The sequence below is a fragment of the Pseudothauera nasutitermitis genome (assembly GCF_004801295.1).
GTDB classification, from domain to species: domain Bacteria; phylum Pseudomonadota; class Gammaproteobacteria; order Burkholderiales; family Rhodocyclaceae; genus Pseudothauera; species Pseudothauera nasutitermitis.
This window is the reverse complement of sequence record NZ_SSOC01000007.1, coordinates 56,378-111,447: the sequence shown is the minus strand read 5'-3', so window position 1 is coordinate 111,447 and position 55,070 is coordinate 56,378. Positions and strand designations below refer to the sequence as shown.

The following is a 55,070-nucleotide window of genomic DNA, read 5'->3' as shown; positions in this document are numbered from 1 at the left end:
CCAGGTGAGCGGCGAGTACGCCATGATCAAGGCCGCCGCCGCCAACGGCTGGGTGGACGGGCAGGCCACCATGCTGGAAAGCCTGCTGGCCTTCAAGCGCGCCGGGGCCGACGGCATCCTGACCTACTTCGCCCTGGAAGCCGCGCGCTGTCTGAAGCACGGCGCATGAGCCGTTCCGTCCTGCGACCGCTGCGCGTCACCGACCTCGATGCGGTGCTGCGCGTGCAGGCCAGCGCCTATCCGCCCGGCTATCATGAGGAGGCCGAGGTGTTCGCCACCCGCCTGGCGCTCGCGCCGGGTGCCTGCTGGCTGGGCGAACAGGACGGCCGCGCGGCGGCCTACGTGATTGCCCATCCGTGGGCGGACGAGCAGCCGCCTGCCCTGCACACGCCGCTCGGGGAGCGGCCGCCGGGTGGGGACAGGGTGTTCCTGCACGATCTGGCGGTCAGTCCGGATGCGCGCGGCGGCGGGCTGGCGCGCGGCCTGTTCGGCAAGGTGGCCGACTGGGCGCGCGCCCAGGGCGCGCGGGAGATCATGCTGGTGGCGCTGGCCGACGCGCACGGCTTCTGGCTGCGCCAGGGCTTCGCGGCCGATCCGGCGCCGCTGCCGGCGGCCTATGGGGCCGGGGCCTGCCGCATGCGCCTCGCGCTGGCGGCCTAACGCGCCAGCCGGCCGAGGGCGCGGCGCAGGTCGAGCACCGAGGCGATCTTTACATCCACGAAGGCCGGGCAGCGCAGTGCGCGGCTCACCCATACGGTGCGCATGCCCAGGCGGCGCGCGGTGCGCAGGTTCATCGCGGAGTCTTCCACGAGGATGCAACGCTGCGGGTTGAGCCGGTGCGCGCGCAGCACCTCGCGGTAGGCGCGCACGGCCGGTTTGGGATGCAGCTTCATGCGCTCGACGCCGAACACGTCGTCGAAGCGATGGCGCATGCCCATGACGTCGAGCACCGCCTCGGCGTAGCGCTGCGGGCCGTTGGAAAACACGATCTTGCGGCCGGGCAGGCGGCGCAGCAGGCCGTCGAGCGCGCGCTCGAACACCATCAGTTCGTGCAGGCGCTCGAAGCGGTGGGTTTCCGCGAGAAAGTGGTGCGGATCGGTGCCGTGGTGGCGCATCAGTCCGGTCAGCGTGGCGCCGTAGCGCCGCCAGTAGTCCATCCGCAGCGTGTTGGCCTCGTCGATGGAGAGGTCCAGATGGCGGGCCAGATAGTCCGTCATGCTGCGGTTGATGTGCGGAAAGATGTGCGGACTGGCGTTGTGCAGCGTGTTGTCGAGATCGAACAGCCAGACCGGGGCGTGGGTCACCGGCCGGCCCCCGGGCGCGCGGCGAAGCGCACGATGGCGCGGCCGTCCTCGGTGGTTTTCGGTTCGGCCTTCCAGGCGTGTCCCTGGATGATCTCGAAGGTGGCGGGCAAACGTCCTTCGCGGCGCAGTTCTTCGTAGGCAGCGCGTGCTTGTGCCCAGCCGTTGCGGCCGCTCAGCCCGCGCGGGCGCGTGGTGGAAGCGTTGGCGCAGCCGGGCAGGCGCAGGTCGGCGAGCAGGTCGTCGAAATCGGCGTAGGTCAGGGTGAGCATTTCCATGTCCATCACCGGGTCGGCGAAGCCCGCGCGCACCAGCGTGTCGCCGATGTCGTGCATGTCGATGAAGCAATGCACGCGCTCGCCGGCCCCGGCGGGCAGCGCCTCGCGCAGTTCCCTGAGGGTGTCCGGGCCCAGCGTGGAGAACATCGCCATGCCGCCCACTTCCAGCACGCGGTGCATTTCCTTGAGGGCGGGCAGCGGGTCGGCCAGCCAGTTCAGCATCAGGTTGGACCACACCATCGACACGCTGGCATGCGCCAGGGGCAGCGCGCAGGCATCGGCGCACAGCAGCGGCGTGGCGGGCGCGCGGCCGAGCAGGCGGCCGAGCAAGCCCTGCCCGGCGCGTTCGCGGCGGCGGGCCTCGGCCAGCATGGGGGCGGCGAAGTCGATGCCGATGCGCTCGGCCTGCGGATAGCGCGCGCCGAGCAGGGCGAGATCCTCGCCAATGCCGCAGCCCAGGTCGACGATGCGCGCAGGGGTGAAGCGGATGTACTCCAGGCGTTCATCCATGCGGCGCGCCAGTTCGCGCGCCAGCACGGCATTGCCGGCGTAGCGCGCGGCGGCCGCGCCGAAGCGGCGGCGCACCAGCGCGCGGTCGAGCGCGAAATCCGCGGGGGCGTTCACGGCGGGCTCAGATGGATTGCAGGCCGAGGCGTTCGAACAGGCGGTCGTCGCGCCCGGCTTCCGGGTTGTCGGTGGTCAGCAGGCGGTCGCCGTAGAACATCGAGTTGGCGCCGGCCAGGAAGCACAGCGCCTGCATCTCGTCGCTCATCTGCTCGCGGCCGGCGGACAGGCGCACGTAGCTGGTGGGCATGGTGATGCGCGCAGCGGCGATGGTGCGCACGAATTCGAAGGGGTCGAGCGGCTCGGCATCGCCCAGCGGCGTGCCGGGAATCGGCACGAGATTGTTGATCGGCACCGATTCCGGCGCGGGCGACAGATTGGCCAGCTGGGCGAGCAGCGCGGCGCGCGCCCGGCGGCTTTCGCCCATGCCGACGATGCCGCCGCTGCACACGTTGATGCCGGCCTTGCGCACCTCGCCCAGGGTGTCCAGGCGGTCCTGCTGGCTGTGCGTGGTGATCACCTGGCCGTAGAACTCCGGCGCGGTATCCAGGTTGTGGTTGTAGTAGTCCAGCCCGGCGTCGGCGAGCTTTTCGGCCTGGCCTTCGCGCAGCATGCCCAGCGTCACGCAGGTTTGCAGGCCGAGCTTCTTGACCTCGCGCACCATCTCCAGCACCGGCTCCAGGTCCTTGTCCTTGGGGCCGCGCCAGGCCGCGCCCATGCAGAAGCGCGAGGCGCCCTTGGCCTTGGCCGCGCGCGCGTTTTCCAGCACTTCGTCGATGGGCAGCAGGCGTTCGCGTTCCAGTCCGGTGTGGTGGCGCGCGGCCTGCGAGCAGTAGCCGCAGTCTTCCGAACAGCCGCCGGTCTTGATCGACAGCAGGGTGGAGCGCTGGATGGCGTTGGCGTCGAAATGCCGGCGATGCACCTGCTGGGCGCGGTACAGCAGATCCATGAAGGGCAGTTCGAACAGCGCCAGGATGTCGGCGGTGCGCCAGGAGGCTTGCGGTTCTGCGGGAGCGGCGTCGGCCGGTGTGGCATGAACCGCCGCATCGGGGGTGGAATACATTGTCATGAAGCGGAATCCGGGCTGTAATGCGGGTGTCGCGCATGTTCCGATATCGGCGGAAAGCTTGTCAAATTCGCTCCCCTGGCGCCGCGTGCCGGGCCACCTGGCCGATCTGCTGCTGCCGCAGGACTGTTTCGTCTGCGGCGCGCCGGCGCGCGCCGAGGCGCTGTGCCCCGCATGCCGGGATGAACTGCCGGCGCAGGGCCCGTCGGTCTGCCCTTGCTGCGCCCTGCCGTCGCCCAGTGGTGCGCTGTGTGGCGAATGCCAGTGTTCGCCGCCGGACTTCGACGCGACGCATGCGCTGTATCGCTACGCGTTTCCGGTCGACCGCATGGTGCAGGGGTTGAAGTATCATCGCCGCCTGGCGCTGGCGCGCTTCTTCGCCGGCCGTCTGGTGGACGGGTATCCGCCGTTCGAAGCCGACCTGCTGCTGCCGATGCCCTTGCATGCGCGCCGGCTGGCCGAGCGCGGTTTCAATCAGGCGGTGGAAATCGCCCGTCCGCTGGCGCGGGCCTGGAGGCTGCCGCTGGATGTGAATGGGGTGCGCCGGGTGCGCGATCTGCCGGCCCAGGCCGGATTGTCGCGCGCCGCGCGCACCGCCAACCTGCGCAAGGCCTTTGCCTGCCGGCGCGATCTCGCCGGCATGCGGGTGCTGGTGGTGGACGACGTGATGACCACCGGCGCCAGCCTGCGCGAGCTTGCGCGCGTGCTGAAGGCGCACGGCGCCGCGCGTGTGGAAAATCTGGTGGTGGCCCGTACGCCCTGATTCATCCCGCCCGGTCCGGGCGCCCGAGTTCTTCGCCCATGTTCGACATCGTTCTCTACCAGCCCGAAATCCCGCCCAACACCGGCAACACCATCCGCCTGTCGGCCAACTGCGGTGCCCGCCTGCATCTGGTGAAGCCGCTCGGCTTCGAGATCACCGACAAGACCCTGGCGCGCGCCGGGCTGGATTACCACGATCTCGCCCACGTCGTCGTGCATGAGGACTGGGCGGCCTGCCTGGCCGCGCTGGCGGGGCGGCGCATCTTCGCGTTCAGCACGCGCGGCGCGCGGCGCTACGATCAGGTGGAGTACCGCGAGGGCGACGTGCTGCTGTTCGGGCGCGAAACCAGCGGCCTGCCGGAAGAACTGCTCGCCGCGCTGCCGCAGGTACAGCGCGTGCGCGTGCCGATGCGCCCGGCCAACCGCAGCATCAATCTGTCCAACACGGTGGCGCTGGCCGTATACGAAGCCTGGCGCCAGCACGATTTCGCCGGGGCGGCGTAGGAGCGGCCTTGGCCGCGATGCGGCGGTGGTTTCCTCGCAGGCCGCATCGCGGCCAAGGCCGCTCCTACTCGTGCTTGGGATCGCGGGCGAGCAGGCGGTCGACGGCCTCGGCGGCCGACAGGCCGCGATGCAGCAGGGCATCGACGGCTTCGCACAGGGGCATTTCCACGCCGTGGCGGGCCGCCAGCGCGGCGACCTCGCGCGCGGTGGGCACGCCTTCGGCGACGTGGCCGAGCTCGCGCAGGATGACGTCCAGCGTCTTGCCCTGGGCGAGCGCGAGGCCGACGCGGCGGTTGCGCGACAGGTCGCCGGTGCAGGTGAGGATCAGGTCGCCCATGCCGGCCAGACCCATCAGGGTTTCCGGGCGGCCGCCGAGGGCGACCGCGAGGCGGGCGATTTCCGCTAGGCCGCGGGTGATCAGCGCGGCGCGCGCGTTGAGGCCGAAGCCCATGCCGTCGGAAACGCCGGCGGCGATGGCCATGACGTTCTTCAGCGCACCGCCGATTTCCGCGCCGACCAGATCGGTGTTGGCATAGACGCGCAGCAAGGGCTGGTGCAGCACGGGCAGCCAGTGCTCGACGAAAGCGGCGTCGCGCGAGGCCAGGGTGATCGCGGTGGGCTGGCCGCGCGCCACCTCGGCGGCGAAGCTGGGGCCGGTGAGCACGCCGCAGGGCGCGTCCTGGCCGAGTTCTTCCTCGACGATCTCGTGCGGCAGGCGGCCGCTGCCGGCTTCCAGGCCCTTGCACGCCCACACCAGCGGGGTGCCGGGGCGTACGCGCTGCAGCGCGCGTACCGTGGCGCGCAGGCCGATCAGCGGTGTGACCACCAGATGCAGATCGGCTTCGGCGGCGGCCTCATCGATCGAGGCGGTGACTTCCAGATCTTCGGGCAGTGCGACGCCAGGCAGGTAGCGGCGGTTCTCGCGCTGCGCGCGCAGTTCGGCGACGTGTTCCGCCTCGTATCCCCACAGGGTGACGCGGTGGGGGCCGTGGAAGGCCAGCGCCAGCGCGGTTCCCCAGGCGCCGGCGCCCAGTACGGCAATCTGCACGCCTACAGCCCCCAGACTTCGGTGACGCGCACGAAGCCGGTGGCGCCGTCGCGGTGGCGCACCTGTACCCAGCCGTCGGTCGGCGTGCCGATCAGGTCGAGGACCACGTCCTTCACGGCCTCGAAGGCGATCGGCGCTGCTTCTTCCGCGCTGCGCCGGGCGGCGGCGCGTTCGGCGGTCACCAGCACGGTGCGCTTGCCGGCGAGCTGGCGCGCCTCGATCCAGGTGATGGCGCCGCCCGGGTCGCGTACCTTGACCCATTTGTCGAGCACCACGACGATTTCCACCGGGGTGCCGGTGGCGGCGATATAGAGGCGCTTGCCCTGCGCCGACGGCGCGTCGTACAGGATGGCCGGCTCGCTCACCGAACGATAGTCGATGGCCGAGGCCGCGCCGGAGGCGAGGATCAGCGCGAGGGCGAGGGGGCGCAGGGCGGCACGCATGGCGGGCTTACTGCACCGTGGGCGCGGGTTCGCCGATCGCGGCTTCGGCGCGCTGTTGCTGTTGCGACTGGTAGAGCGCTTCGAAGTTGACCGGGGCGAGCATGACCGGCTGGAAGCCGGCGCGGGTGACCGCGTCGGACACCGCTTCACGCGCGTAGGGGAACAGGATGTTGGGGCAGCCGATCATCAGCACCGGCTCCAGTTCGCCTTCGGGAACGTTGCGGATCTGGAAGATGCCGGCCTGCTGGACTTCGACCAGGAACACGGTCTTGTCCTCGCCCAGCGAGGCGGTGACGGTGACGGTCAGGGTCACGTCGAAGATGCCCTCGTCGACGCCCTTGCCCTCGGTGCGCAGTTGCACGTTGATCTGCGGGTTCTCGCGCTCCAGGAAGATCTGCGGGGCGTTGGGGACTTCCACCGAGAGATCCTTGACGTAGAGCTTCTCGATGGAAAAGACGGGTTGGACGTTTTCGGTCATTTTGCGGTGTTCCGGTTGCGTTGAGGGTCTGTGCGGGCGGCCGTTCAGGCTTCGCCCTGCAGCAGCGGGTCGAGGCGGCCTTCGCGGTCGAGCGCGTACAGGTCGTCACAGCCGCCGACATGGTAATCGCCGATGAAGATCTGGGGAACGGTGCGCAAGCCGGTGAGTTGCATCATTTCGTCGCGCCGAGAGGGGTCGAGGTCGATGCGGATCTTGTCGATGGCCTCGATGCCCTTGCGCTTGAGCAGCGCCTCGGCGCGCACGCAGTAGGGGCACACGCCGGTGGCGTACATGCGGATGGCGGGACGGGCGCTCACTTCTTCTTCCCCTTGCCTTCGTTCCTGCGGCTGCCGCGGTCGAGGGGCTGGCCGGCCTTTTCCCACTCGTACAGGCCGCCGCGCAGGTTGTAGAGCTTCTCGAAGCCGGCCTTGCGCAGCGCGGCGATGGCGCCGGAGGAGCGCGCGCCGCTCTGGCAGCACAGCACCAGCGGACGGTCGCGGTATTTTTCCAGTTCGCCCTTGCGGCGCTCCAGGTCGGCCAGCGGAACGTGCAGCGCGTTGGGGATGTGGCCCTGGGCGTACTCGCCGTCGTTGCGCACATCGACCACCACCGCGTCCTCGCGGTTGATCAGCAGGGTCGCTTCGATCGGCGACAGCAGGGACTTGTCGGCCTTGGCGCGGATCGCCTCGATCAGCAGCCAGCCGCCGCTGAACGCCGCGAGCGCGGCCCAATGCCAGTTTTGCTGCAGGAATTCCACTTGCACTTGCTCCGTTGAGGGTTGATCAGTTGCCCGGCCTGTCGCCGCAGAACACCTCGCGCATCAGGCCGATGAGCTGCAGCGTGCGCTGGTCGCCCACCCGGTAATACACCCGGTTGGCGTCCTTGCGCGTGTGCAGCACGCCCTTGTCGCGCAGGATGGCCAGATGCTGGGAGATGTTGCTCTGCGAGGTGCCCACCGCATCGACGATGTCCTGCACGCACACCTCGGTGTCGCCGAGCACGCAGAGGATCTTCAGGCGCAGCGGATGCGCGATCGCCTTCAGCGCGCGGGCGGCCGTCTCGATGTGCTCGTGCCGGTCGATGAGCGAGAGGATTTCGTCCTTGGTCACGATGGTTCGCGGGTGGGCAAAAGACCTAGTATAAAATACCGCGCCGAAATGTTGCGCGGCGCGTTCAGTCTCCACGGTGCCGCGCGCATGCCTTTCGATTCAATCATTTCCCGGATTTCGAGCGCACATGTACAAGATCGTTCTGCTACGCCACGGCGAGTCCACCTGGAACAAGGAAAACCGCTTCACCGGCTGGACCGACGTCGACCTCACCGAACAGGGCGTCCAGGAAGCCCACGCCGCCGGCCAGTTGCTCAAGCGCGAGGGCTATGCCTTCGATCTGGCCTTCACCTCGGTGCTCAAGCGGGCCAACAAGACGCTCAACATCGTGCTGGAAGAACTGAGTTCGCTGTGGCTGCCGGTGGAGCATTCCTGGCGCCTCAACGAACGCCACTACGGTGCGCTGCAGGGCCTCAACAAGGCCGAGACCGCCGCCAGGTACGGCGACGAGCAGGTGCTGGTGTGGCGCCGTTCCTACGACACCCCGCCGGAGCCCCTGCAGGACGGCGACGAGCGCCTGAACTGGGACGATCCGCGCTATGCCGCGCTGCCGCGCGCGCAGTTCCCGCGCACCGAGTGCCTGAAGGACACCGTGGCGCGCGTGGTGCCGTACTGGGAGACGGTGATCGTGCCGCACATCCTCGCCGGCCGCCGCCTGCTGATCGCCGCGCACGGCAACAGCCTGCGCGCGCTGATCAAGTACCTGGACAACATCTCCGACGACGACATCGTCGCCCTCAACATCCCCACCGCCCAGCCGCTGGTGTATGAGCTGGACGCCGACCTGCGCCCGATCAAAAGCTACTACCTGGCCGACGAGGACACCATCCGCGCCGCCCAGGCCGCCGTGGCCGCGCAGGGCAAGGCCAAGGGCTGACGGACCCCGGCCGGCGCATGCGCGTGCCAAGCCGTCCGACGCTGGCTGCCCTGCTGCTCGCCGTGCTGGCGGGGCTGACTCCGGCCGCGTACGGGCAGCAGGCCAGTGCGCCGGACGAAGCCGCGCAGCGCCGCGCAGATCTGGATGAAGTCAAGAAGCGCATCCGCGAGCTGCAGAAGGAGATCGCCGGCACCGAGCAGTCGCACAGCGGCGCCACCGCCGCGCTGGTGGAGGCCGAGCGCGCGGTCTCCCGCCTGGAGCGCCGGCTGCGCCAACTGGCCGGTGAGCGCCAGGAGGCCGAAAAGGCGCTGAAGGCGCTGGAGCGCGAGCAGGCCGAGGTGAGCGCACGCGTCGATGCGCGCCAGGCCGAACTGGCCGACTGGCTGCGCCGCCATTACATGCATGGCGGTGCGGATGGCGTGGCCCCTTTCCTGTCGGCGCGCGACCCCAACCAGATCGCCCGCGACGCGCATTACCTGGAACACCTCGGGCGCGCCCGGCTGGCGCTGATCGACAGCCTGCGCGCCGACCTGCGGCGCAATGCCGAACTGGCGGCGGAAGCCAGTGCGCGGCGCGACCGCGTGGCGGCGCTGGAAAGCGAACAGCAGCAGCGCCGCGCCGATCTGCAGGCCACCCACGAAACCCGCAAGCGCGCGGTGGCCGAACTGGCCGCGCAACTGCGCGAGCAGCGCAAGGAAGCGGCCACGCTGCGCCAGGATGAACAACGCCTGGGCCGCCTGATCGAGGCCCTGGCGCGTGCCGCCGCCGAGCAGCAGCGTGCGCGCGAGCAACGCGCCCGCGAACAGGCCGCGCGCGCCCAGCCGCCGCGCAGCGCCAGCGGGCAGGTCGCCAGGCCCGGCCGCAGCGATCCGGTGGTCGGCCAGGTGCGCCAGGCGGCCGGCCCCACGGCCGCGGCGAGTTTCGACCAGTTGCGCGGCAAGCTGCGTTTTCCGGTGCGCGGCGAACTGGTCGGGCGTTTCGGTGCTCCAAGAGCGGCAGGCGGCACCACCTGGCGCGGCGTGTTCATCCGCGCGCGCGATGGCGAGGAGGTGCGCGCGGTGGCCGCCGGCGAGGTGGTGTATTCCGATTGGCTGCGCGGCTTCGGCAATCTGATCATCGTCGACCACGGCAAGGGCTACCTCACCGTGTATGGCAACAATGATGCCCTGCTGCGTGAAGTGGGCGACGAAATCGCCGGGGGCGACCCGATCGCCAGCGTGGGCGCCAGCGGGGGCGACGCGCAAACCGGTTTATACTTTGAAATCCGCCACCAGGGCACGCCGGTGGATCCGATGCAGTGGGTCCGGCTCGATTAGGCGATTTGAATACGGGCGGTCGATCCGCCGATGGAGTGGTCATGCGTAGCAAGCTGCAGAGTGTGGGGCTGGTATTCACCGGCGTGTTGGCCGGGGTGCTGATCAGCCTGAATTTTTCCGCCAACGCCGACAGGGCGCTGGCGCCGCTGCCGGTGGAGGAACTGCGCGCGTTCGCCGACGTGTTCAACGCCATCAAGCAGGGCTACGTCGAGCCGGTCGAGGACAAGAAGCTGATCACCCATGCGATCAGCGGCATGCTCTCCGGCCTGGACCCGCATTCGGCCTACCTGGACGCCGAGGCCTTCAAGGATCTGCAGGTCGGCACCCAGGGTGAATTCGGCGGCCTGGGCATCGAGGTCGGCATGGAAGACGGTTTTGTCAAGGTCATCTCGCCGATCGAGGATACCCCGGCCTTCCGCGCCGGCGTGCAGGCCGGCGACCTGATCGTCAAGCTCGACGACACGCCGGTGAAGGGCATGAGCCTCAACGACGCGGTCAAGCGCATGCGCGGCAAGCCGGATACCCGCATCACCCTGACCATCATGCGTCCGGGCCAGAGCGCGCCCATCGTGCTGACGCTGACCCGCGAGGTCATCAAGGTGCGCAGCGTGCGTTCCAGCGTCGTCGAGCCGGGCTACGGCTATGTGCGCGTGGCGCAGTTCCAGGAAAACACCGCCTCGTCGCTGGTCGAGCACCTCGGCAAGCTGGCCAAGGAAGGCGAACTGAAGGGCCTGGTGCTCGACCTGCGCAACGACCCGGGCGGCCTGCTGCACGGCGCGGTCGGCGTGGCCGGCGCCTTCCTGCCGCGCGACACCCTGGTGGTGTCCACCGACGGGCGCGCCGAGGACGCCAAGCGCGAATACCGCGTGATCCCCGAGGATTATCTGCGCGGCCGCCGCGACGACTTCCTGCGCGCGCTGCCGGAGGGGCTGAGCAACGTGCCCATGGTGGTGCTGGTCAATGCCGGCTCGGCCTCGGCCTCGGAAATCGTCGCCGGCGCGTTGCAGGACCACAAGCGCGCGGTGGTGATGGGCACGCGCACCTTCGGCAAGGGCTCCGTGCAGACCATCCTGCCGCTCAACAACAGCACCGCGATCAAGCTCACCACGGCGCGCTACTACACGCCCAACGGACGTTCCATCCAGGCCAAGGGCATCGAGCCGGACATCGTCGTCGAGGAGTCGCCCAACGGCGGTTCTTCGCGCCGCGTGCGCGAGGCCGACCTGCAGGGCCACCTGGGCAACGACCGCGAAGCCGAAGTGTCGGCCGACGCCGACCGCGGCAGCGAGACGGAAGAGCCCCCCCTGCCGCGCTTCGAGATGGGCGGCAAGGACGACTATCAACTCGGCCAGGCGATCAATCTGCTGAAGGGGCTGCAGGTCGTGCAGACCAAGAAGTAGTTTTCCCGGGCCCGCGGAGGCTGCCATGCGGCGAGAAACCGCGTACAGACTGGCCGGCCGCCGGCACGACCACCCGGTCGGCGGCGCCGGCATCCGGAAGGCGCGCGAACTGCGCTTCAAGGCCCTGCCGCCCGGGCAAGTGGAACGCGCCTGGCTGTTCCTGGGGCTGCTCAAGGGCGTACAGGTGGAGCGTCTCGACAATCCGCTGGCGCTCGGCATCCGCTACTCGGTGCTCGAGTACTCGCTGGAGTCCATCGAGGATGCCCTGAGCGAGGCCGGTTTCCGGCTCGACAACACCCTCTACATGAAGCTCGTGCGCGCGCTGGTGTATTTCTGCGAGGAAACCCAGCGCCACAACCTCGAATCGCCCGAACGCCTGCTGAAGAAATCCAACGAGGCCTATGTCCAGGCCTGGGACCAGCATGCGCACGGCGACCATGACGACGCCCCGCCCGAACTGCGCGAGTACAAGTAAGCCCGGCGCGCCCGTGCCCTCCGACCGGCCTTTCCGATGAACGACCACCAGCTTCTGCGCTACAGCCGCCACATCCTGCTGCCCGAACTCGACGTGGCCGGGCAGGAGGCCATCCTCGGGGCGCGCGTGCTGGTGATCGGCGCCGGCGGGCTGGGTTCGCCGGCTGCCATGTACCTGGCGGCGGCCGGCGTCGGCACCCTGGTGCTGGCCGATGGCGACACCGTGGATCTGACCAATCTGCAGCGCCAGATCCTCCACGGCGAAGCGGACGTCGGCCGGGCCAAGGTGGAATCGGGGCGCGACAGCGTGCTGCGGCTCAATCCGGGCGTGCGCGTCGAGGCCCTGGCGCATCGCCTGGAAGGCGCGGAGCTGGACGAGCAGGTGGCCGCCGCCGACGTGGTGCTCGACTGCTGCGACAACTTCGCCACCCGCCATGCGGTCAATCGCGCCTGCGTGCGCCATCGCCGTCCGCTGGTGTCCGGCGCGGGGATCCGCTTCGACGGCCAGGTGTCGGTGTTCGACCTGCGCCCGGGGCGGGAAGGGCCGTGCTACAACTGCCTGTTCCCGGAAGACCTCGAGGCCGAGGAGGTGCGCTGTGCGGTGATGGGCGTGTTCGCCCCGCTGGTCGGCATCATCGGCGCCACGCAGGCGGCCGAGGCGCTCAAGCTGCTGGTGGGCTGCGGGAAAACGCTGGCCGGCCGGCTGCTGCTGCTCGACGGGCTGGCGATGGAGTGGCGCTCGGTATCGCTGGGGCGCGACCCCGGCTGCGCGGTGTGCGCAGAGGCCGGGCGCGCCTAGTTTTCCGGCCGGGCGATCAGGCGCAGGTCGCTGCCCAGCATGCGCAGGTCGATGACGCGCAGCCGGCGTGCTGCTTCCAGCGTTTCCAGTTGCGGCAGGCGGAACAGCCCCTGGGCGGCGTCGCCGACCAACAGCGGAGCGTAGTACATCAGCAGTTCGTCCGCCCAGCCTTCGTTGAGCAATGAGCCGTTGAGCCCGAAGCCGGCTTCCGCGTGCACTTCGTTGATCCCACGGCCTGCCAGTTCGCCCAGCAGCGCGCCCAGATCCACCTTGCCGGCATCGTTGGGCAGCACGAGGATTTCCGCGCCGGCGTCGTGCAGGCGGGCAGCACGCTTGCCGTCCGTGCTGGCGGTGGCGATCAGGCAGTCGCAGCCAGCCAGGATGCGCGCCTGTGGCGAAACTTCCAGCCGGGCATCCACCAGCACCTTGCGCGGCTGGCGCTCGCAGGGTACGCCGCGCACGGAAAGCTGTGGGTCGTCGGCGCGCACGGTGCCGATGCCGGTGAGGATGGCGCAGGCGCGCGCGCGCCAGCGGTGCCCGTCCAGGCGGGCGGCCTCGCCGGTGATCCACTGGCTCGCGCCGTTGTCCAGCGCGGTCTTGCCGTCCAGCGTGGCGGCGCTCTTGACGCGCAGCCAGGGCCGGCCGCGCGTCATGCGCGCGATGAAGCCGATGTTCAGTTCGCGCGCCTGGGCTTCGAGCAGGCCGGAAGCGGTGTCGATGCCGGCGGCGCGCAGACGCGCCAGGCCCTGGCCGGCAACGCGCGGGTTGGGGTCCTGCATGGCGGCCACCACGCGGCCGACGCCGGCGGCGATCAGCGCGTCCGCGCAGGGCGGGGTGCGGCCGTGGTGGGAGCAGGGTTCCAGGGTGACGTAGGCGGTGGCGCCGCGGGCCTGTTCGCCGGCGGCGCGCAGGGCGTGGACCTCGGCGTGCGGCTCACCGGCGCGTGCATGCCAGCCCTCGCCGACGATGTGCCCGTCGCGCACCAGCACGCAGCCCACGCGCGGGTTCGGCGTGGTGGTGCACAGCCCGCGTTCGGCCAGCGCGAGCGCGCGGGCCATGTGTTCGTGATCAGTTGCCGAAAAGGTCATGCTCGGGGTCCGGCTGACCGGGGGATTCCTTGCGCCCCCGGCGCGGACGCGCCTGCACTTCGCGGATGACGTCGGAGAATTCGTCCACATCGGCGAAGTTGCGATACACCGAGGCGAAGCGGATGTAGGCGACCTTGTCGAGCTTCTTCAGCTCCTTCATCACCAGTTCGCCCAACTGCTGGCTGGGGATCTCCGGTTCGCCCAGGGAGAGCAGGCGGGCCTCGATGCGATCCACCGCAGCTTCGACCGCCTCGGTGGTCACCGGGCGCTTGCGCAGCGCGAGCTGCATGCTGCCGGCCAGCTTGTTGTGGTCGAACTCGCTGCGGTTGCCGTTGCGCTTGACGATGTGCGGCATCTTCAGATCGATGCGCTCGTAGGTGGTGAAGCGCTTGTCGCACTTCGGGCAGCGGCGGCGGCGGCGGACCACGTCGCCGTCCTCGTTCTCACGAGTGTCGGTGACCTGGGTGTTCGGATCGCCGCAGAAGGGGCATTTCATCGCAGTCTCGCGGTGGCCGGGCGCGCATTCCTGGACGCCCGGCCGCCTTGCGGCTTACTTGCCGTAGACCGGGAACCTGGCACACAGCGCGGCGACCTTGTCGCGTGTGCGGCCGATCACCGTCTGGTCGTGCGGGGCATCCAGCACGTCGGCGATCAGGTGGGCGATCTGTTCGGCCTCGATCTCGGTGAAGCCGCGCGTGGTCATGGCCGGCGAGCCGATGCGGATGCCGGAGGTGACGAAGGGCTTTTCCGGGTCCTTGGGAATGGCGTTCTTGTTCACCGTGATGTGGGCGCTGCCCAGCACCGCCTCGGCTTCCTTGCCGGTGATGTTCTTGGCGCGCAGATCGACCAGGAACACGTGGCTTTCGGTACGCCCGGAGACGATGCGCAGGCCGCGCTCCTCGCCCAGCACGCGCGCCATCACGCGGGCGTTGGCGATCACCTGCTCCTGGTAGTTGCGGAAGGCCGGCGTGGCGGCTTCCTTGAAGGCCACCGCCTTGGCGGCGATGACGTGCTCCAGCGGGCCGCCCTGCAGGCCGGGGAAGATGGCGGAGTTGATCGCCTTCTCGTGTTCCGCCTTCATCAGGATGATGCCGCCGCGCGGGCCGCGCAGGGTCTTGTGGGTGGTGGAGGTGACCACGTCGGCATGCGGCACCGGGTTGGGGTAGTAGCCGGCGGCGATGAGGCCGGCGTAGTGGGCCATGTCCACCCAGAAGATGGCGCCGACTTCCTTGGCGATCCTGGCGAAGCGCTCGAAATCGATGCGCAGCGCATAGGCCGAGGCGCCGGCGATGATGATCTTCGGCTTGTGCTCGCGGGCCAGCCGCTCCATGGCTTCGTAGTCGATGGCTTCCTGGGCGTCGAGGCCGTAGGCGACCACGTTGAACCACTTGCCGGACATGTTCAGCGGCATGCCGTGGGTAAGATGGCCGCCCTCGGCCAGGCTCATGCCCATGATGGTGTCGCCCGGCTTGGCGAAGGCCATCAGCACGGCCTGGTTGGCCTGGGAGCCGGAGTTGGGCTGCACGTTGGCGGCCTCGGCGCCGAACAGCGCCTTGAGGCGGTCGATGGCCAGCTGCTCCACCACGTCCACGTGCTCGCAGCCGCCGTAGTAACGCTTGCCCGGATAGCCCTCGGCGTACTTGTTGGTGAGCTGGGAGCCCTGGGCTTCCATCACCGCGTGGGAAACGTAGTTTTCGGAGGCGATCAGCTCGATGTGGTCTTCCTGGCGGCGGTTCTCCGCCTGGATGGCGGACCAGAGTTCGGGATCGACCTTGGCGAGGGTGTCTTGCGAGGAGAACATGGACGGGCTCGGGTAACGAGTGGTTTTAAAAGCGGATGTTACCACGCTGCGCAGGCGGGGAAGCGGTGCCGGGGCGGCCGGCCAGGGCCATCGCATGAATGCCCGTGCGCTGAATTCCCCGGCCCGCAAACGTCTGTCCAAGGCCGCCTACTCCGGCAAGGCACGCCCTGCAAAGTCTTCCTTCTGCGGGTTCCGGCGCGTGTCGTTCAACCCGTCACGGAAGTCGGGCCGGGGGTGTGCCTGTGCATCAGCGGCCTAGCAGGCTGCCCAGTGCCACGCGGAAGCTGACGATGGGCAAGGTGTCCGGCTGTTGAATGCCTTCGGACACGGTGCCCAGGTCGATGGACTGGTTGATGCCCGCGTTCCCCTGCGACGCCGGGGGCATGGATTCCAGCAGCCCGAAGTTGCGGGTGTTGGTCACCGATTCCAGGCGGGCATTGAGTTCGAGTTGCAGTGCGAGGATTTTTTGCCTCGTGTTTTGGTCCGCGGCGCCCACGCTTCCGAGCAACTCGTTGATCTTGGCGTTCAGTGCGGCCCGGGAGGTTTGCTGGCGGGTTTCCGCGAAAGCGATGCGCTTGGCGCGAATCTGGAAGTGGGTGATGAACAGCCGGTCCAGATCGAGCAGCCGGCTGCCGTCAGTGGCCTGGTGCCGTGCCCGCAGGGCGTCGAGCAGCTTGAACAGGTCCTGGCCGAAGTGCAGCGTGAGCACGCGCGGGTTGGCCATGATCAGGTAGCCCTCGATATGCCGCTTGTCGGCCGCCTCCAGACCGGCGGCGGTGGTGTCGGCCGCCTGTACCTTGCCGCTTGCTTCGACGCTGCGGGCCCAGTTGGCCACGACCAGACCGCCTTTTTCGAGAGTTGCCAAGTGGCGTTGCTGCTTCCCGTCGACGAGCGTTTCGGCGTCTTTTGCAGCCGTCCGCGCCGTGTCGAGCGCCTCCGTGGTTATGCCCTTTTGCTCCAGTTGCAGAACCTCCAGCTTTTTCTGCACCAGCACGGCAATGCTTTCCTGCAAGGTGAGCACCTGCTCGCGGACCGCGTGGAGTTCCGCCAGGGAGAGATCGCCACCGGTGGAGGGGTAGTCCCGCACGCTGAGGCGGCTGGTGGGCGACAGCGGCAGCAAGCGCGGCGACATGGCGTCCGGCAGGTCGTCCGGCAGCGGATTCATGGAGGCCAGCCAGCGCCGCTTCCAGAACGGCAGTTGATCCAGATTGCGGCTGATGCTGCCGGGAACGTCCTCGGCGTGCAGGCCGTTGATGCCGATCGCCCGCTGCACGAGGATGCCGTTGGCGCCATAGACCACGCTCGAACTCTGCCCCAGTTCGGTCAGGCTGCTGTTCATCGGCGCGGTGGTGGAACATCCGGACAGCAACGCCAGCGCGCAGGCGGCAAGGAAGGTGTGCATCCTGTTCATGGGCGTTCGCCTCGGAGGAGGGGAATGGAAAGGCCGAAGCGCGCTGGGTGGGGAGATGCAGGCACCCGGTTTCTCCGCAGGTTGTCCGTGCTGCCCCGACACATGTGCGACCTTGGGGCTGCTGTCATGGCGGACCGCTCATCGGCGCACGATTCGATCATGTTTTGTATGGTGCATAAATATGCCCGCGAAAACAATGCCGGTGTGCCGCGACATGGGGCTGTGCCGCTGCGTGCAAGCCATGCAAGGGGAGCGGCGATTACAGGGGGGGCGGAAGGTGCGTCTGGCGGAGATCCAGCTGCGGTAGAACGATCGATAACCGAGGCGCCCGCCGTTGCGCCGTAAAAATGCCGTTAATTCGCGGACGGCGCCCGCCCGCCGTCGGCCGATTCGTCCAGGGTGTCGTCCAGATGGTCCTGCTCGGCCCAGGACAGCAGGCGCCAGCCTGCGGCGTCGCGTTCCAGCCAGTTCAGCCCGGCGTTGGGGATGGAGAAATCGCGCGGGATGTGGAGCGGCCGGCCGCTGGCCAGGCGGTGGGCGACGTCGAGCACGCCGCCGTGGGTGAATACCAGCACCCGTCCGCCGGGGTGGGCGGCGGCGATGCGTTCCAGTGTGTGCCGGATGCGCGTGGCAAAGGTGTTCAGGCTCTCGCCACCGAGCAGGTCGAACTGCGGGTCGCGTCCGTGCCAGCGGCGATAGTCCTCGGGATGGCGGGCCTGCGCCTCTTCGTGCGTGAGGCCCTGGAAGGCGCCGTAGTGGCGCTCGCGCAGATCCGCGTCGATCTGCACGGGGAGGCTGAGTGCGTTGCCGGCGGCCTGGGCGGTGCGCAGGGCGCGCGCCAAGTCACTGCTGTGGATGGCGTCGAAGGGGGCGAGGCCGGCCAGCGCGCGGGCGGTGGCCTCGGCCTGGCGTTCCCCCGTGGGATTCAGGGGAACGTCCAGGTGGCCTTGCAGGCGGCGCTCGGTGTTCCAGGCGGTTTCACCGTGGCGCACCAGGCACAGCCGGGTGGAGATCACCATCCGCCGCCGCCGTCCGAGTCGCCACCGCTGCCCCAGTCGCCACCGCTTCCAGGAAGCTGGATCTGGATGGTGTCGAGGTCTACGTCGACCGCCGAGTCCAGACTGCCGGTCACGAGTCCGGGGAAGGCGATCAGCAGGCCGATCAGCAGGATCTGCAGGGCGACGAAGGGCAGCGCGCCACGATAGATCTGCGTGGTGCGGATGCCTTCGATGCGTTTGCCGGTGACCCGGTCGACGAAGCGCGAGACCGGCGTGACGCTGCGCAGGTAGAACAGCGCGAAGCCGAACGGTGGAGTCAGGAAGGAGGTCTGTAGGTTCACCGCGATGAGGATACCAAACCAGATCAGGTTGATGTCCATCTTGGCTGCGACCGGCGCCAGCAGCGGGATCAGGATGAAGGCGATCTCGAAGAAGTCGAGGAAGAAGCCGAGCAGGAACACCACCGTATTGACGAACACCAGGAAGCCGATTTCGCCGCCGGGCAGCTTGTCGAACAGGTGCTCGACCCAGTGGTTGCCGTCCACCGCGGTGAAGGTGAAGCTGAACAGCGTGGAGCCGATCAGGATGAACAGCACGAACACCGACAGGCGGGTGGTCGATTCGAGCGCCTGGATGAGTGTCTTGAGGTCCAGGCGGCGGCGCAGCAAGGCCATCAGCAGCGCGCCGGCCGCGCCCATGGCGCCGCCTTCGGTCGGCGTGGCCACACCGAGGAAGATGGTGCCCAGCACCAGGAAGATGAGTGCCAGCGGCGGAATCATCACGAAGGTGAATTGCTGGGCCATCGGCGACAGCAGGCCCAGGCGCAGCAGTTTGTTGGCGCCGGCCAGCACCATGGAGATGAGGGTGCCGAAGGTCATCGACATGACGATGGTTTCGTCCCGCGCGCGTTCCAGGGCTTCGGTGCCCTGCAGCCAGCCCAGGATGTCGCCGTAGTAATACCCGAACACCACCGACAGGCCGACCACCAGCGTGCTGAACACCAGCAGCGAGCGTCCCCCGGAAGAGCCGTCCGGCTGGCGGAAGGTGCGCGCTTCGATCGGCAGGGCGGGGACCAGCTTGGGCAGGAAGATGGCCACGCCGATGATCAGCACCGCGTACAGGCCGATCAGCATGAAGGCCGGGGTGAAGGCGCCGCGGAACATGTCGCCCACGCTCACGCCGAGCTGGTCGGCCACCACGATCAGCACCAGCGACGGCGGCAGCGCCTGCGCCAGCGTGCCGGAGGCGGTGATGGTGCCGCAGGCGAAGGCCGGGTTGTAGCCGTAGCGCAGCATGATGGGCAGCGAGATCAGCCCCATGGAGATCACCGCGGCGGCGACCACACCGGTGGTGGCAGCGAGCAGCGAGCCGACGAACAGCACGGAGAGCGCCAGGCCGCCGCGGATCGGGCCGAACACTTGGCCGGCGGTTTCCAGCAGGTCCTCGGCCATGCCGCTGCGTTCGAGGATCAGCCCCATCAGGGTGAAGAAGGGAATGGCCAGCAGGGTGTCGTTCTGCATGATGCCGAACACCCGCAGCGGCAGCGCCTGGAACAGCGAGGCCGGCAGCAGGCCGAGTTCGATGCCGACGAAGCCGAACACCAGTCCGCAGGCGGCCAGCGAGAAGGCCACCGGGAAGCCGGAAAGCAGGAACAGCATGACCGTCCCGAACATGATCGGGGCGATATTGGCGGTGAAGAATTCGATCATTGTTTGCGAGCCTCGTCGCTGGCATCGGAAGCCTGGCCGGAGCCGGCGGGCGTATCGGCGGAGGCGTGCGCCTCTTCCGTGTCGTGATGGCCGCCGAGCTGCTGCGGGTCGGGGCCGCGGCCGGTGAGGAAGGCGGCCCGCTTGATCAGTTCGGAGATCGATTGCAGGCCGAGCAGGGCGAAGCCGGCCGGCACCAGGGCATACGCCGGCCAGCGGATCAGGCCGCCGGCGTTCGACGACATTTCGTTGGTCGTGTAGGCCTGGGCGAGAATGGGCCAGGAGAACTGGATCATGAAGTAGCACATCGGCAGCACGAAGAAGACGATGCCGCCGATATCGATCCAGGTGCGTACGTGCCGCGGCAGGCGGTTCGAGACGACGTCGATGCGCACGTGGGCGTTCTGCAGGAAGGTATAGCCGGCGCCGAGCAGGAATACCGCGGCGAACAGATACCACTGGATTTCCAGGAAAGCGTTGGAGCCGACGTTGAAGGCTTTGCGGATGATGGCGTTGCCCGCGCTGATGAGCGTGGCGGCCAGCACCAGCCAGATGATGGATTTCCCGACCAGCCGGCTGAGCCGGTCGATGACCTGGGAGAGGTGGAGCAGCATGTTCATGATGTCGGGCCTTGGATAGGCGTGGAGGCGGCCGGCCCCGTCAGACCCCGGGCGCGCAGGAGCTACGGACAGAATGCCGCCGCCGGCTGCCGTTTGGCGGCGGGCGGCGGAAGGCGGCGGACCGGATCGATCCGCCGAAGAACGGGATCAGAGTTTCTGGGCGGCCAGATACTGGGCGTAGTTGCTTTCCGCGACGGCTTCCCACTGCACCTGATCGGCCAGGAAGCGGCTGTAGTCGGGATAGATCTTCTTCCAGTTCGGGTTCGTGTCGTTCAGTTCCGCATAGACTTCGCGGGAAGCCTTGAACGCGGCATCCATGAAATCGCGCGGGAAACGGGACAGCACGGCGCCCTCGGCGATCAGCTGCTTCAGCGCGCCCGGGTTGCGGGCGTCGTAGCGTGCCTGGCAGGTGACGTGCGCGGCCCGCGAGGCCTGCTCGATGATGGCCTTGTATTCCGCCGACAGGCCGTTCCACTGCTTGTCGTTGATGTAGACGGAGAACTGCGTGCTGCCTTCCCACCATGCCGGGTAGTAGTAGTTCTTGGCGACCTTGTGCAGGCCCAGGCGCAGATCGTCGTACGGGCCGATCCATTCGGCCGCGTCGATGGTGCCGCGTTCCAGCGCCTGGTAGATTTCGCCCGCCGGAATGTTCTGCGACACCGCCCCCAGCTTGGCCAGCACCCGGCCGCCGAAGCCGCCGATGCGCATCTTCAGGCCGTTGAGGTCGGCCACCGACTTGATTTCCTTGCGGTACCAGCCGCCCATCTGCGCGCCGGTGTTGCCGCAGACGAAGTTAACGATGTTGTACTGGGCATAGAACTCGCGCATCAGCTTCATGCCGTTGCCTTCGAGCATCCAGGCGGTCATGGCGCGCGAGGTCATGCCGAAGGGAATCGTGCAGTCGAAGGCGAAGCTCTCGTCCTTGCCGAAGAAGTAGTACGGCGCGGTGTGCGCGCAGTCGATGGTGCCCTGCTGCACCGCATCCACGACGCCGAAGGCGGGGACGAGTTCGCCGGCCGGGTGCACCGAGATCACGAACTTGCCGCCGGTGGCGTCCGAGACGTACTTGGCGAACGCTTCGCTGGCGCCATAGACGGTGTCGAGCGATTTGGGGAAGCTCGATGCGAGGCGCCAGCGGATCTGCTGCTGGGCATGCACGATGGCGGGGGCCGAACCGGCTGCGAGGATGCCGGCGAGGCCAGCGCTTTTCATGAATTTGCGACGTTCCACGATCTCTCCTTTGCCTTATGTAGGTCTTGTTGCGAAGCGCGACCAATCATAGGGATTGCGTTTTTCAGCGGAAAGCGCGGAAAACCCTAACACTTTGAGACGATTCGCCCAGCGATGGAGAAGGGTGGCGGGCCGCTCACCGCGGCCGCCGCCCCGGGTACGCCGGCTCGCCCTACAGCGTCTGGGCAGCCATGTACTGGTCGTAGCTGCCGTCGGCAATCGGCACCCACTGGTACTGGTCACGCATGAAACGCTCGTAGTCGGGGTAGATCTTCTTCCAGTTCGGGTTGGTGTCCAACAGCTCCTTGTACACCTCGCTGCGCGCCTTCAGGGCCGAATCCATCACGTCGCGCGGGAAGCGGTGCAGCTTGGCGCCCTCGGCGATCAGTTGCTTGAGCGCGACCGGGTTGCGCGCGTCGTACATGGCCTGCATGTTGACGTGGGCATGCGAGGCCGCGGCGGTGACGATGGCCCTGTACTCGGCCGACAGGCCGTTCCACTGCTTGTCGTTGATGTACATGGACACCTGGGCGCCGCCTTCCCACCAGCCCGGGTAATAGTAGAACGGTGCAACCTTGTGGAAGCCCAGCTTGTGGTCGTCGTAGGGGCCGACCCATTCGGTGGCGTCGATGGTGCCGCGCTCCAGGGCCTGGTACAGCTCGCCGCCCGGGATGTTCTGCGGCACGCCGCCCAGCTTGGCCAGCACGCGGCCGGCGAAACCGCCGATGCGCATCTTCAGGCCGTTGAGATCCGCCACCGACTTGATTTCCTTGCGGTACCAGCCGCCCATCTGTGCACCGGTGTTGCCGAGCGGGAAGTTGACCATGTTGTACTGGGCGAAGAATTCGCGCAGCAGCTTCATGCCGTTGCCGTCGTACATCCACGCGGTGATGCCGCGCGAGTTCATGCCGAAGGGGATGGCGGTGTCGATGGCGAAGGTTTCATCCTTGCCGAAGAAGTAGTAGCCGCAGGTGTGGCAACAGTCGATGGTGCCCTGCTGCACGGCGTCGACCACGCCGAAGGCCGGCACCAGCTCGCCCGGCGCATGCACGCTGATCTGGAACCTGCCGCCGGTCATGTCGGAAACCATCCTGGCGAACACTTCAGCGCCGCCGTGGATGGTGTCCAGCGACTTCGGGAAGCTGGAAGCCAGGCGCCAGCGGACCTGCTGTTGTGCCTGGACGATTGCAGGGGTGGTGCCTGCAGCGAGGATGCCGGCGAGGCCGGCGCTTTTCATGAATTTGCGACGTTCCACGATCTCTCCTTTGCCTTATGTAGGTTTTGTTGTGAAGCGCGGCCCATCATAGGGATTGCGTTTTTCGGCAAGAAGCGCGGAAAACCCTAACGTCCTGGGGGCATTCATCCGTTCGCGATAGGTGTCCGGCGGGCGGATCGCACGCGTGGAACAGGTCAAACGGCGCGTGCTGTGAAATAATTAGAAAATTTTATTCCCTTCCTTCTGCATCGTTGCTGTTCGCGCATCGACGGCGTGCGCGCCGCCGGTTTTCTGGAGCCCCCTCGTGTTTGCTTTGCTGCGTATTTCCCGCGTGATCGACCAGATCAACGAGCGGGTAGGTCGCGCCGTGATGTGGCTCGTGCTGATCGCGGTGGTGATCAGCACGGGCAACGCGCTGGCGCGCAAGCTGTTCCACACCAGTTCCAACGCCCTGCTGGAAGTCCAGTGGTATCTGTTCGCGGCGATGTTCATGCTGGCCGCCGGCTATACCTTTCTGCGTAACGAGCACGTGCGCATCGACCTGGTGTTCGCCAAGCTCTCGCCGCGCCGTCAGTGCATGGTCGATATCTTCGGCATCCTGGTCTTCCTGCTGCCGATGACCTGCCTGATCCTGTGGCTGTCCTGGCCCATCGTCATGGATTCGCTGTATTCCGGCGAGATGTCGCAGAACCCCGGCGGGCTGATCCGCTGGCCGGTGAAGATGCTGCTGCCGGCGGGCCTGGCCCTGCTGGTGCTGCAGGCCGTCTCGGAACTGATCAAGCGCATCGCCTTCCTCACCGGGCACGGCCCCAATCCGCTGGAAAGGAAAGGCTCGGTGGGCGGCACCGAGGAACTGGTGGAGAGCATCAAGGCGCAGGGGGGCAAGCATGACTGAGTTCCTCATCGCCAACATGGCGCCGCTGATGTTCGTGTCGCTGTTGGCCTTCCTGCTGATGGGCTTTCCGGTGGCCTTCGCGCTGGGCGCCAACGGCATCCTGTTCGGCCTGCTCGGCATCGAACTCGGCCTGCTCAACGCCGCGCTGTTCCAGGCCCTGCCGGAGCGGGTGTTCGGCATCATGGCCAACGACACCCTGCTGGCCGTGCCCTTCTTCACCTTCATGGGCCTGATCCTCGAACGCAGCGGCATGGCCGAGGACCTGCTCGACACCGTGGGCCAGCTGTTCGGCCCGGTGCGCGGCGGTCTGGCCATCGCGGTGGTCGTGGTCGGTGCGCTGCTCGCCGCCACCACCGGCGTGGTGGCCGCCTCGGTGATCTCCATGGGGCTGATCTCGCTGCCCATCATGCTGCGCTACGGCTACGACCACCGCCTCGCCAGCGGGGTCATCGCCGCCTCCGGCACGCTGGCGCAGATCGTGCCGCCCTCGCTGGTGCTCATCATCATGGCCGACCAGCTCGGCCGCTCAGTGGGCGAGATGTACCAGGGCGCGCTGCTGCCCAGCATGCTGCTGATCTGCCTTTATCTGCTCTACGTGGGCGGGGTCGCCCTGTTCCGCCCGCAGTGGGCGCCGGCCATGCCGTTGGAGGCGCGCACCCTGCGCGAGCCGGACGGCTCCAGCGGCCTGCCTTCGCTGGGCGTGCTGTTCACCATCTCTTCGGCGGCGGGCCTGCTGGTGGCCGGTCTGGTGCTGCCCGACGGGGTCACCACGGGGGAACGGGTGGTGGTGTTCGCCATGGTGGCCATCGGCATCTCTTTCGTCATCGCCATCACGCAGCGCCTGCTCGGCCTGCGCCTGCTGTCGAAGATGGCCGAGCGCGTCACCTTCGTGCTGATTCCGCCGCTGGCGCTGATCTTCCTGGTGCTGGGCACCATCTTCATCGGCCTGGCCACGCCCACCGAGGGCGGCGCCATGGGCGCCATGGGCGCGCTGCTGATGGCCGTGGCGCGCCGCCGCCTGTCGCCGAAGCTGATGATGCAGGCGATGGATTCCACCACCAAGCTGTCCTGCTTCGTGATGTTCATCCTGATCGGCTCCACGGTGTTCGGCCTGACCTTCCGCGGCGTCAATGGCGACCTGTGGGTGGAACATCTGCTGACCTCGCTGCCGGGCGGGCAGACCGGCTTCCTGATCGCGGTGAACATCCTGGTGTTCTTCCTCGCCTTCTTCCTCGACTACTTCGAGCTGGCCTTCATCATCGTGCCCCTGCTCGCGCCGGTGGCGGACAAGCTGGGCATCGACCTGATCTGGTTCGGCGTGCTGCTGGCAGTCAACCTGCAGACCTCCTTCCTGCACCCACCCTTCGGCTTCGCGCTGTTCTTCCTGCGCTCGGTGGCGCCGCCGCAGATCAAGACCACATCGATCTACTGGGGCGCCGTGCCTTTCCTGTTCATCCAGTTGATCATGGTGGGCCTGATCATCGCCTTCCCCGGCCTGGTGTCGCACGACGACAGTGCGCGCAAGGCCCTCGAACAGCAGGAACTCAATCTGGACGAACTGATGTTCGGCGGCGGTTCGGGCTCCTCGGGCGGGGGGGATGCCAGCGATCTGATGCGGCAGTTGCAGGGCAACTGATCCTCTACGCAGAACCGGGGCGGCGGCCTTCAGTCAAGCCCCTCGTGGGAGAGGGAGCAGGAATCCGCTGCGGTTTGCTTGTTTTTGTCCGGACAAAAAAAGCCCCCACGCGCCACCGCTGCGTGGGTTGCTGCCCCCCTGGGGGGCTTGGGGCGGCCCGTTCGAGGGATGGCAGCCGGCGAAACCGGCGTCGTCAACCAGACTCCGGGACACGGCCTTAATGGTCTCCCCTGCCGCTGCCGCCGCCGTGTGCGTCTGGAAGCCGCGTTTCTTCAGCCGTTCGGCGGCCTGCCGGACGGCCTCGTTGATGCGCGCCAGCGCCTCGTCACGCGGCAGCGTGTGATCGGGAAAAACCAGATCGAGATCGACCGACAGGCGCGGCATGTCGCGCACGAACAGATTGATCGCAGTGCCGCCCTTCAGCGCAAAGGTGTCGTCCACGAACACCAGCGGTGCCACCTGCGTCAGCAGGCGTGCGGTATCGAGATAGACCGGGTTCATGGCTTGAGCACCAGCAGGCCATCGGCTGACCGGGATACCCAGGGGCGGTCGCTGCCCGTGGGCAACGTGGCCGGGTCGAGCTTGTCCACCCAAGGTAGCGAACCCTCGCGGCCGAGTTGCAGACACAGCCGCACGGTCTTGACGCTCGTGCAGTGCTGCAGCAGCTCGCGCAGCACGTCGGCGCGCAGGCTGTACGCACTTTCGACGAGTTCGCGGGCTTCCTGCAAGGACTGGCGCACGCCGACTTCGCTCAATAGCTCCAACAACGCACGCTCCGGCGCCGACACCTGCGGCGCCCCGCTGCGCTTCTCGAACGGGCCAACGTGCAGCAAGGCGTCCGGCTGCTCGTCGAACAGCCGCTTGCGGTGGTACTCGGCCGGGAAGCGTTCGGTGAACCACTCCGGCAGGCGGCCCGCCGTCCATCCGTACAAGTGCAGTACCGGCTGATGCGGCACGTACTGGCGCACGCCGTACCAGTCGAGTGCCGACTTGCCGCCAACGTGAAGACCCTCGTACCGACGCTGCAACAGCAGCAGGCTGGGATACAGGGCCGGCGTGTCGTTTGGACGGGCGTACACCCCACGGGCCAGGCGCGTAAGCCAACCCGCCCGGACGTAGTGAACGGCCAGATCGGCGGAGATGCCCAACCCCGCCAAGTCCTCCGAGGTCAGCGGCGTTCCTGGTGCCAGTCGGGTGTAGAGCGAATTTAGCTTGCTTGAAGTAGTCGTAGCCATACTGCGATTTTTACGACTTTTCCAAAAAAGTCAATTTGATATGACTTATATAATCGTAGTCTGGATACGACAATCACAACCTATCCAAATTCTGCCTCACGCGCTGGGCGCAGGGCTCGCCCACTGGGCGATGAACCCAGAGATCCGCTCTTCGATGCGGCTCTCGACGGTGCCCAAACGCAGGATGGGAATGCCGTTTTTCGCCAGGATGCTGTTTTTCAAGGCGTCTCTCGCCGCCTGATCTGGCCTGTCGTGGGAGCCACCATCGACCTCGATCACCCCCAGCGGGGTCTTGCCCACCTTGAAATAGATCACGAAATCGCAACTGGCGCGCGCCATGAAAGCCCGCTCGCGCTCCGTCAAATCCGGGTTGGTCGATGATGCGACCTGACTCAGCCTGACCTGGCTGTGGCACATCAACGACTGGCACGACGGATCGGACAGCGCCTCGCGCAGCAGTTGCGCCGCGATCTGTTCGGACTTGTAGCGTGAGTCCTCGGGCCGCAAGCGGGCGTTCAAGCGTGCCAGGGACTGGTCGTACTCCCGGTACAGCAGATCGAAGGCCGACACCACGGGCGCACGCACGACCTGCTCGTCCTGCGCGTAATACTCGATGTAGCGCATCAAGGCCGCGATGTGGCCGTTGTTGCCCGCAAACACATCGTCTCCCGTCACCAGGGTGAAGCGGTGCTTGGCCCGCGACACCGCGACATTCACCATGCGCGGGTCATCGACGAAATCCAGCCGCTTGCGTTCCTGGTTGTGGCGCTTCTTGTCCAGCACGGTGGAGAAGACGATCTCGTCGCATTCCCGGCCCTGGAACTTGTGCACGGTGTCCTTGACGAAGTCCGCTGGCAGGTGCGTGCCAGAGAGGTTGACCTGTGCCCGGAAAGGGGCGATGAAGCCACGGCCGTCGCCGTCCAGCCCGGCGGGCTCGCCCTCGTCATCGAGCAGCTTGAGCAGGGAGTCCAGTTCCCGCAGGTTGGTGTTCTGGCGGGCGTGGTTGCCCTTGGCGGTCACCACCAGGCGCAGGGGCTCCTCGCCCTTGTCCTGGGTCATGGGCACCAGCGCGTTGTCGTAGAACTGCTGGTTGCAGAACTGAATGATCCTGGGATGGCAGCGGTAATGCTCTTTCAGCAGCGTCCTGGGCAGCGCCTCCTTGAACACGCCGATGCACGAATCGAGCAGGCTGTAGCGCTCGCAATCGTAGGCGCTGGCGGGCGCCTGCAGGCCCTCCAGCGCCACGGGAATATGCGCCAACTGACGGCTGTCGCCGACAACGACCAGGTTCTTCGCGCAGCCCAGCGCCAGAATGCCCGGCACGATGTCTTGTTGTGAGGACTCGTCGATGATCACGTAATCGAGGATCGCCCCTTCTGCAACCGAATTGACAATGGAGTGCGTGCTGCTGCCCAGGATCGGGAAGCGCTGCACGAAGGCATCGAACCGCTCCTTGTGCTTGTATGTCTCGGCATCGAAGGCGTCCGATGCCCGCTTCTGACTCTGCAGGTGCTGCTTCAGGTGGCGCATCGACGCCGTCTTCAACGCATCCAGCAAGGCCGTGAAATTCCCGCGCGCCAGCGACTCCCGGCATGCCTGTAGCTCCGCTTCCTTGTCCCGCAGCGCCTGGTCGTAATAGTGCATCTGCAAGGCATGGAAAACGGACAGGCGCGCATCGCCCTGGGCGAAAGGTCGGGCGCGGAAAATTCTGAAGTTGAACAGCAATTCGATCCGGTCCTTGAGCCGGATGCGCTGCTCGCCAAGATGGGCCAGGTAGGCCATCAGGTCCGCCGTCTTGCGTGGCGACAGTCCGTACTTGTCCAGCGAGGCGGCGGCCTGAATGCCGCTGTCTTCCCGCCACTGCTGCAGATAGCGCCGCTCGATGGTCAACTCGTCGATGTCGGCCTGCAGTTGCGCCGCCCGGTTGTGATCGTGCAGATGTTGCTTCAAGCGTGCCAGCATGGCCTGGATTTCGCCCATGGTCGGCGCGGGTTCAGGTTGACCCGATGGCCACGGCGGCAGATCTGCGAAGAAGACGTCGCGGTTTTTCTGGTTGCCGAGTTTCGCAACCAGATGGCCCAGGCTGCATTTCTCCAGCTTTTCGTAGACGTTTTCCACCGCCGCATTGTTGTTGGACAGCACCGCCACCGTTTGCCCGCGCAGCAGGATATTGGCGAGGATGTTCAGGATGGTCTGGGTCTTGCCGGTCCCCGGCGGGCCTTCGATCACGCTGATCTGCGCACTGAAGGCCCGCTCGACCGCCGCGAGCTGGCTTTCGTTCACGCCGAACGGATAGATCAAACCCTTGCCCGCTGCCAGCGTTCCATTCCGTCCCGTGCAATAGGCATGCAAGGCGGTGTCGGCACTGGCGGGTAGTCTTTCCAGCTGGTGCACGACATTGGCGGCAATATCACGGTTATCCTCCGAACTCGCGCGATGCTTCCGGGCATTCGCCACGGCAACGAAATACTGGAAGACTGAGGCCTCCTTCATCGCCGTTTTCGCGGCAAAGCCAATGCCGTCCAATTTGTGGACATAGGGTTTATCGGAGTCCGGATAGTGCACAACGGCATACCGCTCGCCGTAGATCGTCGCCTTTTTGATGGGCTTGACGATCGCGCTGCCTGGCTTGGTCAGCAACATCTCGCCCAGTTCGCGGATGGGGGAAATGCGGCAGTCGCTGAGCGCGTGCGTGTCCACCTTTCCTTTGTGTGAATAAGAGTACTTCAGCTGCAGTCCTTCGTGCTGATCGCACCAAATCCACCATTTGATGATCTCTGCAGTCTTGTCCTCGCCACCCACATGGATAGAAACCATACGTCCCTTACTCGTGAGCGAACGACATCCGATTCGCCCTCACGCCGACTATCGAATGCCGTTATTTCCTCAAGAAGGAATCATATTGCCATTATCGTGTGCATACTGGAGTCATCGTGAAACAAAAAAGAACCCGCGCCGGAGCGCGGGTTCGGGGCAGGCCGAAAGGCTTCGGGGTCAGCGTAGCGACTGGATGAAGCGGTCGTAGCTGGCCTCGGCAACGCTGAACCAGGCGTTCTGCGAACGGCGATACTTCTCGAACTCGGTGTAGATCTTCGCCCACGCCGGGTTCCTGGCGGATTCCTCCGCGTACAGCTCCTGGGCGGTATCGTAGGCCGTCTTCATGACCTCGCGGGAGAAGGTCTCCAGCTTCACGCCCTGGGCCAGCAGGCGGGCCAGCGCGGCCGGGTTCTTGTGGTCGTAGGTCGCGGTCATCAGGATGTGCGCCTCGCGCGAGGCGGTGCGGAAGGCGGCCTGGTACTCCTTGGGCAGCTTGTCCCATTCCGCGCGGTTCACATAGAAATGCACCGCCGGACCCGGTTCCCACCAGCCCGGCGCGTAGTAGTACGGCGCCACCTTGTGGAAGCCCAGCTTCTCGTCGTCGTAGGGGGCGACGAATTCGACCGCGTCGAGCGTACCCTTCTCCAGCGACGGATAGATGTCCGCGCCGGCGATCTGCTGCGGGATGGCGCCCAGGCGCGCGAGGATCTCCCCGGCGATGCCGGCGATGCGGATCTTCAGGCCCTTGAGGTCTTCCGGCGTCTCGATCTTCTTGCGGTACCAGCCGCCCATCTGCACGCCGGTGTTGCCGCCGAGGAAGGAATACACGTTGTAGTTGGCGTAGAACTCGTCGAGCAGCTCCTGGCCGCCGCCGGCGATGATCCAGGCGTCCATCTGGCGGGCGTTCAGGCCGAACGGCAGCGCGGTGCCGATGGCGAAGGTCTTGTCCTTGCCGACGTAGTAGTAGGAGCAGGTGTGGCACATTTCCACGGTGCCGTGCTGCACGGCGTCGAGCGCCTGCAGGCCGGGCACCAGTTCGCCGGACGGGAAGATGCGGATGTCGAACTTGCCGTCGGTGATCTCGCGCAGGCGCTGGGCGAGCAGTTCGGAAGTGCCGTACAGCGTGTCCAGACTCTTCGGAAAGCTCGAGGTCATGCGCCATTTGATCTCCGGCAGGCCGGTGTGTACGGCGGGCGCGGCGGAAGAGGCCGGTGCGGCGGCGGGCTGTTCGGACTTGCTGCAGGCGGCCAGGCCGACGGCACCGGCGGCGGCAACGCTGGCACCGGCTTTCTTGAGGAATGAACGGCGTTCCATGCGGACTCCTAAATCTGGGCGATTGGTTCTGGTTTTGTGTGCTGTGCGGATTAGCCGGCGGTGGCGGGCGGAGCCTCATGGGGTCCGGCACAGCGACGGCCGCGCGCGGGTGGGGTCATGCGCGGGGCGGTGTCGGCGGGGCAGGCACGGCGGCCTGGGGCGGACGGAAGCCTTGTGGGCCGGGTCCGGCGCGGAGCCGTCATGATGCGTAGCTAATCGGGCTGGATTATATCGGGCGCGCTCAGCGCCCGGCCACCTTCATGCGTTCGATCAGCAGCGAGCCGCAGTGCTTGGCGCCACGCGGCAGCGCGTCGTTGCCCACGGCGACGATGCCGAGGAACATGTCGCGCAGGTTGCCGGCGATGGTGACTTCCTCCACCGGGTGCTTGATGCGCCCCTTGTCCACCCAGAAGCCCGCCGCGCCGCGCGAATAGTCGCCGGTGACGTAATTGACACCGTGGCCGAGCAGTTCGGTGACCAGCAGGCCGCGCTCCATCTTGCGTGCCAGGCCTTCCAGGTCGAGCTCGCCGCCGGCCACCCGCAGGTTGTGCGAGCCGCCGGCGTTGCCGGTGGTCGGCATGCCGAGCTTGCGGCCGGTGTAGGTGGACAGGAAGTAGCCGCGCAGTTCGCCGGCCACCACCACCTCGCGTTCGCGCGTGGCCACGCCGTCGCTGTCGAACGGCGTGGCGCCGAAGGCGCCGCGCAGGTGCGGGCGCTCGACGATGTGGATGAGCGGCGAGAATACCGGCTTGCCCAGGCTGTCGAGCAGGAAGCTGGACTTGCGGTACAGCGCGCCGCCGCTTACCGCCTGCACGAAGTTGCCGATCAGGCCCACCGCCAGCGGCGCCTCGAACAGCACCGGCACCTCGCAGGTACGGATCTTCCTCGCACCCAGGCGGGCCACCGCGCGCTCGGCGGCGCGCCGGCCGACTTCCTCCGGGGCGAGCAGGTCGGCGGCCTTGCGCCGGCTGTCGTACCAGTATTCGCGCTGCATGCCGTCGCCCTCGCCGGCGATCACCGAGCACGAGTAGCCGTGCCGGGTGCTGGCATAGCCACCCACGAAGCCCAGGCTGTTGGCCGAGACGAAGTGCGAGCGCTGGGTGGATACCGAGGCGCCCTCGGAATTGCTCACCTTGGCGCTGGTGGCGAAGGCTGCCTCCTCGCAGCGGTGCGCGGCGGCGATGGCCTCGTCCACGCCGAGCGCCCACGGATGGTCCAGATCGAGGTCCGGGCAGTCGCGCGCCAGCAGGGCCTCGTCGGCCAGCCCGGCGCAGGGGTCGGGCGCGGTGAAGCGGGCGATCGACAGCGCCGCCTCCACCGTGGCCTTGAGCGCCTTGCGGGAGAAATCCGAAGTGCTCGCGTGGCCACGCTGCTGGCCCAGGTACACGGTGACGCCGATGCCCTTGTCGCGGTTGTACTCGATGGTGTCGACCTCGCCCTTGCGTACCGTCACCGTCTGCCCGAAACCTTCGGAGACGTCGGTTTCGCAGGCCGAGGCACCGCGCTTGCGGGCGAACTTCAGCACGTCGGCGGCGATTTCGCGCAGCTGTTCCTGGGAGAAGGCGAGACCTTGGGCGGATCGGGACATGGGTCGGGGCATGGGAGCGAAAACACAAAGGCTATAATCTTACCCCGATCCCACCCCGGCCCGATTTTCATGACGCACCACCCCGACGACGGCACGTTCGCCGACGATGACCCGCCGAGCAAGACCCGGCGCAAGAAAGAAATGCAGGCGCTGCAGGACCTCGGCGAACAACTGGTGGCGCTGTCCGTCGAGCGCCTGCGCAAGGTGCCCATGCCCGAGACCCTGTTCGAGGCCGTGCGCGAAGCCCAGCGCATCACCGCGCATGGCGCGCGCCGCCGGCAGATGCAGTACATCGGCAAGCTGATGCGCAACATCGAACCGGAGCCCATCCAGGCCCAGCTGGACATCTTCAACGGCGTGTCGCGCGCCGAAATCGCCCGTCAGCATCGGCTGGAAAAGCTGCGCGAGGATCTGCTCGCCGATGAACGCGCGCTCGGCCGCGTCACCGAACTGTGGCCGCAAGCCGATCTGCAGCACCTGCGCAACCTGCGCCGCAACGCGCTGAAGGAACGCGAGCAGGCCAAGCCGCCGCGCGCCTACCGCGAGCTGTTCCGCGTGCTGCGCGAACTGGAGGAAGGCGGCTGCGCGCCGGTGGATGCCGCGCCCGACGAGGACCTGGCCGGGGACGAACGCGAATGAGCGAATCGATCCGCATCGGCCTGCTGTCGATCAGCGACCGCGCCTCCGACGGCACCTACGCCGACCAGGGCATCCCCGCGCTGCGCGACTGGCTGGACCGCGCGCTGCGCTCGCCGTGGCAGGGGGTGGAGCGGTTGATTCCCGACGAGCGCGCGCTGATCGAGCGCGCGCTGATCGAACTGGTGGAGGACGAAGGCTGCAACCTGGTGCTGACCACCGGCGGCACCGGCCCGGCGTTGCGCGACGTCACCCCGGAGGCCACGCTGGCCGTGGGCGACAAGGAGATGCCCGGCTTCGGCGAGGAGATGCGCCGCATCAGCCTCAACTTCGTGCCCACCGCCATCCTCTCGCGCCAGGTCGCGGTGATCCGTGGGCGCGCGCTGATCGTCAATCTGCCGGGGCAGCCCAAATCCATCCGTGAAACCCTCGAAGGGCTGCGTGCGCAAGACGGCTCGGTGCGCCACCTGGGCATCTTCGCCGCCATTCCCTACTGCGTGGATCTGATCGGCGGGCCCTACATGGAAACCGATCCGGCAGTCATCGACGCCTTCCGGCCGAAGAGCGCGCGGCGCCCGCCGAGCGCGGGCTGAGGCGGATCCGCCCGGCCGACGGCCGGGCGCTTACTTCGGCACGATGCGGATGACGCGGCCCTTGGGCGGCGTGCCCGGCAGGGGCGGGGGCGCCGCCAACTGACGGCGGCGTTCCAGTTCACGCTGCCACATGCGCGCACCGAGCAGCGCGGCCAGGGCCAGCGCGTAGAGCAAGGGTTCCAGCACGTCGGCCTTCACCAGCCACCAGAAGTGCGCCACGCCCAGGATGGCCACCACGTACGCCGAGCGGTGCAAGGCCTGCCAGCGCCGGCCACCCAGGCGGCGCATCGCGCTCTGGGTGGAAGTGGCCGCCAGCGGCAGCATCAGCACGAAGGCGGCGAAACCCACCGAGACGTAGGGGCGGTCGAGGATGTCCGCGCCGATCGCCCGCCAGTCGAACCACAGGTCCAGCCAGATCCAGTTGAGCAGGTGCGCGCAGGCCCAGGCGAAGGCGAACAGCCCCAGCATGCGGCGCAGGCGGATCAGCCAGTGCAGGCCGGTGAGGCGGCGCAGCGGGGTGACCGCCAGGCTGATCAGCAGCATGTTGAGCGCCCAGGAGCCGGTGGCGTGCTGCACCGCCTCCACCGGATTGGCGCCCAGCGCGTTGGCGAACCAGCCCCGCGCCAGCAGGACGGCCGGCAGCAGGCAGAGCAGGAACACGGCCGTCTTGATGGCCGCCAGCTGGACGGGAGAGGGGGTGGGCGGATTCATGCGGATCAGTAGTGCTTGTGCAGATCCATGCCCTGGTACAGCTGGGCGACCTGCTCGGCATAGCCGTTGAACATCAGCGTGGGGCGCCGGCGCTGTTCGCCGATGCGCCGCTCGGTGGCCTGGTTCCAGCGCGGATGGCTGACCTCGGGATTGACGTTGGCGTAGAAACCGTATTCCTGCGGGGCCTGCTTGATCCATGCGGTGGCCGGCTGTTCTTCCAGCAGGCGGAGGGTGACGATGGACTTCGCGCTCTTGAAGCCGTACTTCCACGGCACCACGATGCGTACCGGCGCGCCGTTCTGGTTGGGCAGCAGCTCGCCGTACATGCCGAAGGTGAGCAGGGTCAGCGGATGCAGCGCCTCGTCGAGGCGCAGCCCCTCGTGGTAGGGCCATTCGATCACCTGCCGGGTGTTCATGATCGCCGGATCGTAATGGGTGACGAATTCCACGTACTTCGCGCTGCCCAGCGGCTCCACCGCCTTCAGCAGCGCGGCCAGCGGATAGCCGGCCCAGGGGATGACCATGGACCACGCCTCCACGCAGCGCAGCCGGTAGATGCGCTCTTCCATCGGCGCCAGCTTCAGCAGTTCCTCGATGCCGAATTCGCGCGGCTTGCATACCAGCCCTTCGACCCGCAGCGTCCACGGGCGCACCTGCATGCGGTGGGCGTTGCGCTCCGGCCCGCTCTTGGTGACGCCGAACTCGTAGAAGTTGTTGTAGCTGATCGCCGATTCCAGCTTGGTGAGCGGCTCGCCGATGCTGAACGGGCCGGGCACGGTGCGCGGCAGTGCATCGGCGGCGCGCGCCGGTGCGGGCAGGCCGTGCCACAGCGCGGCGCCTGCGGCCAGGCCGAGACCGGCGCGGCGGATGAATTCGCGGCGGCCTTCGAACAGTTCGCGTGCGGTGATTTCCGAGGGGGCGATGTCGGCGGGGCGGCGGATCAGCATGGCGGGTGGGGGGGGCGAAACGGACGCTGGAAGGATTCGGACAGCGTAGCAGGCGGCGGGTTTCGCCGCCGATTGGATTCGGCTATCGGGTGGATAGTCCGCCGCGCCATGGTATCGGCACACCGCCGGGCGTGGCGAGCCTGCTAGAATCGTCCGTTCCTCTTCGTATCCGTGCTCAGAGCATTGCCATGTCCGCCTCGGTCAAGATCCACATCGACGACGTCCGCATCCAGGAAATCAAGGAACTGGTCCCGCCTTCCCATGTGCTGCGCGAGTTTCCCGCCACGCAGAAGGCCGCCGAGGTGGCGTACGAGGCGCGCCAGGGCATCCACCGCATTCTGTTCGGCGCCGACGACCGGCTGCTGGTGGTCATCGGCCCGTGCTCCATCCACGATCCGGTGGCCGCGCTGGACTACGCCGAGCGCCTGAAGGCCGAGGCCGACCGCCTCAGGGAAGACCTGCTGATCGTCATGCGCGTGTACTTCGAGAAACCGCGCACCACGGTGGGCTGGAAGGGGCTGATCAACGATCCGCAGCTGGACGGCAGCTTCCGCATCAACGAAGGCGTGCGCCTGGCGCGCAAGCTGCTGTGGGAGATCAATGAGACCGGCCTGCCGGCGGGCACCGAGTTCCTCGACATGATCACCCCGCAGTACATCGCCGACCTGATCGCCTGGGGGGCGATCGGCGCGCGCACCACGGAAAGCCAGGTGCACCGCGAGCTGGCTTCCGGGCTGTCCTGCCCGGTGGGCTTCAAGAACGGCACCGACGGCAACGTCCGGATCGCCATCGACGCCATCAAGGCCGCGCAGGCGCCGCACCACTTCCTTTCGGTGACCAAGGCCGGGCATTCTGCCATCGTGTCCACGCGCGGCAACGAGGACTGCCACGTCATCCTGCGCGGCGGCAAGGCGCCCAACTACGACGCCGCCAGCGTCGACGCGGCGTGCAAGGAACTGGCCGCCGCCGGTGTGCCGGGCAAGGTGATGATCGACTTCTCGCACGCCAACTCCAGCAAGCAGCACCGCCGCCAGATCGACGTGGCGCGCGACGTGGGCGGGCAGATGAGCGCGGGCGACGACCGGGTGATCGGCGTGATGATCGAGTCGCACATCCACGAAGGCCGCCAGGATCTGGTGCCGGGCTGTGAGCTGGAATACGGCAAGAGCATCACCGACGCCTGCATCGGCTGGGAAGACAGCGTGGCGGTGCTCGACGTGCTGGCCGAGGCCGTGCGTGCGCGCCGCGTCAAGCTCGCGGCCAGCAGCCTGGAATGATGCCCGCGCGCATGCGCTGAAACGCAGGGGGCCGGATGGCCCCCTGCGTGTTTCCGGCGTCCCTTCCTGCCGCGCGTCAGCCCGCGCGCGCAGCGGAATCGCGGCGCGGCAGCTGCACGGCCTGGTATTCCAGGAATTCCTCCAGGCCATACACGCCGCCCTCGCGCCCCAGGCCGGACAGGCCGAAGCCGCCGAACGGGGCGAGCGGGTTGAAGGGCGCGCCGTTGAGGTCCACCTGGCCGGCGCGCAGGCGCCGCGCCACGGCCAGCGCGTGTTCGTCGTCGGCGGCCCACACCGCGCCGGCCAGCCCGTAGGGCGTGGCGTTGGCGATGCGGATGGCGTCCTCCTCGCCGTCGTGCGGCAGCACCACCAGCACCGGGCCGAAGATCTCCTCGCGCGCCACGGTGGCTGCGGGGTCGGCACACAGCAATACGGTGGGCGCGACGAAGTAGCCGGTTTCCAGCCCGGCGGGCGCCTCGGCGCCGCCGCACACCAGCCGCGCACCTTCCGCGATGCCCTGGCGGATGAGCGCACGCACGCGTTCGCGCTGCGCCGCGCTGACCAGCGGGCCGAGCTGGCTGCCGTCTTCCAGCGCGGGGCCGAGGCGCAGGCGCGCCATGGCCTCGGCGGCCAGCGCGGCGGCTTCCTCGGCGCGGGCGCGCGGTACCACCAGGCGGGTGTGCGCGGAGCAGGCCTGCCCGGAGTTGAGCAGGCAGCTGGATACCGTGCCCTTCACCGCCGTTGGCAGATCGGCACCGTCGAGCACCACGGCGGCGGATTTGCCGCCCAGTTCCAGCGCCACCTTCTTCACCGTGGCGGCGGCCAGTTCGGCCACCCGCCGGCCGGCGCGCGTGGAGCCGGTGAAGGAGAGCATGTCCACGTCCGCATCGCCGGCCAGCGCTTCGCCGACCTCCGGGCCGTAGCCGCTGACCAGGTTGAACACGCCCGCCGGCAGGCCGGCCTCGTCGATCGCCCCGGCGAGCAGGAAGGCGTTGAGCGGGGCCACTTCGGAGGGCTTGAGCACCACCGTGCAGCCGGCCAGCAACGCGGGCGCGAGCTTGAGGGTGATCTGGTGCAGCGGGAAGTTCCACGGGGTGATCGCGCCCACCACGCCGGCCGGCTGGCGCAGCACCAGGGAGTGGCCGACGCGGCGCTCCCATTCGAAACCTTCGGCCATGGCGGCGTACTGCTGCCACTGCCGCAGCGGCCCGCCGACCTGCACGCGGGCGGCCATCCTGCGCGGCATGCCGACCTCGCGCGCGATGGTGTCGGTGAGGGCCTCGGCGCGCGCTTCCAGCGCCGTGGCGATGCGCGCGAGCGCTGCGCCGCGTTCGGCCGGCGGGGTGCGCGACCAGCCGTCGAAGGCCGCGCGCGCGGCAGCCACGGCGGCGCGCGCATCCACGGCGCCGGCGGCCGGCACGCTGGCGAAGGGGGTGGCGCTGCTCGGGTCGATGACCTCGATGCGTTCGGCGGTGGACGCTTCGGTCCAGCGGCCGCTGATGTAGAGCCGGGTGTGCTCGGTCATGCTCGTCTCCTCCGTATGCTTGTCCGCCGATTCTAGCCGGAGCGTGGACAGGCTTTAACATGCGTGCTCCACGCTGCGCCGTCCGTATTCCCACGCCCTCCGTTCATGCCGCCACCGACCGCCGAAAAAGCTTCCGTCTGGAACGTGTTCCTGATCTTCCTGCGCCTGGGGCTGACCTCGTTCGGCGGGCCGGTGGCCCATCTGGGCTATTTCCGCGCCGAGTTCGTCGCCCGCCGGCGCTGGCTGAGCGAGGCGCGCTATGCCGAGCTGGTGGCGCTGTGCCAGTTCCTGCCGGGGCCGGCGAGCAGCCAGGTGGGCATGGCGCTGGGCCTGGGGCGGGCGGGCCACCTCGGTGCGCTGGCGGCCTGGGCGGGATTCACGCTGCCTTCCGCGCTGGCGCTGATCCTGCTCGCACGCGGGCTGGAGGTGTACGCCGGTGCGGTGCCGGCCGGCGTGCTGCACGGCCTCAAGCTGGCGGTGGTGGCCGTGGTGGCGCAGGCCGTCTGGGGCATGTCGCGCAGCTTGTGCCCGGATGGGCCGCGCGCCGCGCTGGCGCTGGTTGCGGCGGGCGCGGTGCTGACGCTGCCCGGCGCGCCCGCGCAGGTCGGGGTGATCTGCATCGCCGGCGCGCTGGGCGCGCTGCGCGCACCGGGGGCACCCGGGCCAGCACACGCAGGCACGGCGCTGCAGGGCGGTGGGGCGGGCTGGCGCTGGCTGGGCGTGTTCTTCGCGCTGCTCGCCGGTCTGCCGGTGCTGGCGTTCTGGCTGCCGTGGCAGCCGCTGGCCATGTTCGATGCGTTCTACCGCGCCGGCGCGCTGGTGTTCGGCGGCGGGCACGTGGTGCTGCCGCTGCTCGAATCGGCGGTGGTGGGCACGGGCTGGGTGAGTGCCGATACCTTCCTGGCCGGCTACGGCGCGGCGCAGGCGGTGCCGGGGCCGTTGTTCACCTTCGCGGCCTTCCTCGGTGCGGCCAGCGCCGGTCCGGCGGGCGGCTGGCCGGGCGGGCTGTTGTGCGTGGCGGCGATCTTTCTGCCGTCCTTCCTGCTGGTGGCCGGCGTGCTGCCGTTCTGGGAGCGCCTGCGCGCCGTGCCGCGCGCGCAGGGCGCGCTGCGCGCGGTCAATGCGGCGGTGGTCGGGCTGCTGCTGGCGGCGTTCTACGACCCGGTGTGGAGCGGGGCGATACACGGCGTGCGCGACTTCTGCGTGGCCCTGGTGGCGCTGGCGGCCCTGCAGTGGGGCAGGGTGCCGCCGTGGCTGGTGGTCGGAGCCTGCGCGCTGGCGGGCTGGGTGCTTACTTCCTGAACTCGCGGTGGCAGTCGCGGCAGCTGTCGTAGACCGCCTGGTAGGTTTCCCGCGCGCGCGCTTCGTCGTGCGCGGCGGCAGCTTCGGCAAGCCGTTCCACGGCCAGGAGGAAGCGCTGGCGTTCGCGCTCGAAATCGTCCGGGCGGGACCATACGATGCCCTTCGAGCGGCTCGGCGGGTAGTCGGTGTCCGGGCCGAAGTAGCCCCACGGGCGCTCGCTCAGCGCCAGCAGGCGTTCCGCATGGGGGGCGAACGCTTCGGCACGGTAATCCCCTTCGCGCAGCATCACGCCCATCGGCTCGAAATCGCGCAGGATCTCCTTGAAGGCTTCCTGGCGGTGCTTGACCGGCTGGCCGGGGCGGGTGTCTTCCACCGGGCCGCAGGCGGCGAGCAGGGTGGCCAGCAGGGCGGGCGGGAGCAGGCGGTGCGGGAGCGTGCGCGGTCGGGGCATGCGGGGATTCCTTGGCTGGGATTGGATGGGGCGCGGCCGGTGGCGCCGGCGCGCGCCCATATGGTCCGCGCGCGGGCGCGGAAGTTCCGCCTTTCGCGGCGAGGGCGGGGCCGGTATGGTAGCGCCATGAGCGATATCGACAACCCGGTCTTTTCCCCCACCACCGGCCTGCCCGGGCTGGACGAGGTGCTGAGCGGGGTGGCGCCCGGCGACAACATCGTCTGGCAGATCCAGGATCTGGACGAATACCGCGCGCTGGTGCGCCCCTATGCGGAGGCCGCGCGCCGCCAGGGCCGGACGCTGATCTATTTCCGTTTCGCCGCGCATGCGCCGCTGCTCGACGAGGACGGCGCGCAGGTCCATCACCCGCGCCCCGGCGACGGTTTCGATGCCTTCGTCGATCAGGTGCACAGCGTGATCGAGGCCACCGGCGTGGAGGCCATGTACGTGTTCGACTGCCTGTCGGATCTGGCCGAGGCCTGGGGCTCGGACCGCATGATGGGCAACTTCTTCCGGCTGACCTGCCCGCGCCTGTTCGACCTGCACACGGTGACCTATTTCGCCATGCTGCGCCACGTGCATTCCCGCCAGGCGCGCGCGATGATCGCCGAGACCACGCAGTTCCTGCTCGACGTGTTCGCCTGCCGGGGGCGCGTGTACATCCGCCCGCTGAAGGTGCAGCACCGCTCGGCGGCGGCGATGGACCTGATCCACGCCTGGGAGCCGGGCGAGCGCTTCCGCCCGGTGGCCGACAGCGGCACGGTGGCGGAGATTCTCGCCGCCTCGGGCTGGCAGGGGCTGGAGGAGCGCATGCCGGGCGGGCACTGGCAGCGCCATTTCGCCGCCGCGCGCGTGCTGCTCGCGCGGCGCCGGCAAGGCCACGCCGATCCCTCGGCGGAGGCGGAACGGTTCGCCCGGCTGGCCGGCATGCTGTTCCCCGACGACGCCAGCATGCGCCGGCTGATCGATGCCTACCTCACCCTGGACGACCTGCTGGCGGTGCGCGAACGCATGATCGGCATCGGTTCGATCGGCGGCAAGGCCCTCGGCATGCTGCTCGCGCGTGCCATCCTGCGACGCGACGCGCCGGCGCTGCACGCGCGCCTGGAGGCGCACGATTCGTTCTACGTCGGCACGGTGGTGTTCGACACCTTCCTGGTGTGGAACCGGGTGTGGTGGCTGCGCCGCCGCCAGCGCGATCCGGCGCATTTCCTCGAAGGGCTGGATGAGGCGCGCGAGCGCATCCTCGCCGGCACCTTCCCGGCGGCCACGCTGCGCCAGTTCGAGGGCATGCTGGATTACTTCGGCGAGTGGCCGTACATCGTGCGCTCCAGCTCGCGCCTGGAAGACCGCTACGGCAACGCCTTCGCCGGCCAGTACGACAGCGTGTTCTGCTTCAACCGGGGCCCGCGCGAGACGCGCCTGGCCGAACTGCTGGACGCGGTGCGCCGGGTGTATGCCAGTACCTTGTCGGAAGGCGCGCTGCGCTACCGCCAGCGCCGCGGGCTGCTCGGCGAGGAAGAACAGATGGCGCTGCTCATCATGCGCGTGTCGGGCACCGCCGGCGGGCGCTACTTCCATCCGCACGGCGCCGGCGTGGGCCTGTCGATGAATCCGTATCCGTGGAATCCGGCCATCGACCGCCATGCCGGGGTGGTGCGCCTGGTGGCCGGGCTGGGCACGCGCGCGGTGGACCGCGCGGACGACGACTACACCCGCCTGGTGGCGCTCAACGCGCCCGCGCTGCGCCCGGAAACTGGCTTCGGCGAGATCGCCCGCCACGCGCAGCGCCGCATGGACGCGCTGGACCTGGAGCGCGGCGAACTGGTCAGCGCGCCCTTCGAGCTCATCGTGGCCGGGCGCGCGGATTTTCCGATGGCGCTGTTCACCACCCGCGAGGAGGCGGACCGCCCGCCCTTCCTGACCTTCGACGGCCTGCTCGGCGGCACCCCGTTCGCCGCCGATCTGCGCGCGCTGCTGGCCTGCCTGCACGCGGCCTACGTGCACGCGGTGGAAATCGAATTCGCGCTCAACGTGGGCGGGGACGGCGACTACCGCATCAACCTGCTGCAATGCCGCCCGCTGCAGGCGCGTGCCCCGGACGGCGAGGCCGTCGAGCCGCCGGCCGGCGCCCCGCGCGTGCTGGAGGCCGCCGGCGCGGTGATCGGCCCTTCGCGGGTGATCCACCCGCGCCGCGTGGTGCTGGTCTCGCCGGCGGCCTTCGCCCCGCTGCGCACCGCCGAGCGCCTGGAGGTGACCCGCCTGGTGGGGCGCATCAACCAGCTCAGTGCCGGGCTGGACCTGCTGTTGCTCGGCCCTGGGCGCTGGGGCTCGCGCGACCCCTTCCTCGGCCTGCCGGTGGTGTTCAACGAGATCAACCACGTCGCCGCGCTGGGCGAGATCGCCGCCATGCACGCGCATCTGGTGCCGGACGTGTCGCTCGGCACGCACTTCCTCAACGAACTGATCGAGGCCGAGATGCTGTACTTCGCGCTGTTCCCGCAGCGCGTCGGCAACCGTCTGGACGAGGATGCCCTGCTTGCACGGCCCAACGTGCTGGCGGCGCTGCTGCCGGAGGCAGCGCGCTGGGCGGAGGTGCTGCGGGTGATCGACGTGGCCGAGGGCGAACTCAGCCTGTACGCCGACGCGGAAAACCAGCGTGTGACGCTGGTGGGCGCCGCCGCGAGCGGACCGCCTACGGCGAAACGATGACGATGACCACGCGGCGGTTCTGCTGACGGCCTTCGGTGCTCTGGTTGTCGGCGATCGGCATGCTGCTGCCCAGGCCGCGCGCGTTCAGGCGCTCGCGCGGAAAGCCGGCATCGGCCAGCGCATCGGCCACGCTGGCGGCGCGCTGGAGCGAGAGCTGGTCGTTGTGGGCGGGCGTGCCGGTGTCGTCGGTGTGGCCATCCACGCGCACGCTGGAAATATCCAGGCGGACCAGCAGGCGGCCGATGCGCTCGACCGCCACGCGCGCCTGCGGCGCCAGCATGGCTTCGTCGGAACCGAACAGCAGGCGGTCGGAGGTGCTGAACTCCATGCCGTCGTCGCCGGGCTCGAAGCCTTCCGCGCGCAATGCGGCGATCTGTTCTGTGCTCAGCCCGGCGGATGCCTGGGGGGGATTGCTCTGGCAGCCGGCGAGCGCCAGTGCGGCCAGGCAGACGGCCACGAGGGCGATGAACGGGTGGAGGCGGGGTCGATGGGTGATCATGAAACGGAATCTCCAAGGGTCGGGCGGATCGGTTCGGCGACGCGGAAGTCGTTGCGCCCGCCCTGCTTGACGCGGTACATGGCCGTGTCGGCGGCGCGCACCAGACTGGCGGCGTCTTCCCCGTGACGGGGGTAGAGGGCGATGCCGATGCTCAGGGTGGTATTCACCAGGCGGCCGCCTGGCAGTGCGATGGGGTTGCGCATGGCGCACAGGATGTCGCCGGCCACGCGGCTGGCCTGCTCGCCGTCGGTGAACGGACCGAGCACCACGGCGAATTCGTCGCCACCCAGGCGGGCGATCAGGTCGTTGTCGCGCACCTGCGCGCGCAGGCGGTGGGCGGTGACGCGCAGCACTTCGTCGCCGGCCTCGTGGCCGAGTTCGTCGTTGATCGTCTTGAAGTCGTCGCCGTCGATGAACAGCACGGCCAGCCTGCCGTTTTCGAGGCTGGCGGCGAGCAGGCGCTCCTCGAGTTCCTGCTGGAAGCGGCGGCGGTTGGCCAGTCCGGTGAGCGGATCGTGGCGCGCCAGATATTCGAGCGATTCGCTCTCCTGGCGCAGCTGCGCCTGCCAGCGCTCCAGTTCGGCGAGCAGGGCGTTGAAATCGTCGCCGAGCTGCTGCAGTTCGGTGATGCCCGCGCCGCCCACGCGCACATGGAACTGGCGGGCCTGACGGGCCGCGGAAATGGTCCGTGCCAGCTCCTGCAGCGGCGCGGCGATTCTGCGGCTGGCCCGTCGCGACATGCGCAGCGCGGCCAGTCCGCTGAGTGCCACGCACAGCAGTACGCACAGCAGGCCGATGCCGATGAAGGACAGCAGGTCGCGCCCGGAGCCATGGACTTCGACGGTGCCGAGGGGCTGCCCGTGAAACTGCACCGGCGCGGTGGACGGGCCGCCCAGCGCGAAGCGCGCGAACGCCTGCTCCAGCGCGCGCAGCGCCGAGGTGGGGGCCTCCCAACTGACGAAATGGGCATTGCGGGTATCGCGCGCGTGGATCGCCGCGATCGGCTGGCTGTGGCCGAGCACGGCGAGCGCCTCGCGCGCGGCATCGCGGTCGCCGAACACCATCGGCGCCTCGACATTGTAGGCCGCCATGCGCGCGGCCAGCTGGAGGTTGTCGGAAACGTAGGCGCGCAGGCTGAACAGCGCGACCACCAGCAGCGACACGCCGACCAGCGCAATGGCGAGCAGCGTCACGCGCAGGTGTGCGCGCTGCAGCAGGTTGGCGAGGCCGGTGGGCGTGCGTGGCCGGGTCATGGCGTGGCGGACTCGCGGCGGGTGATCTGCAGCACGCGCGGATTGACGCGGATGCCGCTGCGCGCGATGGCGTCCAGGTTGAGCAGCAGGGTGGCGCCGCTGTGCGCGTCGCCCGGGCGCAGGCAGAACATGCTGCCCTCGCTGCATTCCCCGTCGGCCGTATTGATGGTCAGCACCGGCAGGTCGCCGAGCGCGCCGAGTACCTGGAGGCGCTGGGCGGGCGGGATGCCGGCGCCCAGATACAGCGCGTCGCAGGCCGAGGCCAGTTGCGGGTCGTCGAGCGAGATGTCGTGGACGTGTACCGGGCGCTGCGCCACCGTGGCCGGATGCGCGTGCAGGGCGGCGAGTTCGTCCGCACGGCCGGCGATGCACAGGCGGTAGGCATCCAGCGTGGCGGGCCAGCGCGAGTAGCCCAGGATGCCGAGCACCACGCGCGCGGCTTCGGGCTCCTGAACCTGTGCCGGGGCGTCGTCCGCGTTCGCGGGGCGCGGCGCGCCGAGCAGGGCCAGGATGGCGAGCAGGGAGAGAAGACGCTGGCGGGCGGACTGGTTCATCGGCGGATGGGAGTCGGGTGGGGGACGGAACGCAAATGGGCGATGCCGTCTCACGCTGCCCGCAGCATGCCCGAATCCTATCGGCATGGGTAGGGCGCGGGACAGAATTTAACCCCTTGGCGCGAATGAGATTTCAGCGGCTCAGCCAGCGCAGCGCATCGACCACGCAGCGGATCAGGCGGAGCCGATGCGCGGCGTAGGGTGGCTGGAACAGGCGCGCGGGCGCCCAGGCTGGCGCGCGCAGCACGGCGCGTTCGTGGGAGAAGGTTTCGAAGCCGTGGCGGCCGTGGGCCTTGCCCAGGCCGGAGTGGTTCACCCCGCCGAAGGGCAGGTTGCCGTGGGCGAAATGGCTCACGCAGTGGTTGATGCAGGCGCCGCCGGAGGTGGTGCGCGCCAGGAAGGCGTCGATTTCCGCGCGCTGCGTGCTCCACAGATAGAGGGCGAGCGGCTTGGGGCGAGCGTCGAGTTCGGCGGCGACCTCGTCGAGCGATTCGTAGGGCAGGACGGGCAGCAGCGGGCCGAAGATTTCCTCGTGCTGGATGCGCGCGTCCGCCGGGATGTGGTCGAGCAGCGTCGGGGCGACGTAGCAGGCCGCCACGTCCGTTTCGCCACCGTGCAGCACGCGCGCGCCGCGCTGCACGGCGTCGTCGAGCAGGCCGACGAGGCGCTGCGCGTGGCGCGCGTTGACGATGCGGGCGAAGTCCGCATTGGCGCGCCGGGCTTCGGCGTCCGCACCGTAGCGCGCGTCGAGCACGGCCCGGCAGCGCGCGACGAAATCGTCGCGGATGCCGGCATGCACATACACGTGGTCCGGGGCGATGCAGGTCTGCCCGGCGTTGAGGAACTTGCCCCACATCAGCGTTTCGGCGGCGTTGGCGAGGTCGGCGCCGGGCGTGACGATGGCCGGCGATTTGCCGCCCAGTTCCAGTGTGACGCTGGCCAGATGTTCGGCGGCGGCGGCCATGACCTGTTTGCCGACCGCGGGCGAACCGGTGAAGAAGATGTGCTCGAAGGGCAGTTCCAGCAGCGCGCGCGCGGTGTCCTCGGCGCCTTCGAAAAGCGCCACTTCCTCCGGCGGGAAGCTTTCCCCGATCACCCGCGCGAGCACGGCCGCCACGTGCGGGGTCATTTCCGAGGGCTTGAGGATCACCGGATCGCCGGCGGCCAGCGCGGAGATCAGCGGGCCGGCGCACAGGCTCAGCGGGTAGTTCCACGGCGCGATGATCAGCGCGCGGCCGCGCGGCTGCCACTGCACCCAGGCGCGCGTGCCCAGCATTGCCAGGGTGGGGCGCACCGCGCGCGGGCGCATCCAGCGGTGCAGATTGCGCAGCGCCAGGCGGGCTTCCTCGACCACCGGGAGGAATTCGCTGAGTTCGACCTCGGCTTCCGGTTTGCGGAAGTCGAGGCGGAAAGCTTCGTGGAATTCCGTGCGCCGCGCGAGCAGCGCGTCGAGCAGGGTACGGATGCGCGCACCGCGCTCGGCGGCGCTGGCGGTGCGCCAGCGCAGCGCGGTGGCCTGCTGGCGCTCGAACACTTCGCGCATGCGCGCGCGTTCGATTGCGCGGGTGTTCGGGGCGGAAAGATCGGGCGACATGGGGCGTTCAGGCGCGCAGCGCGGCCGGGTCGAGCACTTCGATGCCGCCCCGGTGCAGGCGCACGGCGCCCTGCGCGGCCAGTTCCTTGAGGATCTGGTTGGTGGTCTGGCGGGACAGCGCCACCATCTGCGCAAGTTCTTCCTGCGGGATGCGGATCAGCGTGCCGGGCCGGCCTTCGCCGTAGCCGTCGGCGATCATCGCCAGGCGCTGGCGGACGCGCTGCGGCGCGGGCATCAGCGCCAGGGCTTCCAGGGCGACGAAGGTCAGGCGCAGCTTGTCGGCGAGCAGCAGGGCCAGTTCGCGCCAGTGGCGCGGGTGTTCGTCGAGCAGCCCCTGCAGGGCCGCACGCGGCACGTGCAGCAGCGTGCAGGCGTCCACCGCCCAGGCGTCATGGGTGCGCGGGCCGCCGTCGAACAGGGCGATCTCGCCGAACCAGTTGGGCGGTTCCAGGTAGACCAGCAGCGCCTCCTTGCCGGATTCGGCGATGCCGCTGACGCGCAGCGCGCCATCGACCACGCAGTACAGGCCGTCGGCGGGGTCGCCGCGCGCGAACAGGCGTTGGCCGGCGGCCAGCCGGCGCGTGCGCGCGGCGCCGAGCAGGAAGCCTTGCAGCTCGGGCGAGATGCGCGAGAACCAGCGCCCGCCGGCCACACGTGCGTGCCAGGCGTCGGATTCGGCCATGGCGGTCTCCGCGGTTGCCGTGATGCGCAGAGTATGACGGAAGGCGCGCCGCGGTTCATGCTGCGGCGCACGCGGCCACGGCGCGAGGCGCCGGCCGTGGGGCAGAGGTGTGGCGATGAGGCTCATCCGGTGATGCGCCGGCCCACCGCGCGGGCGACCATGCGCAGGCGCTGGGCAAGCGGGAAGCGGCGGAAATTGGTGCGCACCGCGCCCTGGGTGAAGGCGGTGCGCTTGCTGTAGTCGATGGCCACGTCCACCACCACCGGCCGGCCCCGGGCGGCCTTGGCGCGCGCGGCGGCGATGCCGGTTTCCACTTCCGCGTCGTTGGCGATGGCGACGAAGGCCGCGCCGGTGGCGCGCGCCACGCCTTCGCAGTCGAGCGCGCCCAGCGCGGTGCACGGCTTGCGCTTGTACGGAATCTCCTGCGCCTGGGCGATCTGCGACAGTTCGCCGTCGTGGAACACGTAGCACACCAGGCCGAGGCCCAGCCGGCTGGCGGTGGCCAGTTCCATGCAGGTCATCATGAAGGCGCCGTCGCCGACGATGGCGAACACTTCCTGCGCCGGGTTGGCGAGGCGCGCGCCGATGGCCGCCGGCACGGCGTAGCCCATGGCGTTGAAGTCGGTGGGCAGGATGGCCTGGCCGCGCCCGCGCAGGGGGAACAGTTCGGCGGTGAGATAGGTGTGGTTGCCGTCGTCGACCACGGTGATGGCGTCGTCCGCCACGGTCGCGCGCAGGGCGGCGAAGAAGCGCGCCGGGTTGACCCGCCCGGCGCTGTCGTGGCGCAGCCATTCGTCCGCATAGGCGGCCTTGTCGCGCTGCAGTTGCGCGTGCAGGGCCTGGTTGTGCGGACGCGCGGCGCCGCGTGCGCGCAGTTCGGCGAGCAGCGCGCCGAGTACCGCGCGGGCGTCGCCGGGCAGGCGCACGGCGGCGGGGTAGTTGGCGTCGAACACGGCGGGGTTGATGTCCGCGTGGATCAGCGCCTCGGGCACTTCCACGCCGAAGCTGCCGGTGGCGATCTCGCCGAAGCGCGTGCCCACGGCGAGCAGGGCGTCGCAGCCGGCAAAGGCTTTGCGCGCGGCGGGCACGGCGGCGGGACCGAAGCCGAAGCCGGCATGCAGCGGATGGTCGGCATGGAAGGCGGCCAGCCCCTGCAGGGTGGTGGCCACCGGAGCCTGCAGCCATTCGGCGATGGCGCGCGTTTCCGCCTCGGCGTGGCGCGCGCCCCAGCCGACGAACAGGCCGGGGCTGCGCGCGCCGAGCAGCAGGTCGGCGGCGCGGCGGATCTGTTCCGCATCGGGCAGTGGCGGCGCGGCGGGCGCGGGCGGTTCGGGCAGGGCGTCCACCTCGCCGGGAAAGAGTTGCAGGTTCACCGGGATTTCCACGAACACCGGCCCCGGCTCGTCCGCGTTGGCGATGCGGTGGGCCTCGTACAGCGTGGGCACGATGTCGGCGTGCCGCTCGATCCTGAAGGTGGCCTTGGTGAGCGGCTTGAGGAAGGCGTGCTGGTCGATCTCGTGAAGCTGGTAGCGTTTGTCCAGATCGGTACGGATGCCGCCGCACAGCACCAGCATGGGAATGCCGTCGAGAAAGGCTTCGCCGATGCCGCTGGCGGCATGCGTGGCGCCGGCCGCGGGCACGATCACCAGCGTGCCGGTGTGGTCGCCGCAGCGGCTCACCGCGTCGGCCATGAAGGCGCCGCCGCCCTCGTGGGTGACCAGCACGGGGGTGATGTGCGCGGAGTTGTTGAGTTCGTCGTACAGCTCGGTGTTGTGCACGCCGGGAATGCCGAAGGTGTAGCGGATGCCGAGCCGTTCCAGGGCGTGTACGGCCAGCCAGGCGCCGGTCTTCTTCATGGGGGGTCTCCTGTTCAGGTGTCGCGTGCGGCCTGTTGCCCGGCGATGCGCCCGCCGAGCACGCAGCCGCCGAGGAAGGTGCCTTCCAGCGCGCGCAGGCCGTGCATGCCGCCGCCGCCGAAACCGGCCGCCTCGCCGGCGGCGTAGAGGCCGGGAATCGGCCGGCCGCCGAGGTCGAGCACGCGGCAGTCGAGATCGGTCTGGATGCCGCCCAGGCTCTTGCGGCTGATGATGAATTCGCGCACGGCGATCAGCGGGCCGGCGCGCGGGTCGAGGATCTTCTGGAATCTGCAGGTGCGGATGCGGTCGCCCTTCCAGCGCCGCAGCAGTTCGATGCGCTGGAGCTGTTCGTCGGCGTAGGGCGGGCCGCGGTCGATGGCCGCGTCGTAGGCTTCGGCGGCGGCGCGCACGGCGGTCGGGTCGACGGCGTCGTCGCCGTTGAGCGCGTTCATGCGCGCGACCAGTTCGGGCAGGGTGTCCGCAGTGACGAAGTCGAGGCACGGGCCGACCATCTGTTCGTACAGCCAGCGGTTGCCGAACAGCAGGTCGCGCAGGAAGGCGAGCGGGCGGCGCTCGCGGATCGACGGGTTGAATTCGGCGCCGGAGACGGCCAGTTCCTTCAGCGCGATGCGCCGGTTCATCAACTGCCAGGAATGCGCCGGCCGCCCCCGGCAGACCTGGGTGACCAGGTCGCGGGTGTCGAAGCCGGTGACCAGCGGGCGCGGGCCGATGCGTGCGCCGCGGGCGTCCAGCCACAGTGCGGAGCGCGGCGGCACCAGGGAGAGGCCGTGCCGGGGCTTGCGCGGGCACGGGTGGTGCACGCCGGCGGCGTAGTTCCACATGCGGTCGAGGTGGGTCACGGCGCCGCCGAGCGCGCCCACGGCGTCGTGCAGGCGGCCGTCGGCGTAGCGGTGCGAGCCGTTCAGCAGGGTGGCCGGCGGCTCGCCCCAGTCCGCATGCCAGTGGCGGCGCACGCGGTCGAGGTCGCCGTTGATGCCGCCGCTGGCGACGATGACCGCGCCGGCGTGCAGTTCGAAGGCTTCGCTGTCGTCCTCGCGCACGCCGGCCACCCCGCAGATGCGCCCGTCTCGGCTCAGCAGGCGCTCCACGCGCAGGCCGAAGCGCAGGTCGAGGCGGCCGGCGGCCACGGCGCGCAGGCGGGCGATGAGCCGGTCGGTGAGCGCCTGCCCGGTGCCCCACACCATGTGGAAGCGCGGCACGCTGTTGCCCTGAGTATCCAGGCCGCGCTCCACCCAGTTGGGCACGGGAAAGTAGCGCACGCCGGCGGCGCGCAGCCAGCCGCCCACCTCGGCGGTGCAGCGGTGCACGTAGGCTTCGGCCCAGGCGCGCGGCCAGTGCTCGTCGGCGCCGAACTGGGCGAAGGCCTGCCAGTCTTCCAGGGCAAGGACCGGGCTGTCGTGCAGGCCCTGGCGGCGTTGTTCGGGCGTGTCGACGAGAAACATGCCGCCGAAGCTCTCGCGCGCCAGCCCGCCGAGGTTCTCGGCGCGGTCGCGGTCGACGAGCAGCACGCGGCGGCCGGCGGCGAGCGCCTCGATGGCCGCGCAGATACCGGCGATGCCGCCGCCGACGATGAGGATGTCGGTGTGTTCCACGGTGTCTCCTCCGTGCTTTTGCGGAGGACGATAACGGGGTGGGGCGAGGGTGTCTGTCGCCTATCCGACACAAGGCATCGCCCCTGCGGGGCGCCCCTCTCCCCCAGCCCCTCTCCCGCGAGGGGAGAGGGGAGTTTCGGCCCCGGGATATTCCGTGGACGCTGGTTTTCTCCCTCTCCCCTCGCGGGAGAGGGTCGGGGAGAGGGGGCGACCGCTTCAGCCCGCCGACAAGGCCCGCGCCAGCACCTCGAACACCCGCTCGTCGCTGCATTGCGCCACGTTGAAGCGCAGGAAGCCGCCGGCGCGCTGGGACTGGCTGAAGGCGTTGCCGGGCGCCAGCACCACGCCGTCGCGCAGGCAGGCGCGTGCGACGTCGGCGGCGTCGATGCCTGCCGGCAGCCGGCACCAGACGAACAGGCCGGCGCGCGGCACCACCCAGGGCTCGATGCCCAGCGCGCGCAGCCGGGTGATGGTCTGCGCCATCGCCCGGGCCAGGCGCAGGCGCACGCTTTCCATGTGCTTGCGGTAGCCGCTGCCGGTCAGTGCGTCGAACAGGATGCCGGCGGACAGCTGGCTGCCGCTGAAGGTGGTGGCGATCTTGAGATCGGCGAGCGCTTCGATCCAGTCGGCGCGCGCGGCGATGTAGCCGCAGCGTAGCGCGGCGGAGAGGGTCTTGGAGAAGCTGCCGATCTGGATCACCCGCGACAGGCCGTCGAAGGCGGCCAGCCGGGGGGCCGGGTCGATCTCGAAGTCGGTGAAGATGTCGTCCTCGACGATTGCCAGGTCGGCGGCCTCGGCGAGCTTGAGCAGGCGGTGCGCGACCGGCGGCGAGAGCGCCGCGCCGGTGGGGTTGTGGAGGCCGGAGTTGGTGATGTACAGCCGTGGCGCGTGTTCGCGCAGCGCGGCCGCGAAGGCGTCGAGGTCCGGCCCGCTGGGGGTGAAGGGTACGCCCACGGCCTTGGTCCGGTGGGCGCGCAGCAGGGCGTGGAAGTTGAAGTAGCAGGGGTCGTCCACCAGCACGGTGTCGCCCGGCTGCAGCAGGAAGCGGCAGATCAGGTCGATGGCGTGGGTGCCGGATTCGGTCAGCAATATCTGCTCGGGCGCGGCTTCCACATCCGTGGCCGCCATGCGCCGGGCGAGCAACTGGCGCAGCGCGGGCAGGCCGAGCGGCGTGGCGTAGTCCGCCAGCACGCCGGCGGGCGCGCGTGCGGCCGCGCGCAGCGCGCGGCGCATGCCGGCCTCGTACATCCAGTCGGCCGGCAGCCAGCCGCAGCCGGGCATCAGCGCGGCGGCGCCGGCTTCCAGCGACTGGCGCGAGATCCACAGCGGATCGATCTCCCGGTCGAGGCGCGGGACGAGTTCCGCGAGGGCCAGCGGCGCGGCGGCCCCGGCGGCGTAGAAGCCGGAACCGGGCCGCGCGCGCAGGACGCCCTCGGCGACCAGGCGCTCGTAGGCTTCCACCACGGTGGACACCGACAGCCCCATGGCTTTGGCCTGCGCGCGCACCGAGGGCAGGCGCGTGCCGGGCGGATAGGCGCGCGAGGCGATCCGGGTGCGGACGGCCTCCATGACAGCGTCGATGCGGGTGGGGGGCTTGCTCATCGGCAGCGTTCTCGGCGAACTGTGTTGCTCAGGAAAGCATAACAGTTATCGGGAATCGTACTGCTCCGTATGTGGTGGGGCTTCCATGCGCCGTGATGTACTGCGGGGCATACGGAACGCAGGGGGGCGCATGGACAGGATGGCGAGCGGTTGGATCAACGGGCTGATCGGCGTGCTGATCTTTGCCGGCTCGCTGCCGGCCACCCGCGTGGCGGTGATGGATCTGGACCCTGTGTTCCTCACCTGCGCGCGGGCGAGCATCGCCGCCGTGGCGGGCTGGGCGCTGCTCTGGCTGCTGCGCGCGCGCCGGCCGTCGCCCGCGGACTTGCCTGCGCTCGCCGTCACGGCGCTGGGCGTGGTGGTTGGCTTTCCGCTGCTCACCGCGCTGGCGCTGCGCGAGGTGTCCTCGGCGCATTCCATCGTCTTCCTCGGCCTGCTGCCCTTGGGCACGGCCATCTTCGCCGTGCTGCGCGCGGGCGAGCGCCCGCGCCCGGCGTTCTGGGTGTTCGCGCTGCTGGGCAGCCTGTGCGTGGCGGGCTATGCGCTGCGCGGGGGCGTGGAGGCTTCCGCGCGCGGCAATCTGCTGATGCTCGGCGCCATCGTGGTGTGCGGGCTGGGCTATGCGGAGGGCGCCCGGCTGTCCCGCCGCCTGGGCGGCTGGCAGGTGATCAGCTGGGCGCTGGTGCTGGCGCTGCCGGTGATGCTGCCGCTGGGCCTGCTCAGCCTGCCGGAATCCTTCGCGCGGGTCGGCGCGCCGGCGTGGCTGGGGCTGGCCTACGTGTCGCTGTTCAGCATGCTGATCGGCTTCGTGTTCTGGTATCGCGGCCTGGCGCAGGGCGGCATCGCGGCAGTGGGGCAACTGCAGTTGCTGCAGCCGTTCCTCGGCCTTGCGCTGGCGGCCCTGCTGCTGCACGAGACGGTGAGCTGGGGGATGCTGGCCGGCACGCTGGGCGCGGTGGCCTGCGTGGCCGGGGCGCGGCGCTTCGCCAACTGAGCAGCGTCTGCCGGCGGGCGCCGGCGCACACCCTAGAGCAACCCGCCGGCAGACCGGCCGTGGCCGGCCCGCCGATGGGGGCGATTCACTCGCGGATGGTGAGCACCGGAATCGGCGAGCTGCGCACGACCTTTTCGGCGGTGGAGCCGACCAGCATCTTTTCCAGGCCGGTACGCCCGTGGGTGCCCATGACGATCAGGTCGGCATCGATCTTGATGGCTTCGCGGACGATTTCCTCGTGGGCGGTGCCGATGACGATTGCGTTGCTGGTCGCCAGGCTGGCGAAGTGGGTGTCGATGAACTTCTGCATGTCCTCGATGGCGTGGGCTTCCACGTCGCGCACGAGGATGTCGATGACCTCCGCCGGCAGGCGGTGGGCGCGGCGCTCGGTGAGTTCCGCGATCACGTGGAGCACGTGCACCCTGGCGCCGGCGAGTTTGGCCAGCGAGCTGGCGAGGTCGCAGGCGCGCGCGGCGCCGTCGGAAAAATCGGTGGCGAACAGGATGGTCTTGATCTCTGCCATGAGTGATTCCTCGTAGTTGCGGATCGGGCGGGGAGGGTCGATTTGGCTGGCGCCGGGCACGCTGGTCTCGCAGTCCCCGCCATGAATGGCGGGGACTGCGCTCGACCCGTGGCCACCATACCAGAAGCACCGCCGCCGTGCCGGCATGCATGGCGGCCGTGGCGGTCTCTTCCCTTGCAGATTCCTGTTCTCCCGGCTCCGCTGTGGCGGGTGGAGGCAGTTGCCCTGGATCAATAACGGCAATATCCGTTAGGGCTAAATTCGCCGGGTACGCCTGTCATCGGTACGACTCATTCGTTTTACATGGAGGTGCCGTGTCATGTTTCGAAATCTGGGGCTGAGAGGGCGCCTGCTCATTCTTGTTGCGGTCGCCCTGGCCGGGCTGGCCGGTCTTGCCAGCGTGCAGGCACTGCATCTGCGTACCCAACTGATCGACGATCGCAAGGCGACCCTGGTGGCGACCATAGATCTCGCCATGTCCACGGTCAAATCCTTTCAGGCCAGGGAAGACAGAGGAGAGATGACCCGGGAAGAGGCGCAGCGCCGTGCGGCCGACGTGTTGCGTGACATGCGTTTTCTCGGCAATGAGTACTTCTACGTCTATGACAGCAAGGCCATGGGGGTCATGCATCCCATACAGCCCGGCTACGTGGGGGTGAGCCACTGGGAGCGCAAGGACAAATCCGGCCAGTACGTGATACGGGCGCTGGTCGATGGCGCGCTGACAGGCAACGGTTACGTGCAAACCTGGACCGCCCGTCCCGGCAGCGATGAGCAGGTGCCCAAGCTGCATTACCTGGAGCATTTCCAGCCTTGGGACTGGGTGGTGGGAACCGGACTCTACATCGACGATCTGGACCGTACCTTCCGGGGCCAGCTGTTGAAATCCGTCATCGGCGTGCTGGTTGCCAGCCTGTTGGTGGGGGTGGCTGCGTGGGTGATCGCACGCGCCATCTTCAACCAGATCGGTGGCGAACCGTTGCTGGCGATGCGCTTGATGGAGCGTGCCAGTCAGGGCGACCTCAGCGCCGGCGTCGGCCAGGCATCCCCGGGCAGCCTGCTGGCGTCTCTGCAAACCATGATCAACGGGCTGCGCGAAATGGTGGGCGGAGTGGGCAACAGCGCCCACACGCTGATCGGCAATGCCGCGCACATTGCCGAGGCCGCGGACCAGGTGGCGATCGCCGCGCGCAACCAGTCCGATGCCACTTCGGCAATGGCGGCGGCAGTGGAGCAGATGACGGTGAGCATCAGCCACATCTCCCAAAGCGCGCAAGACACGGAGCACAGTTCTGCCACGGCGGCCGACATGGCTGAGGAAGGTGAGCACCGGGTGAGTCAGGCGGCCGATGAAATCGGCAAGATTGCCGACAGTGTCAACACTGCGGCAACGGCGATTCGTCAGCTGGAAGCGCGTGCCGAAGAAATCAGTACCGTCACGGGCGTGATTCGTGACATCGCCGCGCAGACCAACCTGCTGGCGCTCAACGCGGCCATCGAGGCCGCCCGTGCCGGTGAGCAGGGCCGTGGCTTTGCCGTGGTGGCCGATGAGGTGCGCGGCCTGGCCGAACGCACCGCCGCAGCGACCGTGCAGATTGGTGAAATGGTCGGTGCGATCCAGAACGAGACCGGTTCCGCGGTCTCCGCCATGGATGCAGTGCTGCCCAAGGTGGAGCACGGTGTCGGTCTGGCGCATGATGCGGCAGGATCGCTGCGGGCGATCCGCGAGGGGGCTGCGGTCACGCTGGAGCGCATCCGTGACGTCGCGTTGG

The 55,070-nt window shown here is 68.8% G+C and carries 54 protein-coding genes (2 of these 54 running past the window's edge); 18 read left to right on the top strand and 36 right to left on the bottom strand.

From position 1 onward, the window contains the following. Positions 1 to 169, top strand: partial view of a porphobilinogen synthase gene (gene hemB, locus E6C76_RS18725; RefSeq protein WP_136349776.1) — the 3' end only. It extends 836 nt beyond the left edge of the window; 169 of the gene's 1,005 nt are visible here — the last part of the coding sequence; its start codon lies beyond the left edge, outside the window; its stop codon occupies positions 167 to 169. Beyond that, the gene (locus E6C76_RS18720) at positions 166 to 660 is read left to right on the top strand and encodes a GNAT family N-acetyltransferase (RefSeq protein WP_136349775.1); all 495 of its coding nucleotides are present in this window, start codon (positions 166 to 168) and stop codon (positions 658 to 660) included. The genes hemB and E6C76_RS18720 overlap by 4 nt, the downstream gene beginning before the upstream one ends. Here the strand turns inward: E6C76_RS18720 and E6C76_RS18715 are convergent. The 3 genes from E6C76_RS18715 to bioB are packed head-to-tail and all read right to left on the bottom strand — an operon-like array spanning position 657 to position 3,212. Then, complete coding sequence (locus tag E6C76_RS18715; protein ID WP_136349774.1) at positions 657 to 1,304, bottom strand: pyrimidine 5'-nucleotidase; 648 nt, start codon at positions 1,302 to 1,304, stop codon at positions 657 to 659. The genes E6C76_RS18720 and E6C76_RS18715 overlap by 4 nt on opposite strands. Further along, entirely contained in the window at positions 1,301 to 2,203 is a 903-nt protein-coding gene (locus E6C76_RS18710; protein ID WP_136349773.1) for a methyltransferase domain-containing protein, read from the bottom strand. The genes E6C76_RS18715 and E6C76_RS18710 overlap by 4 nt, the downstream gene beginning before the upstream one ends. A 7-nt stretch (positions 2,204 to 2,210) precedes the next feature. Beyond that, positions 2,211 to 3,212, bottom strand: coding sequence for a biotin synthase BioB (bioB, locus tag E6C76_RS18705; RefSeq protein WP_136349772.1), 1,002 nt, complete (start codon positions 3,210 to 3,212; stop codon positions 2,211 to 2,213). A gap of 58 nt (positions 3,213 to 3,270) precedes the next feature. Here bioB and E6C76_RS18700 point away from each other — a divergent pair, with 58 nt between their 5' ends. Both E6C76_RS18700 and E6C76_RS18695 read left to right on the top strand, forming a co-directional pair. Continuing rightward, entirely contained in the window at positions 3,271 to 3,972 is a 702-nt protein-coding gene (locus E6C76_RS18700; RefSeq protein ID WP_230976323.1) for a ComF family protein, read from the top strand. A gap of 38 nt (positions 3,973 to 4,010) precedes the next feature. Beyond that, the gene (locus E6C76_RS18695; protein ID WP_136349770.1) at positions 4,011 to 4,475 is read left to right on the top strand and encodes a tRNA (cytidine(34)-2'-O)-methyltransferase; all 465 of its coding nucleotides are present in this window, start codon (positions 4,011 to 4,013) and stop codon (positions 4,473 to 4,475) included. A 64-nt stretch (positions 4,476 to 4,539) separates the two neighbouring features. On the opposite strand, the gene E6C76_RS18690 is transcribed toward E6C76_RS18695, so the two are convergent. From E6C76_RS18690 to E6C76_RS18665, 6 genes are read right to left on the bottom strand one after another with little or no spacing between them, the layout of a single operon-like run. Further along, positions 4,540 to 5,523 carry an NAD(P)H-dependent glycerol-3-phosphate dehydrogenase gene (locus tag E6C76_RS18690; RefSeq protein ID WP_230976322.1) on the bottom strand — a complete coding sequence of 328 codons (984 nt, stop codon included), beginning with the start codon at positions 5,521 to 5,523 and terminating at the stop codon, positions 4,540 to 4,542. A 2-nt stretch (positions 5,524 to 5,525) separates the two neighbouring features. Next, a complete protein-coding gene (locus tag E6C76_RS22495) occupies positions 5,526 to 5,966 on the bottom strand; it encodes an SH3 domain-containing protein (protein WP_136349768.1) in 441 nt (146 codons plus the stop codon). 7 nt (positions 5,967 to 5,973) lie between these two features. Beyond that, positions 5,974 to 6,444 (bottom strand): protein-export chaperone SecB, encoded by a 471-nt coding sequence (secB, locus tag E6C76_RS18680; RefSeq protein ID WP_136349767.1) that lies wholly within the window; start codon positions 6,442 to 6,444, stop codon positions 5,974 to 5,976. Positions 6,445 to 6,488: 44 nt separating this feature from the next. Further along, positions 6,489 to 6,737, bottom strand: a complete 249-nt coding sequence (gene grxC, locus E6C76_RS18675) for a glutaredoxin 3 (protein ID WP_136349861.1) — start codon at positions 6,735 to 6,737, stop codon at positions 6,489 to 6,491. Positions 6,738 to 6,757: 20 nt separating this feature from the next. Then, a complete protein-coding gene (locus E6C76_RS18670; RefSeq protein ID WP_136349766.1) occupies positions 6,758 to 7,201 on the bottom strand; it encodes a rhodanese-like domain-containing protein in 444 nt (147 codons plus the stop codon). Positions 7,202 to 7,226: 25 nt separating this feature from the next. Further along, positions 7,227 to 7,553 carry an ArsR/SmtB family transcription factor gene (locus E6C76_RS18665; protein ID WP_136349765.1) on the bottom strand — a complete coding sequence of 109 codons (327 nt, stop codon included), beginning with the start codon at positions 7,551 to 7,553 and terminating at the stop codon, positions 7,227 to 7,229. 127 nt (positions 7,554 to 7,680) lie between these two features. Between E6C76_RS18665 and gpmA the strand changes: the two genes are divergently transcribed. Genes gpmA through E6C76_RS18640 form a run of 5 tightly spaced genes read left to right on the top strand, consistent with a single transcriptional unit; the run spans position 7,681 to position 12,419 of the window. Further along, entirely contained in the window at positions 7,681 to 8,430 is a 750-nt protein-coding gene (gpmA, locus tag E6C76_RS18660) for a 2,3-diphosphoglycerate-dependent phosphoglycerate mutase (RefSeq protein ID WP_136349764.1), read from the top strand. 17 nt (positions 8,431 to 8,447) lie between these two features. Continuing rightward, a complete protein-coding gene (locus E6C76_RS18655) occupies positions 8,448 to 9,746 on the top strand; it encodes a murein hydrolase activator EnvC family protein (RefSeq protein WP_136349763.1) in 1,299 nt (432 codons plus the stop codon). 41 nt (positions 9,747 to 9,787) lie between these two features. Continuing rightward, complete coding sequence (locus E6C76_RS18650) at positions 9,788 to 11,146, top strand: S41 family peptidase (RefSeq protein ID WP_136349762.1); 1,359 nt, start codon at positions 9,788 to 9,790, stop codon at positions 11,144 to 11,146. A 25-nt stretch (positions 11,147 to 11,171) separates the two neighbouring features. After that, positions 11,172 to 11,621: a hypothetical protein gene (locus E6C76_RS18645; protein WP_136349761.1), complete on the top strand. Its 450-nt coding sequence runs from the start codon at positions 11,172 to 11,174 to the stop codon at positions 11,619 to 11,621. Between the two features lie 36 nt (positions 11,622 to 11,657). Continuing rightward, a complete protein-coding gene (locus E6C76_RS18640; RefSeq protein WP_136349760.1) occupies positions 11,658 to 12,419 on the top strand; it encodes a HesA/MoeB/ThiF family protein in 762 nt (253 codons plus the stop codon). Here E6C76_RS18640 and ribD read toward each other — a convergent pair. The 9 genes from ribD to E6C76_RS18595 form a co-directional block, all read right to left on the bottom strand. Further along, on the bottom strand, positions 12,416 to 13,507 hold the full coding sequence (gene ribD / locus E6C76_RS18635) for a bifunctional diaminohydroxyphosphoribosylaminopyrimidine deaminase/5-amino-6-(5-phosphoribosylamino)uracil reductase RibD (RefSeq protein WP_136349759.1): 1,092 nt from the start codon (positions 13,505 to 13,507) through the stop codon (positions 12,416 to 12,418). The two genes, E6C76_RS18640 and ribD, sit on opposite strands and share 4 nt — an antisense overlap. Continuing rightward, positions 13,488 to 14,003 carry a transcriptional regulator NrdR gene (gene nrdR, locus E6C76_RS18630; RefSeq protein ID WP_136349758.1) on the bottom strand — a complete coding sequence of 172 codons (516 nt, stop codon included), beginning with the start codon at positions 14,001 to 14,003 and terminating at the stop codon, positions 13,488 to 13,490. Before nrdR ends, ribD begins: the two co-directional genes overlap by 20 nt. 54 nt (positions 14,004 to 14,057) lie before the next feature. Next, positions 14,058 to 15,308 (bottom strand): serine hydroxymethyltransferase, encoded by a 1,251-nt coding sequence (glyA, locus tag E6C76_RS18625; RefSeq protein ID WP_136349757.1) that lies wholly within the window; start codon positions 15,306 to 15,308, stop codon positions 14,058 to 14,060. Positions 15,309 to 15,555: 247 nt separating this feature from the next. Continuing rightward, entirely contained in the window at positions 15,556 to 16,719 is a 1,164-nt protein-coding gene (locus E6C76_RS18620; protein WP_136349756.1) for a hypothetical protein, read from the bottom strand. Between the two features lie 353 nt (positions 16,720 to 17,072). Next, on the bottom strand, positions 17,073 to 17,738 hold the full coding sequence (locus E6C76_RS18615) for a histidine phosphatase family protein (protein ID WP_211090289.1): 666 nt from the start codon (positions 17,736 to 17,738) through the stop codon (positions 17,073 to 17,075). Then, complete coding sequence (locus E6C76_RS18610) at positions 17,732 to 19,426, bottom strand: TRAP transporter large permease (RefSeq protein WP_136349755.1); 1,695 nt, start codon at positions 19,424 to 19,426, stop codon at positions 17,732 to 17,734. The genes E6C76_RS18615 and E6C76_RS18610 overlap by 7 nt, the downstream gene beginning before the upstream one ends. After that, positions 19,423 to 20,043, bottom strand: a complete 621-nt coding sequence (locus E6C76_RS18605) for a TRAP transporter small permease subunit (RefSeq protein ID WP_136349754.1) — start codon at positions 20,041 to 20,043, stop codon at positions 19,423 to 19,425. Before E6C76_RS18605 ends, E6C76_RS18610 begins: the two co-directional genes overlap by 4 nt. Positions 20,044 to 20,190: 147 nt before the next feature. After that, complete coding sequence (locus tag E6C76_RS18600; RefSeq protein ID WP_136349753.1) at positions 20,191 to 21,273, bottom strand: TRAP transporter substrate-binding protein; 1,083 nt, start codon at positions 21,271 to 21,273, stop codon at positions 20,191 to 20,193. 172 nt (positions 21,274 to 21,445) lie between these two features. Beyond that, positions 21,446 to 22,528, bottom strand: coding sequence for a TRAP transporter substrate-binding protein (locus tag E6C76_RS18595; protein ID WP_136349752.1), 1,083 nt, complete (start codon positions 22,526 to 22,528; stop codon positions 21,446 to 21,448). Between the two features lie 265 nt (positions 22,529 to 22,793). On the opposite strand from E6C76_RS18595, the gene E6C76_RS18590 reads away from it, so the two are divergent. Both E6C76_RS18590 and E6C76_RS18585 read left to right on the top strand, forming a co-directional pair. Continuing rightward, positions 22,794 to 23,384 (top strand): TRAP transporter small permease subunit, encoded by a 591-nt coding sequence (locus E6C76_RS18590; RefSeq protein ID WP_168734381.1) that lies wholly within the window; start codon positions 22,794 to 22,796, stop codon positions 23,382 to 23,384. After that, the gene (locus E6C76_RS18585) at positions 23,377 to 25,020 is read left to right on the top strand and encodes a TRAP transporter large permease (RefSeq protein ID WP_136349751.1); all 1,644 of its coding nucleotides are present in this window, start codon (positions 23,377 to 23,379) and stop codon (positions 25,018 to 25,020) included. Before E6C76_RS18590 ends, E6C76_RS18585 begins: the two co-directional genes overlap by 8 nt. Positions 25,021 to 25,053: 33 nt before the next feature. On the opposite strand, the gene E6C76_RS22320 is transcribed toward E6C76_RS18585, so the two are convergent. The 5 genes from E6C76_RS22320 to pmbA all read right to left on the bottom strand — a co-directional run bounded on the left by E6C76_RS22320 (position 25,054) and on the right by pmbA (position 31,974). Further along, positions 25,054 to 25,521: a nucleotidyl transferase AbiEii/AbiGii toxin family protein gene (locus E6C76_RS22320; protein WP_211090288.1), complete on the bottom strand. Its 468-nt coding sequence runs from the start codon at positions 25,519 to 25,521 to the stop codon at positions 25,054 to 25,056. Then, positions 25,518 to 26,255 (bottom strand): type IV toxin-antitoxin system AbiEi family antitoxin, encoded by a 738-nt coding sequence (locus tag E6C76_RS18575; RefSeq protein ID WP_136349750.1) that lies wholly within the window; start codon positions 26,253 to 26,255, stop codon positions 25,518 to 25,520. The genes E6C76_RS22320 and E6C76_RS18575 overlap by 4 nt, the downstream gene beginning before the upstream one ends. Before the next feature lie 96 nt (positions 26,256 to 26,351). Further along, entirely contained in the window at positions 26,352 to 29,072 is a 2,721-nt protein-coding gene (locus tag E6C76_RS18570) for an AAA domain-containing protein (protein WP_136349749.1), read from the bottom strand. Between the two features lie 177 nt (positions 29,073 to 29,249). After that, entirely contained in the window at positions 29,250 to 30,386 is a 1,137-nt protein-coding gene (locus E6C76_RS18565; protein WP_136349748.1) for a TRAP transporter substrate-binding protein, read from the bottom strand. Positions 30,387 to 30,627: 241 nt separating this feature from the next. Continuing rightward, positions 30,628 to 31,974 (bottom strand): metalloprotease PmbA, encoded by a 1,347-nt coding sequence (gene pmbA, locus E6C76_RS18560; protein WP_136349747.1) that lies wholly within the window; start codon positions 31,972 to 31,974, stop codon positions 30,628 to 30,630. Between the two features lie 69 nt (positions 31,975 to 32,043). On the opposite strand from pmbA, the gene yjgA reads away from it, so the two are divergent. Together yjgA and mog are read left to right on the top strand one after the other, a co-directional pair. Further along, on the top strand, positions 32,044 to 32,613 hold the full coding sequence (gene yjgA / locus E6C76_RS18555) for a ribosome biogenesis factor YjgA (RefSeq protein WP_136349746.1): 570 nt from the start codon (positions 32,044 to 32,046) through the stop codon (positions 32,611 to 32,613). Further along, a complete protein-coding gene (mog, locus tag E6C76_RS18550) occupies positions 32,610 to 33,203 on the top strand; it encodes a molybdopterin adenylyltransferase (RefSeq protein WP_136349745.1) in 594 nt (197 codons plus the stop codon). The genes yjgA and mog overlap by 4 nt, the downstream gene beginning before the upstream one ends. 30 nt (positions 33,204 to 33,233) lie before the next feature. On the opposite strand, the gene E6C76_RS18545 is transcribed toward mog, so the two are convergent. Both E6C76_RS18545 and msrP read right to left on the bottom strand, forming a co-directional pair. After that, complete coding sequence (locus E6C76_RS18545) at positions 33,234 to 33,914, bottom strand: protein-methionine-sulfoxide reductase heme-binding subunit MsrQ (protein ID WP_136349744.1); 681 nt, start codon at positions 33,912 to 33,914, stop codon at positions 33,234 to 33,236. A 5-nt stretch (positions 33,915 to 33,919) separates the two neighbouring features. Next, a complete protein-coding gene (msrP, locus tag E6C76_RS18540) occupies positions 33,920 to 34,861 on the bottom strand; it encodes a protein-methionine-sulfoxide reductase catalytic subunit MsrP (protein WP_136349743.1) in 942 nt (313 codons plus the stop codon). A 188-nt stretch (positions 34,862 to 35,049) separates the two neighbouring features. Here msrP and aroG point away from each other — a divergent pair, with 188 nt between their 5' ends. After that, the gene (aroG, locus tag E6C76_RS18535) at positions 35,050 to 36,138 is read left to right on the top strand and encodes a 3-deoxy-7-phosphoheptulonate synthase AroG (protein ID WP_136349742.1); all 1,089 of its coding nucleotides are present in this window, start codon (positions 35,050 to 35,052) and stop codon (positions 36,136 to 36,138) included. A 76-nt stretch (positions 36,139 to 36,214) separates the two neighbouring features. Here the strand turns inward: aroG and E6C76_RS18530 are convergent, their stop codons facing one another. Next, complete coding sequence (locus E6C76_RS18530; protein WP_136349741.1) at positions 36,215 to 37,663, bottom strand: aldehyde dehydrogenase family protein; 1,449 nt, start codon at positions 37,661 to 37,663, stop codon at positions 36,215 to 36,217. Between the two features lie 105 nt (positions 37,664 to 37,768). Between E6C76_RS18530 and chrA the strand changes: the two genes are divergently transcribed. Next, positions 37,769 to 38,965, top strand: a complete 1,197-nt coding sequence (gene chrA, locus E6C76_RS18525; protein ID WP_136349740.1) for a chromate efflux transporter — start codon at positions 37,769 to 37,771, stop codon at positions 38,963 to 38,965. Here the strand turns inward: chrA and E6C76_RS18520 are convergent. Then, the gene (locus E6C76_RS18520; protein ID WP_136349739.1) at positions 38,955 to 39,416 is read right to left on the bottom strand and encodes a c-type cytochrome; all 462 of its coding nucleotides are present in this window, start codon (positions 39,414 to 39,416) and stop codon (positions 38,955 to 38,957) included. The genes chrA and E6C76_RS18520 overlap by 11 nt on opposite strands. 126 nt (positions 39,417 to 39,542) lie before the next feature. Between E6C76_RS18520 and E6C76_RS18515 the strand changes: the two genes are divergently transcribed. Beyond that, on the top strand, positions 39,543 to 42,128 hold the full coding sequence (locus E6C76_RS18515; RefSeq protein ID WP_136349738.1) for a PEP/pyruvate-binding domain-containing protein: 2,586 nt from the start codon (positions 39,543 to 39,545) through the stop codon (positions 42,126 to 42,128). Here the strand turns inward: E6C76_RS18515 and E6C76_RS18510 are convergent. From E6C76_RS18510 to E6C76_RS18475, 8 genes are all read right to left on the bottom strand, one after another. Next, on the bottom strand, positions 42,112 to 42,627 hold the full coding sequence (locus E6C76_RS18510) for an OmpA family protein (protein WP_136349737.1): 516 nt from the start codon (positions 42,625 to 42,627) through the stop codon (positions 42,112 to 42,114). The two genes, E6C76_RS18515 and E6C76_RS18510, sit on opposite strands and share 17 nt — an antisense overlap. Further along, positions 42,624 to 43,880 (bottom strand): sensor domain-containing diguanylate cyclase, encoded by a 1,257-nt coding sequence (locus E6C76_RS18505; RefSeq protein WP_136349736.1) that lies wholly within the window; start codon positions 43,878 to 43,880, stop codon positions 42,624 to 42,626. The genes E6C76_RS18510 and E6C76_RS18505 overlap by 4 nt, the downstream gene beginning before the upstream one ends. Then, a complete protein-coding gene (locus E6C76_RS18500; protein ID WP_168734380.1) occupies positions 43,877 to 44,434 on the bottom strand; it encodes a YfiR family protein in 558 nt (185 codons plus the stop codon). The genes E6C76_RS18505 and E6C76_RS18500 overlap by 4 nt, the downstream gene beginning before the upstream one ends. Positions 44,435 to 44,567: 133 nt before the next feature. Next, on the bottom strand, positions 44,568 to 46,028 hold the full coding sequence (locus tag E6C76_RS18495) for an aldehyde dehydrogenase family protein (protein WP_136349734.1): 1,461 nt from the start codon (positions 46,026 to 46,028) through the stop codon (positions 44,568 to 44,570). A 7-nt stretch (positions 46,029 to 46,035) separates the two neighbouring features. Continuing rightward, a complete protein-coding gene (locus tag E6C76_RS18490) occupies positions 46,036 to 46,710 on the bottom strand; it encodes a Crp/Fnr family transcriptional regulator (RefSeq protein WP_136349733.1) in 675 nt (224 codons plus the stop codon). Between the two features lie 122 nt (positions 46,711 to 46,832). Next, positions 46,833 to 48,566: a thiamine pyrophosphate-binding protein gene (locus E6C76_RS18485; protein ID WP_136349732.1), complete on the bottom strand. Its 1,734-nt coding sequence runs from the start codon at positions 48,564 to 48,566 to the stop codon at positions 46,833 to 46,835. A gap of 14 nt (positions 48,567 to 48,580) precedes the next feature. Further along, positions 48,581 to 50,179 (bottom strand): FAD-binding dehydrogenase, encoded by a 1,599-nt coding sequence (locus E6C76_RS18480; protein WP_136349731.1) that lies wholly within the window; start codon positions 50,177 to 50,179, stop codon positions 48,581 to 48,583. A gap of 216 nt (positions 50,180 to 50,395) precedes the next feature. After that, positions 50,396 to 51,781 (bottom strand): aminotransferase-like domain-containing protein, encoded by a 1,386-nt coding sequence (locus tag E6C76_RS18475; protein WP_136349730.1) that lies wholly within the window; start codon positions 51,779 to 51,781, stop codon positions 50,396 to 50,398. 130 nt (positions 51,782 to 51,911) lie between these two features. Here E6C76_RS18475 and E6C76_RS18470 point away from each other — a divergent pair, with 130 nt between their 5' ends. Next, positions 51,912 to 52,775: a DMT family transporter gene (locus tag E6C76_RS18470; RefSeq protein WP_136349729.1), complete on the top strand. Its 864-nt coding sequence runs from the start codon at positions 51,912 to 51,914 to the stop codon at positions 52,773 to 52,775. 85 nt (positions 52,776 to 52,860) lie between these two features. On the opposite strand, the gene E6C76_RS18465 is transcribed toward E6C76_RS18470, so the two are convergent. After that, positions 52,861 to 53,298, bottom strand: coding sequence for a universal stress protein (locus E6C76_RS18465; protein WP_136349728.1), 438 nt, complete (start codon positions 53,296 to 53,298; stop codon positions 52,861 to 52,863). A 319-nt stretch (positions 53,299 to 53,617) separates the two neighbouring features. On the opposite strand from E6C76_RS18465, the gene E6C76_RS18460 reads away from it, so the two are divergent. Next, positions 53,618 to 55,070, top strand: the 5' portion of a protein-coding gene (locus E6C76_RS18460) for a methyl-accepting chemotaxis protein (protein ID WP_136349727.1). The gene runs 170 nt beyond the window's last position; 1,453 of the gene's 1,623 nt are visible here — the first part of the coding sequence; its start codon is at positions 53,618 to 53,620; its stop codon lies off the right edge, out of view.

What these genes read in the sequence shown, in the direction of transcription:
- E6C76_RS18570 (WP_136349749.1), bottom strand. Translation starts at nt 29,072, where the DNA reads ATGGTTTCTATCCATGTGGGTGGCGAGGACAAGACTGCAGAGATCATC.
- pmbA (WP_136349747.1), bottom strand. Translation starts at nt 31,974, where the DNA reads ATGTCCCGATCCGCCCAAGGTCTCGCCTTCTCCCAGGAACAGCTGCGC.
- E6C76_RS18475 (WP_136349730.1), bottom strand. Translation starts at nt 51,781, where the DNA reads ATGAGCAAGCCCCCCACCCGCATCGACGCTGTCATGGAGGCCGTCCGC.
- E6C76_RS22495 (WP_136349768.1), bottom strand. Translation starts at nt 5,966, where the DNA reads ATGCGTGCCGCCCTGCGCCCCCTCGCCCTCGCGCTGATCCTCGCCTCC.
- E6C76_RS18615 (WP_211090289.1), bottom strand. Translation starts at nt 17,738, where the DNA reads ATGGTGATCTCCACCCGGCTGTGCCTGGTGCGCCACGGTGAAACCGCC.
- chrA (WP_136349740.1), top strand. Translation starts at nt 37,769, where the DNA reads ATGCCGCCACCGACCGCCGAAAAAGCTTCCGTCTGGAACGTGTTCCTG.
- secB (WP_136349767.1), bottom strand. Translation starts at nt 6,444, where the DNA reads ATGACCGAAAACGTCCAACCCGTCTTTTCCATCGAGAAGCTCTACGTC.
- E6C76_RS18575 (WP_136349750.1), bottom strand. Translation starts at nt 26,255, where the DNA reads ATGGCTACGACTACTTCAAGCAAGCTAAATTCGCTCTACACCCGACTG.
- msrP (WP_136349743.1), bottom strand. Translation starts at nt 34,861, where the DNA reads ATGCTGATCCGCCGCCCCGCCGACATCGCCCCCTCGGAAATCACCGCA.
- E6C76_RS18645 (WP_136349761.1), top strand. Translation starts at nt 11,172, where the DNA reads ATGCGGCGAGAAACCGCGTACAGACTGGCCGGCCGCCGGCACGACCAC.
- mog (WP_136349745.1), top strand. Translation starts at nt 32,610, where the DNA reads ATGAGCGAATCGATCCGCATCGGCCTGCTGTCGATCAGCGACCGCGCC.
- yjgA (WP_136349746.1), top strand. Translation starts at nt 32,044, where the DNA reads ATGACGCACCACCCCGACGACGGCACGTTCGCCGACGATGACCCGCCG.
- E6C76_RS18520 (WP_136349739.1), bottom strand. Translation starts at nt 39,416, where the DNA reads ATGCCCCGACCGCGCACGCTCCCGCACCGCCTGCTCCCGCCCGCCCTG.
- E6C76_RS18695 (WP_136349770.1), top strand. Translation starts at nt 4,011, where the DNA reads ATGTTCGACATCGTTCTCTACCAGCCCGAAATCCCGCCCAACACCGGC.
- E6C76_RS18515 (WP_136349738.1), top strand. Translation starts at nt 39,543, where the DNA reads ATGAGCGATATCGACAACCCGGTCTTTTCCCCCACCACCGGCCTGCCC.
- E6C76_RS18490 (WP_136349733.1), bottom strand. Translation starts at nt 46,710, where the DNA reads ATGGCCGAATCCGACGCCTGGCACGCACGTGTGGCCGGCGGGCGCTGG.
- gpmA (WP_136349764.1), top strand. Translation starts at nt 7,681, where the DNA reads ATGTACAAGATCGTTCTGCTACGCCACGGCGAGTCCACCTGGAACAAG.
- aroG (WP_136349742.1), top strand. Translation starts at nt 35,050, where the DNA reads ATGTCCGCCTCGGTCAAGATCCACATCGACGACGTCCGCATCCAGGAA.
- E6C76_RS18655 (WP_136349763.1), top strand. Translation starts at nt 8,448, where the DNA reads ATGCGCGTGCCAAGCCGTCCGACGCTGGCTGCCCTGCTGCTCGCCGTG.
- ribD (WP_136349759.1), bottom strand. Translation starts at nt 13,507, where the DNA reads ATGACCTTTTCGGCAACTGATCACGAACACATGGCCCGCGCGCTCGCG.
- E6C76_RS18605 (WP_136349754.1), bottom strand. Translation starts at nt 20,043, where the DNA reads ATGAACATGCTGCTCCACCTCTCCCAGGTCATCGACCGGCTCAGCCGG.
- E6C76_RS18565 (WP_136349748.1), bottom strand. Translation starts at nt 30,386, where the DNA reads ATGGAACGCCGTTCATTCCTCAAGAAAGCCGGTGCCAGCGTTGCCGCC.
- E6C76_RS18505 (WP_136349736.1), bottom strand. Translation starts at nt 43,880, where the DNA reads ATGACCCGGCCACGCACGCCCACCGGCCTCGCCAACCTGCTGCAGCGC.
- E6C76_RS18720 (WP_136349775.1), top strand. Translation starts at nt 166, where the DNA reads ATGAGCCGTTCCGTCCTGCGACCGCTGCGCGTCACCGACCTCGATGCG.
- E6C76_RS18640 (WP_136349760.1), top strand. Translation starts at nt 11,658, where the DNA reads ATGAACGACCACCAGCTTCTGCGCTACAGCCGCCACATCCTGCTGCCC.
- E6C76_RS18650 (WP_136349762.1), top strand. Translation starts at nt 9,788, where the DNA reads ATGCGTAGCAAGCTGCAGAGTGTGGGGCTGGTATTCACCGGCGTGTTG.
- bioB (WP_136349772.1), bottom strand. Translation starts at nt 3,212, where the DNA reads ATGACAATGTATTCCACCCCCGATGCGGCGGTTCATGCCACACCGGCC.
- E6C76_RS18495 (WP_136349734.1), bottom strand. Translation starts at nt 46,028, where the DNA reads ATGTCGCCCGATCTTTCCGCCCCGAACACCCGCGCAATCGAACGCGCG.
- E6C76_RS18510 (WP_136349737.1), bottom strand. Translation starts at nt 42,627, where the DNA reads ATGATCACCCATCGACCCCGCCTCCACCCGTTCATCGCCCTCGTGGCC.
- E6C76_RS18470 (WP_136349729.1), top strand. Translation starts at nt 51,912, where the DNA reads ATGGACAGGATGGCGAGCGGTTGGATCAACGGGCTGATCGGCGTGCTG.
- E6C76_RS18530 (WP_136349741.1), bottom strand. Translation starts at nt 37,663, where the DNA reads ATGACCGAGCACACCCGGCTCTACATCAGCGGCCGCTGGACCGAAGCG.
- E6C76_RS18485 (WP_136349732.1), bottom strand. Translation starts at nt 48,566, where the DNA reads ATGAAGAAGACCGGCGCCTGGCTGGCCGTACACGCCCTGGAACGGCTC.
- E6C76_RS18500 (WP_168734380.1), bottom strand. Translation starts at nt 44,434, where the DNA reads ATGAACCAGTCCGCCCGCCAGCGTCTTCTCTCCCTGCTCGCCATCCTG.
- E6C76_RS18545 (WP_136349744.1), bottom strand. Translation starts at nt 33,914, where the DNA reads ATGAATCCGCCCACCCCCTCTCCCGTCCAGCTGGCGGCCATCAAGACG.
- E6C76_RS18620 (WP_136349756.1), bottom strand. Translation starts at nt 16,719, where the DNA reads ATGAACAGGATGCACACCTTCCTTGCCGCCTGCGCGCTGGCGTTGCTG.
- nrdR (WP_136349758.1), bottom strand. Translation starts at nt 14,003, where the DNA reads ATGAAATGCCCCTTCTGCGGCGATCCGAACACCCAGGTCACCGACACT.
- E6C76_RS18465 (WP_136349728.1), bottom strand. Translation starts at nt 53,298, where the DNA reads ATGGCAGAGATCAAGACCATCCTGTTCGCCACCGATTTTTCCGACGGC.
- grxC (WP_136349861.1), bottom strand. Translation starts at nt 6,737, where the DNA reads ATGTACGCCACCGGCGTGTGCCCCTACTGCGTGCGCGCCGAGGCGCTG.
- E6C76_RS18610 (WP_136349755.1), bottom strand. Translation starts at nt 19,426, where the DNA reads ATGATCGAATTCTTCACCGCCAATATCGCCCCGATCATGTTCGGGACG.
- E6C76_RS18585 (WP_136349751.1), top strand. Translation starts at nt 23,377, where the DNA reads ATGACTGAGTTCCTCATCGCCAACATGGCGCCGCTGATGTTCGTGTCG.
- glyA (WP_136349757.1), bottom strand. Translation starts at nt 15,308, where the DNA reads ATGTTCTCCTCGCAAGACACCCTCGCCAAGGTCGATCCCGAACTCTGG.
- E6C76_RS22320 (WP_211090288.1), bottom strand. Translation starts at nt 25,521, where the DNA reads ATGAACCCGGTCTATCTCGATACCGCACGCCTGCTGACGCAGGTGGCA.